This window comes from Clostridium sp. AF12-41 (assembly GCF_003461685.1).
In the GTDB taxonomy this organism is placed as follows: Bacteria; Bacillota; Clostridia; order Lachnospirales; family Lachnospiraceae; genus Otoolea; species Otoolea fessa.
On record NZ_QTXO01000002.1, the window covers coordinates 1 to 57,257 of the forward strand.

60 protein-coding genes and 2 pseudogenes are annotated in these 57,257 nt (G+C 45.5%); 19 read left to right on the forward strand and 43 right to left on the reverse strand.

The window, feature by feature from the left end:
* Window positions 1-66: 66 nt before the first annotated feature.
* From DWV73_RS03520 to DWV73_RS12835, 9 genes and pseudogenes are all read right to left on the reverse strand, one after another.
* Window positions 67-435, reverse strand: coding sequence for a hypothetical protein (locus DWV73_RS03520; protein ID WP_015526702.1), 369 nt, complete (start codon window positions 433-435; stop codon window positions 67-69).
* A gap of 12 nt (window positions 436-447) precedes the next feature.
* Window positions 448-687 carry a hypothetical protein gene (locus DWV73_RS03525; protein WP_005609451.1) on the reverse strand — a complete coding sequence of 80 codons (240 nt, stop codon included), beginning with the start codon at window positions 685-687 and terminating at the stop codon, window positions 448-450.
* A gap of 211 nt (window positions 688-898) precedes the next feature.
* A pseudogene (locus DWV73_RS13125) lies at window positions 899-1,045 on the reverse strand (AAA family ATPase); the annotation flags it as partial.
* Between the two features lie 208 nt (window positions 1,046-1,253).
* A complete protein-coding gene (locus DWV73_RS03535) occupies window positions 1,254-1,838 on the reverse strand; it encodes a methionine--tRNA ligase subunit beta (RefSeq protein WP_242995729.1) in 585 nt (194 codons plus the stop codon).
* A gap of 68 nt (window positions 1,839-1,906) precedes the next feature.
* On the reverse strand, window positions 1,907-3,139 hold the full coding sequence (locus DWV73_RS03540) for a site-specific integrase (RefSeq protein ID WP_002596379.1): 1,233 nt from the start codon (window positions 3,137-3,139) through the stop codon (window positions 1,907-1,909).
* Between the two features lie 46 nt (window positions 3,140-3,185).
* Window positions 3,186-3,368 (reverse strand): hypothetical protein, encoded by a 183-nt coding sequence (locus DWV73_RS03545; RefSeq protein ID WP_002596378.1) that lies wholly within the window; start codon window positions 3,366-3,368, stop codon window positions 3,186-3,188.
* 107 nt (window positions 3,369-3,475) lie between these two features.
* Window positions 3,476-3,658, reverse strand: a complete 183-nt coding sequence (locus DWV73_RS12945; RefSeq protein ID WP_002596377.1) for a DUF6462 family protein — start codon at window positions 3,656-3,658, stop codon at window positions 3,476-3,478.
* Window positions 3,659-4,199: 541 nt separating this feature from the next.
* Window positions 4,200-4,529 carry an HTH domain-containing protein gene (locus tag DWV73_RS03555; RefSeq protein WP_117795831.1) on the reverse strand — a complete coding sequence of 110 codons (330 nt, stop codon included), beginning with the start codon at window positions 4,527-4,529 and terminating at the stop codon, window positions 4,200-4,202.
* Window positions 4,530-4,532: 3 nt separating this feature from the next.
* A complete protein-coding gene (locus DWV73_RS12835; RefSeq protein ID WP_195588089.1) occupies window positions 4,533-4,694 on the reverse strand; it encodes a hypothetical protein in 162 nt (53 codons plus the stop codon).
* A 20-nt stretch (window positions 4,695-4,714) separates the two neighbouring features.
* On the opposite strand from DWV73_RS12835, the gene DWV73_RS13130 reads away from it, so the two are divergent.
* The 5 genes and pseudogenes from DWV73_RS13130 to DWV73_RS03580 form a co-directional block, all read left to right on the forward strand.
* Window positions 4,715-5,422, forward strand: a complete 708-nt coding sequence (locus DWV73_RS13130) for a MobC family plasmid mobilization relaxosome protein (protein ID WP_347472096.1) — start codon at window positions 4,715-4,717, stop codon at window positions 5,420-5,422.
* A complete protein-coding gene (locus DWV73_RS03565; RefSeq protein ID WP_117795833.1) occupies window positions 5,371-6,774 on the forward strand; it encodes a relaxase/mobilization nuclease domain-containing protein in 1,404 nt (467 codons plus the stop codon). The genes DWV73_RS13130 and DWV73_RS03565 overlap by 52 nt, the downstream gene beginning before the upstream one ends.
* Window positions 6,775-6,994: 220 nt before the next feature.
* Window positions 6,995-7,345 (forward strand): helix-turn-helix transcriptional regulator, encoded by a 351-nt coding sequence (locus DWV73_RS03570; protein WP_117795835.1) that lies wholly within the window; start codon window positions 6,995-6,997, stop codon window positions 7,343-7,345.
* Between the two features lie 230 nt (window positions 7,346-7,575).
* On the forward strand, window positions 7,576-7,962 hold the full coding sequence (locus DWV73_RS03575) for a BlaI/MecI/CopY family transcriptional regulator (RefSeq protein ID WP_002596372.1): 387 nt from the start codon (window positions 7,576-7,578) through the stop codon (window positions 7,960-7,962).
* Between the two features lies 1 nt (window position 7,963).
* Window positions 7,964-9,190, forward strand: a pseudogene (locus tag DWV73_RS03580) (BlaR1 family beta-lactam sensor/signal transducer); the annotation flags it as partial.
* A gap of 458 nt (window positions 9,191-9,648) precedes the next feature.
* Here DWV73_RS03580 and DWV73_RS03590 read toward each other — a convergent pair.
* The 3 genes from DWV73_RS03590 to DWV73_RS12715 all read right to left on the reverse strand — a co-directional run bounded on the left by DWV73_RS03590 (window position 9,649) and on the right by DWV73_RS12715 (window position 10,966).
* Window positions 9,649-10,149 (reverse strand): hypothetical protein, encoded by a 501-nt coding sequence (locus DWV73_RS03590; protein ID WP_347472099.1) that lies wholly within the window; start codon window positions 10,147-10,149, stop codon window positions 9,649-9,651.
* A 248-nt stretch (window positions 10,150-10,397) separates the two neighbouring features.
* Window positions 10,398-10,766, reverse strand: coding sequence for a hypothetical protein (locus DWV73_RS03595; RefSeq protein ID WP_330592075.1), 369 nt, complete (start codon window positions 10,764-10,766; stop codon window positions 10,398-10,400).
* Window positions 10,767-10,804: 38 nt separating this feature from the next.
* Window positions 10,805-10,966: a hypothetical protein gene (locus DWV73_RS12715; RefSeq protein WP_002596306.1), complete on the reverse strand. Its 162-nt coding sequence runs from the start codon at window positions 10,964-10,966 to the stop codon at window positions 10,805-10,807.
* 100 nt (window positions 10,967-11,066) lie between these two features.
* Here DWV73_RS12715 and DWV73_RS03600 point away from each other — a divergent pair, with 100 nt between their 5' ends.
* Window positions 11,067-11,273, forward strand: coding sequence for a helix-turn-helix transcriptional regulator (locus DWV73_RS03600; protein ID WP_117795841.1), 207 nt, complete (start codon window positions 11,067-11,069; stop codon window positions 11,271-11,273).
* A gap of 8 nt (window positions 11,274-11,281) precedes the next feature.
* Here the strand turns inward: DWV73_RS03600 and DWV73_RS03605 are convergent, their stop codons facing one another.
* From DWV73_RS03605 to DWV73_RS03690, 19 genes are all read right to left on the reverse strand, one after another.
* On the reverse strand, window positions 11,282-11,653 hold the full coding sequence (locus DWV73_RS03605) for a DUF6050 family protein (protein ID WP_173816546.1): 372 nt from the start codon (window positions 11,651-11,653) through the stop codon (window positions 11,282-11,284).
* Complete coding sequence (locus tag DWV73_RS03610; RefSeq protein ID WP_117795844.1) at window positions 11,634-12,698, reverse strand: DUF6017 domain-containing protein; 1,065 nt, start codon at window positions 12,696-12,698, stop codon at window positions 11,634-11,636. The genes DWV73_RS03605 and DWV73_RS03610 overlap by 20 nt, the downstream gene beginning before the upstream one ends.
* 15 nt (window positions 12,699-12,713) lie before the next feature.
* The gene (locus tag DWV73_RS03615; RefSeq protein WP_002596302.1) at window positions 12,714-13,595 is read right to left on the reverse strand and encodes a ParB/RepB/Spo0J family partition protein; all 882 of its coding nucleotides are present in this window, start codon (window positions 13,593-13,595) and stop codon (window positions 12,714-12,716) included.
* On the reverse strand, window positions 13,588-14,370 hold the full coding sequence (locus tag DWV73_RS03620) for an AAA family ATPase (protein WP_117795846.1): 783 nt from the start codon (window positions 14,368-14,370) through the stop codon (window positions 13,588-13,590). Before DWV73_RS03620 ends, DWV73_RS03615 begins: the two co-directional genes overlap by 8 nt.
* 23 nt (window positions 14,371-14,393) lie before the next feature.
* Window positions 14,394-14,570 carry a hypothetical protein gene (locus DWV73_RS12720; RefSeq protein ID WP_002596300.1) on the reverse strand — a complete coding sequence of 59 codons (177 nt, stop codon included), beginning with the start codon at window positions 14,568-14,570 and terminating at the stop codon, window positions 14,394-14,396.
* On the reverse strand, window positions 14,570-15,043 hold the full coding sequence (locus tag DWV73_RS03625) for a DUF6075 family protein (protein WP_117795848.1): 474 nt from the start codon (window positions 15,041-15,043) through the stop codon (window positions 14,570-14,572). Before DWV73_RS03625 ends, DWV73_RS12720 begins: the two co-directional genes overlap by 1 nt.
* 238 nt (window positions 15,044-15,281) lie before the next feature.
* Window positions 15,282-17,219, reverse strand: coding sequence for a lysine--tRNA ligase (lysS, locus tag DWV73_RS03630; RefSeq protein WP_117796127.1), 1,938 nt, complete (start codon window positions 17,217-17,219; stop codon window positions 15,282-15,284).
* A 24-nt stretch (window positions 17,220-17,243) separates the two neighbouring features.
* Complete coding sequence (greA, locus tag DWV73_RS03635; protein ID WP_107001044.1) at window positions 17,244-17,726, reverse strand: transcription elongation factor GreA; 483 nt, start codon at window positions 17,724-17,726, stop codon at window positions 17,244-17,246.
* Between the two features lie 219 nt (window positions 17,727-17,945).
* Window positions 17,946-18,899 carry a tRNA dihydrouridine synthase DusB gene (gene dusB / locus DWV73_RS03640; RefSeq protein WP_117795850.1) on the reverse strand — a complete coding sequence of 318 codons (954 nt, stop codon included), beginning with the start codon at window positions 18,897-18,899 and terminating at the stop codon, window positions 17,946-17,948.
* A 7-nt stretch (window positions 18,900-18,906) separates the two neighbouring features.
* On the reverse strand, window positions 18,907-19,305 hold the full coding sequence (locus DWV73_RS03645; protein ID WP_022359305.1) for a DUF6145 family protein: 399 nt from the start codon (window positions 19,303-19,305) through the stop codon (window positions 18,907-18,909).
* 143 nt (window positions 19,306-19,448) lie between these two features.
* The gene (pfkA, locus tag DWV73_RS03650; RefSeq protein WP_117795852.1) at window positions 19,449-20,423 is read right to left on the reverse strand and encodes a 6-phosphofructokinase; all 975 of its coding nucleotides are present in this window, start codon (window positions 20,421-20,423) and stop codon (window positions 19,449-19,451) included.
* A gap of 267 nt (window positions 20,424-20,690) precedes the next feature.
* Window positions 20,691-24,167 carry a DNA polymerase III subunit alpha gene (locus tag DWV73_RS03655; protein WP_117795854.1) on the reverse strand — a complete coding sequence of 1,159 codons (3,477 nt, stop codon included), beginning with the start codon at window positions 24,165-24,167 and terminating at the stop codon, window positions 20,691-20,693.
* A gap of 137 nt (window positions 24,168-24,304) precedes the next feature.
* Window positions 24,305-24,559: an HPr family phosphocarrier protein gene (locus DWV73_RS03660; protein WP_107001048.1), complete on the reverse strand. Its 255-nt coding sequence runs from the start codon at window positions 24,557-24,559 to the stop codon at window positions 24,305-24,307.
* Window positions 24,560-24,672: 113 nt separating this feature from the next.
* A complete protein-coding gene (whiA, locus tag DWV73_RS03665) occupies window positions 24,673-25,629 on the reverse strand; it encodes a DNA-binding protein WhiA (protein ID WP_022359301.1) in 957 nt (318 codons plus the stop codon).
* Between the two features lie 16 nt (window positions 25,630-25,645).
* The gene (rapZ, locus tag DWV73_RS03670; RefSeq protein ID WP_022359300.1) at window positions 25,646-26,521 is read right to left on the reverse strand and encodes an RNase adapter RapZ; all 876 of its coding nucleotides are present in this window, start codon (window positions 26,519-26,521) and stop codon (window positions 25,646-25,648) included.
* Window positions 26,522-26,559: 38 nt separating this feature from the next.
* Window positions 26,560-27,474, reverse strand: coding sequence for a UDP-N-acetylmuramate dehydrogenase (gene murB / locus DWV73_RS03675; RefSeq protein WP_117795856.1), 915 nt, complete (start codon window positions 27,472-27,474; stop codon window positions 26,560-26,562).
* Window positions 27,475-27,570: 96 nt separating this feature from the next.
* Window positions 27,571-28,497 carry an HPr(Ser) kinase/phosphatase gene (gene hprK, locus DWV73_RS03680; protein ID WP_022359298.1) on the reverse strand — a complete coding sequence of 309 codons (927 nt, stop codon included), beginning with the start codon at window positions 28,495-28,497 and terminating at the stop codon, window positions 27,571-27,573.
* A gap of 40 nt (window positions 28,498-28,537) precedes the next feature.
* Entirely contained in the window at window positions 28,538-30,415 is a 1,878-nt protein-coding gene (gene uvrC / locus DWV73_RS03685) for an excinuclease ABC subunit UvrC (protein WP_117795858.1), read from the reverse strand.
* Between the two features lie 112 nt (window positions 30,416-30,527).
* Window positions 30,528-31,121 carry a DUF1653 domain-containing protein gene (locus DWV73_RS03690; protein ID WP_117795860.1) on the reverse strand — a complete coding sequence of 198 codons (594 nt, stop codon included), beginning with the start codon at window positions 31,119-31,121 and terminating at the stop codon, window positions 30,528-30,530.
* A gap of 674 nt (window positions 31,122-31,795) precedes the next feature.
* Between DWV73_RS03690 and DWV73_RS03700 the strand changes: the two genes are divergently transcribed.
* Complete coding sequence (locus DWV73_RS03700; RefSeq protein WP_022359314.1) at window positions 31,796-33,274, forward strand: DUF1846 domain-containing protein; 1,479 nt, start codon at window positions 31,796-31,798, stop codon at window positions 33,272-33,274.
* Window positions 33,275-33,412: 138 nt separating this feature from the next.
* Here DWV73_RS03700 and ftsH read toward each other — a convergent pair whose 3' ends face one another.
* Window positions 33,413-35,545 (reverse strand): ATP-dependent zinc metalloprotease FtsH, encoded by a 2,133-nt coding sequence (ftsH, locus tag DWV73_RS03705; RefSeq protein ID WP_117795864.1) that lies wholly within the window; start codon window positions 35,543-35,545, stop codon window positions 33,413-33,415.
* Between the two features lie 557 nt (window positions 35,546-36,102).
* On the opposite strand from ftsH, the gene DWV73_RS03710 reads away from it, so the two are divergent.
* Window positions 36,103-36,606 carry a GNAT family N-acetyltransferase gene (locus tag DWV73_RS03710; RefSeq protein ID WP_107001054.1) on the forward strand — a complete coding sequence of 168 codons (504 nt, stop codon included), beginning with the start codon at window positions 36,103-36,105 and terminating at the stop codon, window positions 36,604-36,606.
* A gap of 173 nt (window positions 36,607-36,779) precedes the next feature.
* On the opposite strand, the gene DWV73_RS03715 is transcribed toward DWV73_RS03710, so the two are convergent.
* Window positions 36,780-38,075, reverse strand: coding sequence for a tyrosine-type recombinase/integrase (locus DWV73_RS03715; RefSeq protein ID WP_117347818.1), 1,296 nt, complete (start codon window positions 38,073-38,075; stop codon window positions 36,780-36,782).
* An 86-nt stretch (window positions 38,076-38,161) separates the two neighbouring features.
* Window positions 38,162-38,791, reverse strand: a complete 630-nt coding sequence (locus DWV73_RS03720) for a helix-turn-helix transcriptional regulator (RefSeq protein WP_117347817.1) — start codon at window positions 38,789-38,791, stop codon at window positions 38,162-38,164.
* Window positions 38,792-38,966: 175 nt separating this feature from the next.
* Between DWV73_RS03720 and DWV73_RS03725 the strand changes: the two genes are divergently transcribed.
* From DWV73_RS03725 to DWV73_RS03755, 7 genes are all read left to right on the forward strand, one after another.
* Window positions 38,967-39,197: a helix-turn-helix domain-containing protein gene (locus DWV73_RS03725; RefSeq protein WP_002578307.1), complete on the forward strand. Its 231-nt coding sequence runs from the start codon at window positions 38,967-38,969 to the stop codon at window positions 39,195-39,197.
* A gap of 145 nt (window positions 39,198-39,342) precedes the next feature.
* Entirely contained in the window at window positions 39,343-39,657 is a 315-nt protein-coding gene (locus DWV73_RS03730) for a DUF3847 domain-containing protein (protein ID WP_002578306.1), read from the forward strand.
* Complete coding sequence (locus tag DWV73_RS13135) at window positions 39,657-40,010, forward strand: hypothetical protein (RefSeq protein ID WP_009243740.1); 354 nt, start codon at window positions 39,657-39,659, stop codon at window positions 40,008-40,010. Before DWV73_RS03730 ends, DWV73_RS13135 begins: the two co-directional genes overlap by 1 nt.
* The gene (locus DWV73_RS03740; RefSeq protein ID WP_009243741.1) at window positions 39,986-41,707 is read left to right on the forward strand and encodes a MobA/MobL family protein; all 1,722 of its coding nucleotides are present in this window, start codon (window positions 39,986-39,988) and stop codon (window positions 41,705-41,707) included. The genes DWV73_RS13135 and DWV73_RS03740 overlap by 25 nt, the downstream gene beginning before the upstream one ends.
* Entirely contained in the window at window positions 41,691-42,395 is a 705-nt protein-coding gene (locus tag DWV73_RS03745; protein ID WP_117795866.1) for a DUF6040 family protein, read from the forward strand. The genes DWV73_RS03740 and DWV73_RS03745 overlap by 17 nt, the downstream gene beginning before the upstream one ends.
* 155 nt (window positions 42,396-42,550) lie before the next feature.
* Window positions 42,551-43,009 (forward strand): MarR family transcriptional regulator, encoded by a 459-nt coding sequence (locus tag DWV73_RS03750; RefSeq protein ID WP_117471157.1) that lies wholly within the window; start codon window positions 42,551-42,553, stop codon window positions 43,007-43,009.
* Complete coding sequence (locus tag DWV73_RS03755) at window positions 42,999-44,318, forward strand: MATE family efflux transporter (RefSeq protein ID WP_002595210.1); 1,320 nt, start codon at window positions 42,999-43,001, stop codon at window positions 44,316-44,318. Before DWV73_RS03750 ends, DWV73_RS03755 begins: the two co-directional genes overlap by 11 nt.
* Before the next feature lie 133 nt (window positions 44,319-44,451).
* On the opposite strand, the gene DWV73_RS03760 is transcribed toward DWV73_RS03755, so the two are convergent.
* A complete protein-coding gene (locus tag DWV73_RS03760) occupies window positions 44,452-44,688 on the reverse strand; it encodes a DUF6061 family protein (RefSeq protein ID WP_002578301.1) in 237 nt (78 codons plus the stop codon).
* Between the two features lie 310 nt (window positions 44,689-44,998).
* Between DWV73_RS03760 and DWV73_RS03765 the strand changes: the two genes are divergently transcribed.
* Together DWV73_RS03765 and DWV73_RS03770 are read left to right on the forward strand one after the other, a co-directional pair.
* Window positions 44,999-45,238 (forward strand): hypothetical protein, encoded by a 240-nt coding sequence (locus tag DWV73_RS03765; RefSeq protein WP_107001055.1) that lies wholly within the window; start codon window positions 44,999-45,001, stop codon window positions 45,236-45,238.
* 562 nt (window positions 45,239-45,800) lie between these two features.
* Entirely contained in the window at window positions 45,801-46,364 is a 564-nt protein-coding gene (locus DWV73_RS03770) for a DNA-deoxyinosine glycosylase (RefSeq protein ID WP_107001056.1), read from the forward strand.
* On the opposite strand, the gene DWV73_RS12950 is transcribed toward DWV73_RS03770, so the two are convergent.
* Window positions 46,361-46,507: a hypothetical protein gene (locus tag DWV73_RS12950; protein WP_242995730.1), complete on the reverse strand. Its 147-nt coding sequence runs from the start codon at window positions 46,505-46,507 to the stop codon at window positions 46,361-46,363. The genes DWV73_RS03770 and DWV73_RS12950 overlap by 4 nt on opposite strands.
* Before the next feature lie 143 nt (window positions 46,508-46,650).
* On the opposite strand from DWV73_RS12950, the gene DWV73_RS03780 reads away from it, so the two are divergent.
* On the forward strand, window positions 46,651-47,631 hold the full coding sequence (locus tag DWV73_RS03780; RefSeq protein ID WP_117795868.1) for a radical SAM protein: 981 nt from the start codon (window positions 46,651-46,653) through the stop codon (window positions 47,629-47,631).
* Window positions 47,632-48,810: 1,179 nt separating this feature from the next.
* On the forward strand, window positions 48,811-49,755 hold the full coding sequence (locus DWV73_RS03785; RefSeq protein ID WP_117795870.1) for a DUF5688 family protein: 945 nt from the start codon (window positions 48,811-48,813) through the stop codon (window positions 49,753-49,755).
* On the opposite strand, the gene DWV73_RS03790 is transcribed toward DWV73_RS03785, so the two are convergent.
* The 7 genes from DWV73_RS03790 to DWV73_RS03820 all read right to left on the reverse strand — a co-directional run bounded on the left by DWV73_RS03790 (window position 49,709) and on the right by DWV73_RS03820 (window position 57,146).
* Window positions 49,709-50,155: a threonine/serine exporter family protein gene (locus tag DWV73_RS03790; RefSeq protein WP_227589434.1), complete on the reverse strand. Its 447-nt coding sequence runs from the start codon at window positions 50,153-50,155 to the stop codon at window positions 49,709-49,711. The two genes, DWV73_RS03785 and DWV73_RS03790, sit on opposite strands and share 47 nt — an antisense overlap.
* A complete protein-coding gene (locus DWV73_RS03795) occupies window positions 50,152-50,922 on the reverse strand; it encodes a threonine/serine exporter family protein (RefSeq protein WP_107001060.1) in 771 nt (256 codons plus the stop codon). Before DWV73_RS03795 ends, DWV73_RS03790 begins: the two co-directional genes overlap by 4 nt.
* Before the next feature lie 17 nt (window positions 50,923-50,939).
* Window positions 50,940-52,931: an excinuclease ABC subunit UvrB gene (gene uvrB / locus DWV73_RS03800; protein ID WP_117795872.1), complete on the reverse strand. Its 1,992-nt coding sequence runs from the start codon at window positions 52,929-52,931 to the stop codon at window positions 50,940-50,942.
* A gap of 284 nt (window positions 52,932-53,215) precedes the next feature.
* On the reverse strand, window positions 53,216-54,403 hold the full coding sequence (locus DWV73_RS03805) for an MFS transporter (protein WP_117795873.1): 1,188 nt from the start codon (window positions 54,401-54,403) through the stop codon (window positions 53,216-53,218).
* A 280-nt stretch (window positions 54,404-54,683) separates the two neighbouring features.
* Window positions 54,684-55,886, reverse strand: a complete 1,203-nt coding sequence (gene bioA, locus DWV73_RS03810) for an adenosylmethionine--8-amino-7-oxononanoate transaminase (protein ID WP_117795875.1) — start codon at window positions 55,884-55,886, stop codon at window positions 54,684-54,686.
* Between the two features lie 24 nt (window positions 55,887-55,910).
* Window positions 55,911-56,594: a dethiobiotin synthase gene (gene bioD, locus DWV73_RS03815; RefSeq protein ID WP_117795877.1), complete on the reverse strand. Its 684-nt coding sequence runs from the start codon at window positions 56,592-56,594 to the stop codon at window positions 55,911-55,913.
* A 3-nt stretch (window positions 56,595-56,597) separates the two neighbouring features.
* On the reverse strand, window positions 56,598-57,146 hold the full coding sequence (locus DWV73_RS03820) for a biotin transporter BioY (RefSeq protein WP_233430256.1): 549 nt from the start codon (window positions 57,144-57,146) through the stop codon (window positions 56,598-56,600).
* Window positions 57,147-57,257 lie beyond the last annotated feature (111 nt).

Below are 57,257 nucleotides of genomic sequence, written 5' to 3' on the forward strand. Positions count from 1 at the left end.
CCGCCAGATTTCAGATGCTCTGGTAACTTAGTTACCGAGTAGTTCACTTCCATATTCAGTTTTATTCTACAAATCCGACAGTGAAATTCGGTCGTATGCGCCATTTTTCTTATCTTCCGGATGTGGTTCCAGTCCGATAATTGTAATATCTTTCTGATCTGGTCCATAAACCCAGTACATTCTCATTGCGCCACTGGTTTTATTTTCCAGATAAGACTGCCACACTTTCATTCCATAACGTCTGGACAATGGCTCTATTTCATGGGTTTGAAGACTCGGATAACCCGGATCAGCCGACAACAGCTTTAAAGCCTTTCCCCATTTTTTATACAACTGTTCTTCCTTCTTTTTTATATTACCGGAACGATATTTCTCCTGCAGATCTAACCAAAGTTCCTGCATTTCAGGAATTCCCATTCGTATATTAAAATTCATCTCTTATTCCTTTTAAAAATCTGACAGGTCAATAGCCGGGGAAACATCGCCTCTCTTAAAGTTACTTACTGCACGATCCATATCTGCCAGAGTTCTGGCTGAAATGCTCTCTGGCACTGCCAGTTCCCGAGGTTCCAGAATAATGCAGCCATTTCCGTATTCTTTTACATTGTAATACTGATAAGCAGCTCCTCTGAGCGTAATTCTTTTTTTGTTATCCAGATGGGCAACATAATCTTTCATCGCTTCCATTACCAACACCTCCTACGCAAGCATTTGTGTGGGAAATCCCACCTCTTATTATTATAATACGCTTTTCTATATTATCTGTCAATCTACTTTTACTTACTCCTGATACTTGAAAGTATTCATGCACCGGCAGACGGCAGGTGGCAGATAGGGTATCTATAAAAATCTGTATTTGCTTCGATGACTCTGCCACCCATCGGAAACCTTCTTCGTCTCCCAGTTTTCGAAACACCGGACGCACTTCATTTGCCCGATTCATATCCACATCTGCTCCAATAAAGGCCTGTACCGGATCAATAATTACAAGCCTCACATGATTCTGCCTGACTGCCTTTTCAATTCGATCATCAGACAAAGTCAATGCTTCTTCCTTGTGATTGGTTTATAATTTTTATCCATGATGTTTTCCTCCAAAATTAGATTTACTGTTTTACAGAAGTTGACTGCCGGGATATATTTTTTAGTACGAAAAAAAGCACCTCTCAGATTAACTCTAAGAAGTGCTCTTGTTGTCAAATTGTTGTCAACTGTGGTCTGACATCATAGTTTTAGAGATTTTATATTTAATTTTAGTACAGCTTTGCACCTGCCGGAATATGGTCATCAACCATCAGAAGATGGAGCTTTTCTTCGCCTTCTTCTTCGTGGATAGCACTGAGGAGCATACCGCAAGAGTCAATGCCCATCATGGCTCTCGGTGGAAGATTTGTGATAGCAATAAGAGTCTTTCCAACCAGTTCTTCCGGCTCATAAAAGCTATGAATACCGCTTAAAATGGTTCTGTCTGTGCCTGTTCCGTCATCAAGAGTAAACTGTAACAGTTTCTTTGACTTCGGTACTGCAACGCACTCTTTAACCTTTACTGCACGGAAATCTGACTTGCTGAATGTATCAAAATCAACCATTTCTTCAAACAATGGCTCGACTTTTACCTTAGAAAAATCAATCTTTTCAACCGGTTTTTCAGACTCCGCCGGAGCTGCTTCGGAAGTCTTGGAAGCTTTCTTATCAGCGTCCAGTGACTTCATCGTTGGGAATATAACCGAAGCTAATCCACCACAGTCCAAATAAGTTGATAAACGCTTTTTTACACGATTTTCATTATATATCGCCAGTCCATATTTGTCCACCAAAATCCAACAAACTAATGTCATTTTGATGTATTCTGACTTTTTTGATGTCAGGTTTGTCTTGGAAATCGTCCCCTTGCAAGGACTTCTTCCTAAAATATATCACTATTATTTTCCAGAGCTTTAATTGCTTCCTTTTTCTTCACATCTGTTGCTTCCGCATAAATATCCATCGTTGTTTCAATATTTGCATGACCCATAATACTTTGAATCACTTTCAGATTTCTTTCATTTTCACAAAATCTGGTGCAAAATGTGTGTCGGATATGATGACACGAAAAATGAGGAATCAATACCGGGCGTCTGCTCTCCCGTTTTGCCTTAATAATTTCTTCGGCATTGTAGGCTTCGTAAATTCTTTTGATTGCACTGTTGATTACGCTGGGTTTATGGATAATTCCGTCTTTATTGCAAAAGATAAACCCACTCATACCATCAACCACTTGCACATTAAAACCGGTTTCTTTCTGTGCTTCGTATTCATCCTTAAATGCCTGTTCTACAGCCTGCATCATCGGAATAGTACGAATCCCGGCTTCTGTCTTTGGCGAAGAAATATGAAATTCACTCTTTCCATTCTCCATTACTCGATAGATAGCCGCATGGTTTATACTAATGGTTTTATTCTCATAATCCAAATCTTCCCAACGCAGCCCTATCATTTCTCCTATGCGACATCCCGTTCCAAAAAGTGCTGTAAACAGTGGCAACCAATGGCAATACACAGGACTGTTCGATACATAATTCAAAAATGCTCTCTGCTGTTCCAATGTAAGTGCGTGTCTTATGCCCTTATTCTTTCCATTCGCCTTTTTGATTTCTGCCATTACACCGCTTGCCGGATTATTGCGTATCACATTGTCCCTAACTGCCATCTGAAAGGTTGGGTGCAGAATCGTATGAATATTATCCAATGTATTCGCCTGTAACCCCAATATGTTCATCAACGAACAATAAAAGAATTTCACATCAGAATACTTTATATCATTGATGATTCTTTTTCCAAAAGTATCTCTGACAAAACGGTTATACATATACTTATAATTTACCCGTGTGTGTTCTTTCAAATCATACTTCGTTGAAATATACCTGTCAAATGCATAGTTCAAAGTTGTCTTTCCACTGCAATAGCTTTCAAGACCGTCCAACTGATTGCGAACAAGTTCTTTTTCCTTTTCCCTTAACTCCAACAGATCATTTGAATAAACGACCCGCCTTTTACCTGTCGAATCGGTGTACTGGTAGATATACCTTCCGTCGTTTTTCCTCTGACTTTCGCCTTTCCTTAATACTCTGCCTTTTGAATCTTTTCTCGACATTGACATTATGTACCACCTTCCTCTCAATATAAGAAAGAGGTCACAAATGCCATTACTCATTCTCGGTATTATCCTGCTCTTGCAGCTTTCTAAATCCTTGAACAAGCGTCTGTGTTATGGTCAGATCATGAGAGCTGGCATACTCTGTTATATCTGTATGCTCATCTTTTGTAAGACGGATGAATACACCTTCACTTCTCGGATTTTCTAACTTAGGTCTACCCATTCTTGCCATCCGTCAACACCTGCCTTTCATAACCTGACTTCATTTTACTACTTGTATATCAAAAAGTCAAATACTTTTTGATATACAATAATTCGTTTTCCTCTTTCTTATCATGTCTACGCCCGAAAAGATTCCAAATACTCCTCAAAAATCTTCACGTTTACCAATGTGATACGGTTAATTTTATAAACAGCACGAGCATCCTGTGCCAATTTCATAAAGCTGTGTTTACTCATAGAATACCTCTCCGCACCCTCGTCATACCTTATAAAATTTTTTGTGTTCACTTTTGCCTGCATTCTTCCACCTACCTTTTCAAAGTGTGTTCTTTTTCTCTTGCTATGGTTATGGCATATCTGCCAATAAAAACATACTTAACAAACAAATATGCTTTTATTGGAAGATATTAAAAAATCCGTACAGGTGGCAGCTCATTACACTACCCACATCGGTATCGCACCGTCATCTTATCTGACCGGACTAAGCCGGAAGTATCATTATCAAAAATATGTATCAACGCCTCCGTGTAACTGCTACACATTTATGCCGGATATTTCTCGCTCCACACCTTAACTTCAATATCTGCTTTCAATATTCCTTCGTATCCACCTCTGCCAAAGGCAAAAGCAGGTGTCTTATGGCGTATCCTCAAAGCGGCTCCACATATTCCACACGTCCTGTACGCATTGGTTTATGAAATTGTCAAGGTACAATCGCAGACATCGTCTGCATTTTGGATAAAATCAAAGCTGAAATTGTCAGCCTAAAAAGCACATAAGCACACTTCCGTCTGCTATGAACGGTTCTGTAAAAATTATGTGCTTTATCAGAATGACAAGATCAAAGTTGTAATTTATCCGGTCCATATTTTCTTAGGACTTGAAATAAAACTTTTTTATGTATGCCCTCCGTCCAATCATATAATTCATGCAAGGCAACTACTTCCATAGGTGTCAGCGAATTGGCATAAGGCTTGTAATCCTCTCTTATAAAAATTCCTCCGTTCTCTCCCTGTTTTGTATAAATCGGATAAACCGGAGTTAAAGCCTGAATATCATACTGTATCGTGCGAATGGAAACGCCAAATTCCTGTGCCAATTCATTCGCTGTTGTATGTCGTCTGATAATAAGAATATTGATTATTTCCGTTCTACGATGTACGGTATTCATGCTTCACCCCCTCTCTTCTGGTTTTCCAATTCTAATTTTAAATGCAGAATATGCAGTATCTTTGCTTATTCCCCTAAATTTCTCTGTAAATCTTTTATCTCTCTCCAGCCATTGACTTTCCCTTTTCCCATTGATAAAATCATTATGGATAGAATCAAAAATCATAAAAAGTCACACAAACTGCTATGGAGTTTTTACGGGCAATCAATGCCCTTATGAACCGTGGCAGTTTTTTTATTGCTTCTGCCCAACTGCAAAGTCGAATTATCAACGCTATCCATAACAAGGGCGGTAACACCCTACTGTGTTGCAAACCGCTCGCCTATACTCACGCAACACGCAAATTCCCTACGGGTAATTTGCAGAAGAATAGCAAGCACTGCCTGTGTTCCCTCACAGGCACCATTTCCGCAAGTTTCTACCAAGCGAAAACTTGCAGAAATTGGCTTGCATGGGGCATATCCCCCTGTCCCCCTAAAAGCAAAAAACAACCGCCGGCTACGGCATATTTGAAAATCTTTTATATAAATAAGGAAAGGACTGATACTGCAATGGCAAACCGAGAAAGACAAAATGAACTTAAAATCTATCTCAGCGATGACGAGCAATACATCTTAGATCAGAAATGGAAAGCCTCCGGCATGAAGAGCAAATCCGCATTTATTCGGCATCTGATTTTGTATGGCTATGTCTACGATGTAAACTACGAACACCTGCGGGAATACAACACCACGCTCGCCCGTATCGGCAATAATCTGAACCAGATTGCCAAGCGGATGAATGCTACTGGCAATGTCTATAAAGCCGATGTAAACGAAGTAAAGGAGCTGATGAAACAGGTATGGCAATCACAAAAATCCATGCTATCCAGGCAACCGTCCATAAGGCAGTAAACTATATCTGTAATTCCCAAAAAACAGATGAAAGTATTCTCATTTCTTCCTTCGGATGCAGTCCTGAAACCGCTGCCTTTGACTTCAAATTTGCTCTGTCAAAAACAAATCAGGCAGACCCCAACAAAGCCTTTCATCTGATACAGGCTTTCGCTCCGGGAGAGGTATCTTATAAGGAAGCACATCAGATCGGTGTGGAGCTTGCCGACAAGCTGTTAGAGGGGAAATTTTCTTATATCGTTTCCACTCATATTGATAAAGGTCACGTTCACAACCACATCATTTTCTGTGCCGCAGATAATGTGAATCACGAAAAATATCATGACTGTAAACAGACCTACTACCACATTCGCCGCCTGAATGATGAGCTGTGTTCCAAGCATCAGTTATCCGTCATTTCTCCCACAAACCAGCGTGGTAAAAGTTATAAAGAATGGACATCCGGCAGAAATGGCACCTCGTGGAAAATCAAGCTCAAGCTAGACATTGATGAAGCAATTCAAAACGCTGATACATATGAACAGTGCATGGAGCTGATACGGGCAAAAGGTTATGAAATCAAAGGCGAAACCATTGGAGAAAACGCCTTAAAGTACATTTCCTTCCGCCCCCTTGACCGGGAGCATTTTGTCCGTGGCAGCTTAAAGTCTTTGGGGGCAGAATACACCAAAGAACGGATTAAGGAACGGGTAGAAACAAAGGCTTTAGCACAGACACAAAAACGTGTCCCATTCCCTGCCCGAAAGAAACCTCTTATCAAGGATTATTCTTCCCGAACGCTCATTGACACCTCGGAAGAAAAGTTCACGCAAAGCCCCGGTCTGCAGCATTGGGCAGCGATTGAAAATCTCAAAATCGCTGCCAGCAGTTACAGTAAAGCAGGTTCTATCATCGAGCTTGAAAAACAGATTGAAAGTAAGTCTGTTCTTGCAAAAACCGCACGGAACAGTCTTGTGGAAACAGAACGTCAGCTAAAGGATTTAGGACAGATATTGAAATACGCTGAACAATATCAGAGCAATCATATCTATCACATCCGTTACCAGAAATCGAAAGACCCTGACGCTTATCTCCGCCACCATGAAACAGAACTCCTGCTCCATGACGGTGCAGAAAATATGCTGAAACGCTTTGGAATCAGCTTAAAACATTTTGATATTGATAAGTTTCGTAATGATTACAATGCTCTGTATGCCAAGAAAGAAGCCTTGCAGAAAACCTATAAATCTGCTGAAAAAGACATACAGGCTCTCAACCGAAAACTGGATAATCTGAACCAGTATCTTGACCGGACTCCGGGACAGGAACAGACCTTAAACCGCAAGCTGGAAAAGGACTCCACCATGCTCTGATTTCCCCATTAAAAAAGGTGTACCGCATTGAAGTTTTTTACTTCTTTGCGATACACCTTGATATGTGTAGTAAGCCTCTGCCACAATTCTACTCAATATTCTTTTCTTGTGTATTTTTCTACATTTCCCATTCATGTATTGTGCTCCATATTTATAGTGTATTTTGTTGTAATTCACGCAGGATAATATGTAATGTAAACTACTATCGAGGTGAATTATAATGCAGGATAATATGAAACAGGCTCTTGCCATCGCAGTGCGTGAAGCCCGCACAGAACTCGGACTTTCACAGGAAAAATTGGCTGAAACTCTCAATCTGGATACACGCACTATACTTAATATTGAAGCCGGACGTGGTAATCCAAAATTTGAAAAGTTGCATCCTTTAATTACATATTTGAAGATACCAGCCAATAAGATTTTCTATCCAGCCAGCACAAACCAACAACCAAATCTCCAGAAGCTCCTAACCCTACTGAATGACTGCACGGAACAGGAAGCTGCTGATTTATTACCTATGGTTCGTTACCTGCTTGATTTGCTGCGTAAGCAAGACCATCCAACTCTGTAAGAAAACCAATAGACTCCTTGTGAATCTATTGGTTTTCTTATTTTCAAAGCACTTTATTTACAATTTCAATCATCCTGATTCCACTCCTTTTTTAATTCTTACTTATGTAATATTTTAATTATTACATAAGTAAGATTTCAAGTCAATCTATTTTCTCTTAAATTGACAACTACACAAATAACATCTATAATATTTTTATTACAGCCGTAAGATTTAAGGAGGGATTTGAAATGAGCGATTTACCACAGATTTCTGAAGCTGAATTTGAAGTTATGAAAATCGTATGGAAACATGCGCCGATCAGCACCAATGAAATAACTGATAAATTATTACAGACTACGAGCTGGAGTCCAAAAACAATACAAACTCTAATTAAACGTCTAGTGAACAAGGGCGTTCTGACTTATGAAAAACAAAGTCGGGTGTTTGTTTACACTCCAGTTGTGAAAGAAAGTGAATACATCGGTCAGGAAAGTAACTCTTTTCTAGAACGATACTACGATGGGGACATCACTGCCATGCTGTCTGCATATATAGAAAATGACAGACTGTCCGAAACGGAAATAGACACTCTCCGCTCTCTTCTTTCCAAGAGGTCAAAAAAAGGAGGTAATTAACATGGCTGATTTTATGATACGCTTTTTAATATGCAATGTATTTATCAGCGGTATCATCGGAATTCTTTTGATAGCCAAGCGGATATTCAAAGGCAACCTATCCAGCCGGATGCAGTATAATCTGTGGTTCCTGCTACTTGGATTGTTGGTAGTTCCTTTTATACCGTTCCGTTTCATTGGGTTTCCGCAAATCCTCTCGTGGCTCAGTAGCCTGAAAAGTTCTCCTACTTCTGGCACCAGAACCGCCATAGGAGAAGCTGTTGGGATCAATCCAGCCGGAAATGCAGACTGGATGAATGACTTTGCCCTTTCGGTAAATAGTGAGACTCCATCCAGCATCGGATACATACTATTTGGAATATGGCTTGTAGGCATCCTTGCAATGATTATATTGATAATCAAATCCTCTATCCGCTTACAGAACTTGAAAAAATCTGCACTTCCCCTTCAAAACCCGGAAGTCCGAAAACTATATCATCGATGTATGAAAGAAATGGGAATTAACAGAAATATCCATGTTTACAGTACTGCATTTTTGAAATCTCCGATTATTGTGGGGCTTTTGAAACCTTGTATTTATCTGCCGATTCATCTCATCTCAGATTATAACGAATCGGACATGCGATACATGCTGTTACACGAGCTACAGCACTATAAGCACAAAGATGCTATTGCCAACTATCTAATGAACTTTGCCGGAGTAATATATTGGTTCAATCCTCTTGTCTGGTATGCTCTAAAAGAAATGCGCAATGACAGAGAGGTTGCCTGTGACACCTCTGTTTTAAAGATGCTTGAGGAGGATGATTATGCAGATTATGGTAATACACTGATCAATTTTGCGGAAAAGATTTCACTTACTCCATTTCCGTTTGCCGCCGGTCTTGGTGGAAACATGAAGCAGATGAAACGGAGAATTATCAACATTGCATCTTATGAGAAGCCGACATTTATAAAAAGAGTAAAAGGTATGACTGCATTCATGTTGACTGCTGTCCTTCTCCTTGGATTCGCACCTTTTATTTCTACATACGCAGCAGATGGAAGCCACTACCAATGGGATTCCTCTTCTGAGAATATTTCCTATGTAGACCTCTCCACATACTTCGGAGAATACGAAGGCAGCTTTGTTTTATACGATTTGGAAAACGATGCATGGAGTATACATGACATGGAGCATGCCACCTTACGGGTTGCTCCAAACTCCACCTACAAGATATACGATGCTTCGGTACATTATTGTTTATGTCCATAAGGTACTCTAGTATTTCTTCATCAAAAAAAGAACAATCCTCTTTTCTTGATCTCATGTCATTGTATGCGTATTTCAACAACATTTTTTGAATCAATGTATAATCATACTCAATTTCAACAACATCATCTTCCTTATACTTTTTGACAAAGTACTTACTTATAAATTCTTTTGCATAACTGTCAATATAGGATATTCTATTATTATTGCACTCAGCACAAACATCCTTTACCATCGGGTCTGCTTCATGTATTGCATTTCTCGCATCATCAAAAGTTATATAACATTCTGGAAACAAGTCTAATATTGCAGATGAAATGATATGTTCTCTTGTACCTCTTGCTTCCTTACCACAATATGCACATTTCATTTATCTTATCAACTCCTAATTCTTATTTTTACCTCCCCATTATACATCTTATTTACAACTTTTTCTACTTTAACAGCATGACCGTACACATCTGTGCATGGAACAGGCCATTCTCCACTGCAACATTATCAAGCAACAATGTCTGAAACAGCACATTCCGCACATTTTCAAGCCTGACGATCTTCTGTTCTTCCTCCGGCAGATGCACAAACTCCACACCGTCCTCCACAGCAGATTTCCTCGCAGCTTCACAATGGGTAAAAAGTCCCAGGATATACTTATTTGACATGGCAAAAGCATAGGTTTCCTGTCCATCATACACTATTCTGCACTTCTCCGCTGCATTTTCCGGCAGACTGAAAATGCACTGCACCATTTCTAAACAAACCTTACCTGCATAGTCTGGCTTCAGCTTATTTTTATAGCGTTGTATTTTCCAATGGATTTCACTACGCTCCACCGGGGAATGGGTACGCTTAAACTGGATTTTCCGGCACAACATATCCAAATCCATATACACGTTATTTCCTACAAGATGCTCCGTATATCCTCTATATTCCCCCAACCGCAACAAATACGAAAGCACCTCATTCAGCTTTTTCTCTGATTCTATGAACTGAAACGGTTTTTCTCCAAATTCCAAATATTCAAACTGTAATGGGCAGCTCCCTTTCTCTATCTCTCGTTCCATAACTCTTTTTACATCTCGTAATGATTCCATTTTGCTCCTTTCCGCTTCTGGACATCGTGTCCAAAAGCAATAAAAAAAGGGCAGCTACAAATCTTTCAATTCATAACTGCCCTGACGCTGTTTTATTTCAGTTCTATTTCTGCCATTTTTGCAAATACTGCTTTTTGCTCTAAAAGCTCTTTCTGTTTTTCCTCCGGCAGACATTTGAAGATTTCCTCATATCCCATTTCCAGCATCGGCGTTCCCTTTGCGAAGAGATAGAGCCGGGTATCAAGCCATTCCTGCCATAAGTCCTCAAACATACTCTCACTGTCTGTATAGGTTATAACATCATTAAATCCATACTCCGGTGTGTAATATTGCAGCTTCACAAAACCGTACCGTCCTACATCCAATACCAAAATGTTTTCCAGCTCATACAGTTCTGCATAGGCTGCGGCAACCTTTTTGCACCGTTCCCGTTCTATGTCTGTAATGTAACTTTTCTCCACAGTTGCAAACCTCCTGTTTCGAGGCATCGTGCTGCCTCTTATTCAATCTTCCGTGTTTCTATTTCAAAAACACTTCCGTCCCTTGTTTTTATTGTAAAAATATTTGCGGCATCAGAGGTATCTATATCCTCAATCCCTAAAGCCACATCATTTTCATCTAATACTTCGTATAGCTGATCCTTAAACTCATTATGTTCCATAACTTTTTTACTCTCCTTGTATGTTTTATGGTGCGTACACGCACCATATTATTATATGTTTCATGCACTTAGAATACAAGTGTGGAAAGGAGCTTTCAGTATGATTAAATACGACCCGCTTTGGCGTACGCTAAAGGAAAAAGGAATCAGCCAGTACCAGCTTATCAAAGATTATGGCATTGATAAAGCACAGCTTCAGCGGCTTCGGCAGAACCTTGTTGTAAAAACGCTTATCTTAAACAGGCTTTGCCAGATACTCGACTGCCGGATTGAGGATATAATGGAATACGTTCCGGATACGGATTAAAGGTGTTGTTAGACTCGATGAACAACGCCTTTTTTATTATCCGTCATCTCATGTACTTTTGGACATCGTGTCCAGAAGTAATCCCTGATTACCTTTATTATCTCCGCAAGTACCGTAACCATTCTCCAGATTGCTACTACCCCGCCGATCAGACCTCCAACAACACAGTTTAATGCCAGTATTCCCATACTTCCTGCAATCCCGAAATTCTTTGGCACAAGAATCATGCACATTTTCCGCAATCCATAGGGACAGCCGACCAAAATCCAGTAAAGGAATACATCGAACCCGTCTGCTTTGTTACATACAGGATAACAGGTCAGCATCCATGCCGCAAGCAGTCCTGCCGGAAGTATAATCTTAAACAATACCCTTTTCACTCCAGCCACCTCCATACATATCGTGCTGCACCTCCTGCTGATAATAATGATTCATCGTTGAGGGTGCATTATAAAGAGCTGTTACCATATATGCCTTGATATTTGCAATTTTCGTAGTTGTTTCCTGCATACATCCTATCACATATTCCAAATGGGAGCTATTCAGTTTGAGGAACTTTGATTTTACAAGCTCATATGGATAATCATTTCCACCGATTTTAACAGTCTTATGCTTCACACATACAATCTCGCAGATTACCTCATACAATTCCTCATACAGCCCTTTGTCCTGCCATCTGCCATATTTCATGTGATGTTCGTACTCAATATTCTCTTTGATGATTTCCATGTAAGCATTGACATCTTCCATCACATCAATCTCCCCTTCCAACTCACTGCCGGATTGATTGATAGGATTGATATAATTCCTATCAATATTACTCTGGTTAGTATGATTATAGTTAGTATAATTAGGGTCTGCTTTTTGAACTTCCGCAAGTTCAGATATTGTACTTCTTGAAGTAAAATTTTTAGACTTCTGGAAGTCTGCTTTTTGAACCTCTTGAAGTTCAGTTTCTGAACTTCTGGAAGTATAACTTTTAGAACTCTTGAGGTTCAAATCCTGAACTTCTGTGGAAACATCAGCATTTGCAGGCGTTTCTTCCTCTGCTTCTCCTATTGTGGCAAAATTCTTTACATAAATAATATCCGGTTTTCCAAGTCCCCTGCGTTTCTTTTCGATCAATCCTATCCCATTATCGCTGTCCAACTCTTTCATAATCTTAACACAGGTTGCTTTTGCACATCCCAAATCCTCCATGACATTATCAAGAGTATAAATGATATAGGCTCTGTTTTCTTCATCCAACCAGCCATTTTTCATAGACAGTGACATACGATCAAGCATCAGACCGTACAGGAGCTTGGCATCGCTGCTAAGCCCCTTGAAACGCTCGTCTTTAATCAGCAACCGAGGAACACGATAAAAGGAAAACTGTTCTGCTTCAATCCCATAGTAATAATCAAACTGCATCTGTTTACCCATTTTACCGCACCCCCTTTACTGTTTCTTCTGCCATTCCTCCAATAATTGCAGGATAATCCCCTCAATCTCTTCGCTGGAGTATTCCTCTGAAAAAAACTGGCTGATTTTTTCAGACTTGATTGTAACTTTCCTCTCTTTCGGCTTTTCCTCGGTCAGTATCAGACGCACCATCGGCAGCGTCAGTTCGCCGCTTTTCCCATATTCCTTCAACTTGGCAGACTGTACTGTGGAAATATTTGCTCCGCTTTCCTCAAGGATTACCAGCACCCACTGTTGTGCATCTTCCGACAGAAAGGAAATGTCAACACCCTGTACCAGACCGATTTTCTTTCTGTCAACCAACTCTAGCAGCTCATCGGACAGCCTTGCAAGCCAGATATACCGTTGCACCGTCTTTCCGCTTTCTCCGGCAGCTTCTCCTACCTCGTCAAGCGTATTTCCGTTTCCTTTTCTGCCCTGATGCTTCATAGCCTCGTATTTCATGGCATAAGCTTTCGCCTTCTCACTTGGCAGAATGTCCTCACGCTGAATGTTGGAATCCACCATGATAATCGTAGCTTCATCGTCTGTATAATTGCGGACTATCACAGGCATATCCTCTTTTCCTGCCCGTTCTGAACCTCGTTTTCTGCGGTGTCCGGCTATGATTTCATAGCCACCCTCTGCCCTCGGTCTTGCAATTCCCGGTACAAGCACCCCATACTTACTGATGCTTTCCGTTGTTTCTTCCATTTTTTCATCGTCCAGTACACGGAACGGATGATTTCTAAACTCATGCAAATCCGTGAGCTTGGCTCTGATAATCTGCTCTTCGCTCCCTGTCTTTTCTTCTGCATTTCCAAATAAATCATCATAACTGCTTAATTTTACCTTTGCGGCACTTCCTGCTTTACTCATTCCCAAGCACCTCCTCCGTCAAAGACTGATAAGCAGCGGCTACTTTGCCTTTCGGATCATGTTCGTAGATACTGACACCCTCTGCGGAAATCTCTGCCGCACGGACGGAAATGGGAATACTGTTTTCAAATATCCGCACCTTGCTACCGTAATTCTCCACCAGTAATGCAGTAATGTCCTTTGCATAATTGGTTCTGGCATCCACCATTGTCAGCAGAATCCCCTCAATCGTCAGCTTTGGGTTAATCTGCCTCCTGACCTTTCCAATCGTCTTAATAAGCTGCTGTAACCCTTTTGCCGGAAGATATGCCGCCTGTACCGGAATCAGGATACTGTCCGCACAGGCAAAGGCGTTTATGGTAATCATGCCGAGGGAGGGCATACAGTCAATCAAAATATAATCATAATTATCCTTTACCAGCTCTATGTAGGAACGCATCACAAGCTCTCTACTCATCACATTGACAAGTGATACTTCCAGACCGGAAATCTCGATGTTCCCCGGCATCAGGTCAATTCCCTCTTTGTGTTTCAGGATACCATAATCCGTTTCCATATCTTCATCATTGATGATATTGCCGAGTGCTGTTGCAAGCGTTTCCTCCAGCTTATCCGGCTCTGTAAAGCCAAGACTGTCCGTCAGACTGCCCTGTGCATCGGCATCAATCAGCAGGACTTTCTTGCCATGTTTTGCCAGTCCTATACCTAAATTACTGGTTGTGGTGGTCTTGCCCACACCACCTTTTTGGTTTGCGATTGCGATTATTTTACACATGATAGATTCTCCTTTGTTTTCTGCTATTTTTCTGCTACGTTTCTTTTCTTTACTTCTACATACGCCCTGTAAAATTTCTTCGTTCCCTTATTCGGATACATCTCGGAAAACTCCGTTACTTCCACTTTCGGATTCCTCTGCAAAATCTTTCCGAACCACTTAATATCATTCTTTGTTCCCATCAATCTGACTTTTAACATTAGTCTGTTCCTCCCAATAAGGCATACAGCTTATGGTTGTATGTGGCATATTCCGGATACCGAATCTGAATTGCCTGCCAGAAATATGGTGCATAAGCACAGCAGAATATTTCCTCCACCGTGTACTGCCTACACTCGTCCACCTGTTCTTCTGCATCTTCATAATCGGAAATACTTGGTGTTCCATTGCAATACAGATTGAATGCCATTCTGACCACTCTCACACTTCCACTGGTCTGCCAGCCTTCGTGTAAACACTCTGTTATTACGCATCCTGTTTTGAAATCATAAATTCTGTAAACATTTCTTCTGGTATCATCGCTGATCCCAAGACAATAGCAGAGTGCCTTGTGGTAAACATCCTGATACCGGACTTCCTTTAACTTCTCGTAGTAGAATTTCTCATGTGCATCGCTGATAAAAATAATCTTTTCTTCCTTTTTGGTTTCTGCTCCTAACGCTGTACTTGTCATAATAGAACCCTCCTTGTGTTATTTTGATTTTGTTTTGACCATAACAACAGAAAAAGGACACTCTCCGTTTTATTGGAAAATGTCCTTTTAATAGCATTCAACTATTAAGTTTTGAAAGGTTCTGATTTCTAAAACATCCCTTTTCAGTCCATATTAGTCCACCGAATGACACAAATTTGATGTCAATTTGATGTCAAACACTCGATAAACTCATAAAAGTCTATGGATTTTCTGATTCTTAGTACAGCTTCGCACCTGCCGGAATCCGGTCATTCACCATGAGAAGATTTAATCCCTCATGTCCATCTTCCTCGTGTACTGCTGAAATCAGCATACCCTCGGAATCAATGCCCATCATCTTTCTCGGAGGCAAATTTACGATTGCAATCGCTGTCTTGCCAATCAGATCTTCTGGCTCGTAATACTCGTGAATACCGCTTAAAATCGTGCGTTTCCGGTCTGTTCCGTCATCCAGAGTGAACTTTAAAAGCTTCTTTGACTTCGGTACTGCTTCACATTCCAGAATCTTTACTGCACGGTAATCAGCCTTTGCAAAGGTATCGAAATCAATCATTTCTTCAAACAATGGTTCGATTTTTACGTTGGAGAAATCAACCTTCTCAGCAACTTTTTCTGCAGCTGCAGGAGCTGCTTCGGAAGTCTTGGAAGCCTTCTTGTCAGCATCCAGGGACTTCATTGTTGGGAACAGCAGTACGTCACGGATTGCCTGGGAATCGGTCAGCAGCATAACCAGACGGTCGATACCGTATCCGATACCACCTGTCGGCGGCATACCGATCTCCAGTGCATTCAGGAAGTCTTCATCCGTATGATTTGCTTCCTCATCGCCAGCAGCAAAAGCCTCTTCCTGTGCTTTGAAACGTTCTCTCTGATCGATCGGATCATTTAACTCAGAGTATGCGTTACACATCTCGCGGCCGTAGATATACATCTCGAAGCGCTCAACCAGCTCCGGATTGGACGGTTTTCTTTTGGTCAGCGGAGATACCTCAACCGGGTGATCCATAACGAAGGTCGGCTGAATCATCTTCTCCTCGCAGAACTCCTCGAAGAACAGATTGATGATATCACCCTTCTTATGGCGCTCCTCAAATACAACATTGTGCTCTCTTGCGATTGCCTTTGCTTCCTCGTCAGTTTTAACAGTGTTGAAGTCAACGCCGGAGTATTTCTTAACTGCATCGATCATGGTGATGCGCTCGAACGGCTTGGACATATCAATCACAGTGCCGTTATAGCTGATGACAGAACTTCCGCAGACTTTCTCAGCCAGATAGCGGAACATGCTCTCGGTCAGCTCCATCATGCCCTCATAATCGGTATATGCCTGATACAGCTCCATCAGGGTAAATTCCGGGTTGTGACGGGTATCTACACCCTCATTACGGAATACACGGCCGATCTCGTAAACACGCTCTAAGCCGCCTACGATCAGTCTCTTTAAGTAGAGTTCCAGAGAAATACGCAGTTTTACATCTTCATCCAGAGCATTATAATGGGTCTCAAACGGACGTGCAGCCGCACCGCCGGCATTAGCTACCAACATCGGGGTCTCCACTTCCATAAATCCGCGTCCATCCAGGAAATTGCGGATCTCCTTGAGGATCTGAGAACGTTTTACAAAGGTGTCTTTTACTTCCGGATTCATGATGAGATCCACATATCTCTGACGATAACGGATATCCGTGTTGGTCAGTCCGTGAAATTTCTCCGGCAGAATCTGCAGACTCTTGGACAGCAGTACGATGGACTCTGCGTGAACGGAGATCTCTCCCATCTTGGTGCGGAATACGGTACCTTTGATTCCGACAATATCACCGATATCCATCTTCTTGAAATCTTTATAAGCCTCTTCGCCTACGCTGTCTCTGGCAACATAAGACTGGATATTGCCCTTTAAATCCTGCACATTGCAGAAAGATGCCTTACCCATCACACGTTTGGACATCATACGTCCTGCGATCGTAACCTCTTTGCCATCCATCTGCTCAAAGTTATCCTTGATCTCGCTGCTGTGTGCAGTTACATCAAATTTTGTAATCTGGAACGGATCCTTTCCGTTGTCCTGAAGGTCTTTCAGTTTCTCGCGGCGCACCTTTAATAACTGATTTAAGTCCTTCTCCTCGTTCTTATTCTGCTGATTCTGCTCTGCCACTTTCTCTTTCACTCCTTCGTCTCTTTATGATACTCGCTGGATGTCCAGGATCTTGTACTGGATAACGCCCGCCTGTGTCTCTACGTCTACGGTCTCGCCAGCTTTCTTGCCAAGCAGGGCACGACCAACCGGAGACTCGTTGGAGATCTTACCATCTAAGCTGTTTGCCTCGGTGGAACCTACGATCTTAAATTCCATCTCTTCATCCTCTTCGACGTCCAGTACCTTTACCTGGCATCCGATGCTGATCTTATCCAGATCGATCTCATCCTCAACAACAACCTCTGCGTTTTTCAACAGTTTCTCAAGGTCTACGATTCTTGCCTCGATGTCTCTCTGTTCATCTTTTGCTGCATCATACTCAGCGTTCTCAGACAGGTCGCCCTGTTCTCTCGCCTCTTTGATCTTCTGTGCGATCTCCTGGCGTTTATTTACTTTCAGATCATGAAGTTCATCTTCATACTTTTTCAATCCTGTGTAAGTTAAAATGTTCTTCTTTTCTGCCATGACAGCTATCCTTCCTTCTATCGATTCATCATTGAATCCCCTAATAATTGCATCGCACTATTATACATGATTCTTGGTGTAATGTCAAGAATCACAAAGTGCCATAATGGCTTTAAAAACAAGGGAAAATCCTACATTTTCGTGCTTTTTCTGTGCCTTCCGATTTCGTCCACCCATGTAACACAACCATCGTTTTGATTCCACACATTCATCCTTCTCTTAAATTCTCTCATCCACCAGCCGTTCCAGCTCCTCCAGCGTCTCCACCTGGTTTATATCATTGCGAAGCGCCGACGAATGTGGAAATCCTGCCGTATACCATGCCACGTGCTTACGCATCTCCCGCATTGCGATCTCCTCGCCGCGAAATTCCGTCTGAAGCGTCCCATGGCGGACAATCATCCTCTTTACTTCCTCCGCAGTCGGCGGCGGCAGAAGTTCTCCTGTTTCCAGATAGTGGAGAATCCGTTTAAACAGCCATGGATTTCCTTTCGCGCCGCGCGCCACCATGATGCCGTCGCAGCCGGTTTCTTCCTTCATTCTCTTGGCATCTTCCGGTGTAAATACATCACCGTTTCCCCAGACCGGGATTGAAACCGCCTCTTTGACCTGACGGATAATGTCCCAGTCCGCCTTTCCGGAATAATACTGCTCTCTCGTCCGTCCATGCACGGCTACCGCCGCCACGCCGCAGCTCTCTGCCATCTTCGCAAACTCAACCGCATTGATATTCGAATCATTAAATCCCTTGCGGAATTTGACCGTAACCGGTTTATGAAGTTTCTTTACCATCGCCGTCAAAATCTGCTCTGCCAGCTTCGGATCTTTCATCAGTGCCGAACCTTCGCCGTTATTGACAATCTTTGGCACCGGACAACCCATGTTGACGTCGATGATGGCATACGGTCCTTCCTCCAGCTGCAGCGCCATCTCGCTCATAATCTCCGGATCTGAGCCAAACAGCTGCACCGCAACCGGCTCTTCTTCCGGCCGCGTCTCTAATAACGGCTTTGTATTGCGGTTCTTATAAAGAAGCGCCTTCGCGCTGACCATCTCCGTGTACATCAAACCACATCCCTGCTCCTTACAGAGCAGACGGAACGGTAGATCCGTCACACCTGCCATCGGCGCAAGGGCGATTGCATTTTTTAATTCTACGTTTCCAATCTTCATTTTATTTCTAATCTTCCTGATACCGTTCCATCTGCTCGTCGTCTAACAGTTCGTCCGCCGGGATTCCCAGCACCTTCACCTTATAATACAGCTCCAGCGATTCCAGCAGCTCACGCTTCTCCGCCTGATACTGCTTGATTTTAAGCGCGCTTCCGATCTCGTCAAAGAGGTAATCATTCTCCTCCGCCTCAACCTTAAACTGCAGTCTGCCATCCGGCATAAACTCCAGCAAAATAATACCGCCGATGTCCTCTGTGTACATAACACACATGATCTGCAATTCCTGCTTAATTGACTCCGGCAGCCCCGAAAACTGCTCATTCAGATAATATTTTTCCACATACGAATTCGCACCGCAGAGTACGGTGGAGTCCCCATCTGTATTGGGATTCTGCATTTCTGCCATTTTCTTGCACCTCCATCTGTTTCATTTTCCATTGCCCACAAACAGGGCTGACGCACGAACGGAGAGCAGGCTCTCCCTTTATCCCTGAGAAGCCTGTTCTCCGTTCATATGCCAGCCCATCTCACAAGCAGCCATCAAATTCCTTAACGAATCAGCAGCTTACTAATCTCATACTGATCTTCCGGAATATCCTTCTTCATATTCAGCGCCTCCTGAATATCAAAATCCAGGAACTCGCCGTGCTTATACGCTACCACGCGGTTGGTCTTTCCTTCTTCCAGCAGCTCCACCGCCTTGGCGCCCATGATGGACGCATAGACGCGGTCTTTACAGGTCGGCGCGCCGCCTCGCTGCATATAACCAAGGATCGTCGCACGTGTCTCGATGCCGGTTGCCGCCTCGATTCGCTTCGCCATCGACGCGGAATGTCCGATGCCCTCGGCATTAATGATAATATGATGTCTCTTGCCGCGTTTCCGGTTATCGATGATGCGGTTGATCAGCATCTGCTCATTGCCATCGTACCGCTCCGGAAGCAGAATATCCTCGGCGCCGTTAGCGATACCGCACCACAGGGCGATATATCCCGCGTGGCGTCCCATAACCTCGATGATACTGCAGCGCTCATGGGAGGTGGAAGTATCTCTTACCTTATCGATCGCCTCCATCGCCGTGTTGATCGCGGTATCAAACCCGATCGTATAATCGGTGCAGGCAATATCCAGATCGATCGTGCCCGGAAGACCTACCGTATTGATTCCCAGCGCGGATAACTTTCCGGCGCCGCGGTAGGAACCATCGCCGCCGATGACGACCAGACCGTCAATGTTGTGCTTGCGGCAGATTTCTGCGCCGCGCTTCTGACCTTCCTCGGTCATAAATTCCGGACAGCGGGCTGTGTATAAGATCGTACCGCCACGGCCAATCGTATCTGCCACGCTGGTTCCGTCCATGTCCACAATCTCTTCCTGCAAAAGTCCAGCGTAACCACGCATGATACCTTTTACCTTCATGCCCTTGTTGATCGCAGTCCGGACCACCGCACGGATCGCTGCATTCATACCCGGCGCATCGCCGCCGCTTGTCAGTACACCAATCGTTTTAACCTCTTTTGCCATCGCTTATTCCTCCGTCCTAAGGCTTTCCGCTTCACATCCCCAACCGTGAACCAGCCGTTTTATTTTCGAATCTTTTGACCCTTCTGATACCAAATTGTTCTGCACTGCGTGCTACCACAATTTTCAAACAATTTTATTGTAATTCATTTTATAGGTCATTTCAAGATTTTTTATGATATTTTTTTAACATGTCGCCAAAGCGTGTTACTGTTCACACATACATGCCCAGTTACCAAAGCTTTCAATGTCCAATGCAAATTTTAACACTTATGAAGAAATCTTCCCCAGCGGTTTCTCCACCACCTTGACGTTCTTCTCGCCCAGCATCTCGCTGAGCGTCGTCACCAGCGCCTCGCCTGCCCGCACATTCCAGTTGCGCGGCAGAACCTTTTTCGCGCGCTCACGTCCCAGGTAAATGATCACGGTGTCATTTCCATCACTTGTTTTCAGGAGGTCGAGAAGTTCTTTCTCTCCCGCCAGATACGCATCCTTGTCCGCATACTGAATCCACAGCTCGCGCGGCACCTGCGAAAATGGGATAATCTGCTCGCAGATCAGTTTTCCGACCGGCTCATCGCCGACCGATGCGCGCCCGCGGATAAAGACTTTTTCATCCTTTATCAGCATATCGCGCCGTTTTTCATAATCCTTCGGGAATACCAGCACTTCCACACTTCCCGCCAGATCTTCCACCGTCAGGAACGCCATCATTTTGTTATTCCGGGTCGTCTTAACCGTTTTCTCGGTGATCATTCCGCCGATCGTCACATACGCGCCGTCGTGAACCACCGCCGAACCGGTCTCCTCATCCACAACAAAATCGGAGCTCTTCGCCGTCACATTTTTCTCCCAGGTGCCGATATATTCCTCCAGCGGATGCCCGCTGACGTAGACGCCCAGCATTTCTTTCTCGTATGCCAGATATTCTTCCCTCGAATACTCTCCGACATTCGGAAATGTGATCTGAAAACTCTTCTTGTCCTCTTCCGCTGCAAAATCAAAGAGTGACATCTGCCCTTCCATCGTATTTTTCTTCTCTTTATTCTTCTGATCGACCATCGAACCGCAGACCATACATTTCTGCTTGCGGGTTCCCGGCAGCCCGTCCATCGCACCGGATTTGATAAAACTTTCCAATGTGCGTTTGTTGACCTCCCTGCCCGACATCCGGTCAATGAAATCTTCCAGCGAGCGGAATTTTCCATGTTCGGTCCGCTCCCGCACAATCTCATCCACCACCGACTGACCGATACTCTTGATCGCCGATAAACCATAGCGGATCGCGCCGTCCGAAACAGAGAAGCCGCCCTCGCCCTCATTGATATCCGGCGGCATGATCTTCATACCCATCTGACGGCAGCTCATGATATATTCCGATACCTTCGTAACATTATCCTTGACCGAGGTCATCAGCGCCGCCATGAATTCGACCGGATGGTAATATTTCAGATATGCCGTCTGGTAGGAGACAACCGCATACGCCGCCGCGTGCGACTTGTTGAAGGCGTATTTCGCAAAATCGATCATCTCATCGTAAATATGGTTCGCCGTCTTCTCGTCGATCCCATTCGCAATACAGCCCTTTACGCCCTCTTGTGCATTGCCGTAGACGAAATTCTGGCGTTCTTTCTCCATGACTGCCGCTTTTTTCTTTGCCATCGCACGGCGCACCAGGTCGCTTCGTCCCCAGGTATAACCAGCCAGATCGCGCACGATCTGCATAACCTGCTCCTGATAGACGATACAGCCATAGGTCGGCGCCAGAATCGGTTCTAACTGCGGGCACTCATAGGCAATCGAAGCCTTGTCATTTTTGCCTTTCAGATAACGTGGAATGAAATCCATCGGACCCGGACGATACAGGGAAATACCGGCGATCAGATCCTCCAGGTTTTCCGGCTTTAACTCTTTCATGAATCCTTTCATGCCGGAACTCTCCAGCTGGAACACACCGTCATTTTTGCCGGTTCCAATCGAATCCAGCACCTTTTTATCGTTGTAATCGATCTTATCTATATCAAGCGGTTTTCCGGTCGTTTTCTCCACCAGGCGAACCGCATTCTGGATAACCGTCAGGGTTCTAAGACCCAGGAAATCCATTTTCAGAAGTCCCAGCTCTTCCAGCGTCGTCATCGTAAACTGGGTCGTGATCGAACCGTCAGATGCCCTGGACAACGGCACATACTCATCGACCGCCGCACGGCTGATGACAACCCCCGCCGCATGCATGGAGGTATGTCTCGGCAGCCCCTCCAGACGTTTACTCATGTCGATCAGATATTTGACCGAATCATCCGACTCATACGCCTCACGCAGATCCGGACTGGCTTTGAGCGCCTTGTCTAGCGTCATGCCGAGATCACCCGGAATCATTTTTGCGATCGCATCACACTGTGCATACGGCATATCGAGCGCGCGCCCCACGTCGCGGACGACACCCTTTGCCGCCAGCGTACCGAAGGTAACAATCTGCACGACGCGGTCTTTTCCGTATTTCCGCACGACATAGTCGATAACCTCCTGACGCCGTTCGAAACAGAAATCGACGTCGATATCAGGCATGGAAACTCGTTCCGGATTCAGGAAACGCTCGAAAATCAGCTGATAGCGAATCGGGTCGATGTCCGTGATCTCCAGACTGTACGCGACGATACTGCCCGCTGCCGAACCACGTCCCGGACCGACCATGATACCGTTTGATTTTGCAAAATGGATAAAATCCCACACAATCAGGAAATAATCGACATATCCCATCGAATGGATAACGTCCAGCTCATACCTCAGGCGCTCCCGTAGCGTCCCATCGTCGTTCGGGTAGCGCTTGTGAAAGCCCTCCCCGCAGAGCTTCTGCAGATATTCCCAGGACGTATATCCGTCCGGGACATCATACTGCGGCAGCTTCGTCACGCCAAACTCGATCTCGACATTGCATCTCTCGGCGATCTTGTGCGTGTTGTCAAGTGCTTCCTGTGCATACGGAAACAGCGCACGCATCTCCTCCTCGGATTTGACATAGAACTGCCCGCCCTCATAGCGCATCCGGTTCTCGTCCGTGACTTTTTTGCCCGTCTGGATACAGAGCAAAATATCGTGCGATTCCACATCTTCTTTATAAATATAGTGGCAGTCGTTCGTCGCCACCAGCGGAATCTGCAGTTCCTGGCTCATCCGCATCAAGCCCTGGTTGACCGTCCGCTGCGCCGGGATGCCATGATCCTGCAATTCCAGAAAGAAATTGTCCGGTCCAAAGATATCGCGGTATTTCTGCGCCGACTTGCACGCTTCCTCATACATGCCTCTCGACAAATACCTCGGGATCTCGCCCGCCAGACACGCGCTGAGTGCAATAATGCCTTCATGGTAGGTTCTCAGCACCTCGTCATCCACACGCGGTTTATAATAAAATCCCTCGACAAAGCCCTTGGAGACGATCTTCATCAGATTCTGATAGCCGGTATTATTTTCCGCCAGCAGAATCATATGATAATAGCGATCCTCGCCGCTTCCCGCCTCCCGGTCAAAACGCGATCCGGGCGCCACATAGATCTCACAGCCGATGATCGGCTTGATCCCATTTTCTCTGGCTGCCCGGTAAAAATCGATCACGCCGTACATGACGCCGTGGTCGGTAATCGCCAGACTGTCCATCCCCAGTTCCTTCGCCCGGGCGGTCAGTTCTTTTATTTTACTCGATGCGTCAAGCAGACTGTACTCTGTATGCACATGCAGATGTGTAAATGCCACCTTTTTCCTCCCATTCAGATCTTTTAAGGGACTGCCGTTTCCCGCGAAACGACACCCCCTCATCTATCAAAGCTCTTGTTTTGTGTAACTGTTACGTCCCCTGTCTCTTTCCGAAAAACGGTCAGAAATCTGGATTTCTACTGATTGCTCAGATATTTCTCAATTCCCTCGATCGCACTCTCCTCGTCGCTGCCATCAGCCGTTACCTTTACGTGCGCGCCCTCTGCCAGTCCCAGCGTCATCATGCCCATGATGCTCTTTGCATTGACGCGTTTTTCTTCACTTTCCACATAGATGCTGCTCTCATACTGGCTTGCCACCTGCACCAGCATCGCCGCAGGACGTGCCTCCAGACCTGAACTCAAACCAATTCTGATTTCCTTACTTGTCATAATATCCTCCTCATCGAGCCCCGCTCGAAAAAAACGGCAAAATCCGCTGCCACTACTGTATCGCACGGAATTTTCCATCCGGGAAATTCCTGCCTGTGAACAATAACCTAACTTTACTCGCCCCGCTCTTCGCGGAGGCTTTCAGCTACTGCACTTATCTTTCTGAGCCTGTGATTGACTCCCGATTTTCCAACCGGATGGCTCAGATTCTCCCCCAATTCCTTCAAGGTTGCATCTGGCATCTCCAGACGAACCTGTGCTACCTCTGAAAGAAGCTCCGGCAAGTAATCCAGCCCGACCGTATCACGGATGTATGTGATATCCGCAAGCTGCTTGACTGCCGCCGAAACAGTCTTATTGATATTGGCAGTCTCGCAGTTGACCTGACGGTTGACGCTGTTTCGCATTTCTTTCAGGATCCGGATATTTTCCAACTCCATCAATGCCACATGCGCTTCCATCAGCCCCAGAAGTTCCACAATCTGACTGCCTTCTTTTATATATACCACATAATACTTCTTTCTGACAACTATTTTCGCATCGATGTCGAATGTCAGAATCACATTCTGAAGCTGCACCGCTTTTTCAAGCGACGCGCATACGATCTCAAAATGATAAAATTTCTCCGGATCGCTTAAGGATCCGGCTGCCAGAAAAGCGCCCCGGATAAATGCCTTCTTGCAGCACGCATTCTGAATCACCAGATTCCGCACCACCGAAAGGTTTTCCCCGACATTTCCCTGCGCATCCACCATCTTGACCGCCTCCAGCACCCGGAGTGCATTTTCGTGATCGCGCACCAGAAGCGTATAAGAACGGCTCTTTTTTAAAAATGCATTGCGCCGGATCGAAATGTCCGCCTTAATATTAAATGTATTTTTCAATAATGTAAAGTATTTTCGTGCAACCGCTACGTTTTCCGTGTGGATCCGTATGCTGAAATGATCCTCTTCATCGATATGAATCTTGCCGCAAAGGCTCAAAATCGCCGCCAGCTCTGCAATCTGGCAGTGCCTCGCCTTGCTCAGCTGATGCGACAGCTCTTCCTTTACCCGGGCTGAAAATGACAAAGTCCTCTACCTCCGTTTACCCTTTTGTCCGGTTATCCATCTCTATGTCCCGATGTTCCAGTTTAAGCCCTATTTCCGAGTGCTCCTTGAGGCGCTCATAGAGCCGGTTCGCCACCGTAACCGAACGGTGCTTTCCACCGGTACATCCGACGGCTATGACAAGCTGATTCTTTCCTTCTTTTACATAGTACGGAAACAGGAAGTCAATCATGTCATAGAGTTTATCCAAAAATACGTCTGCCGTCCCGCCGCGGCGCACAAAGTCCTGCACCGCCTTCTCATTGCCGGTATGGCTTCTTAAATTCTCATCATAATAAGGATTCGGCAGAAAACGGACGTCAAACACGAGATCCGCGTCCGACGGAATCCCATATTTAAAGCCAAAACTTAAGATCGTCACAAAGAGGCTGGAAAAGCGCTCGCGCCCCATGAAAATCCGTTCCAGTTCCGCCTTGAGCTCCCGCGTCAGAAGCGTGCTGGTGTCCAGAATATAGTCCGCCCGCTTTTTCAGGAAATCGAGTTTCAGGCGCTCTTTCGCAATACCGCGGTCCAGCCGCTCTTTTCCTGCCAGCGGATGGGAACGGCGCGTTTCCTTATATCGCTTGATCAGCACCTCATCGCTGGCATCCAGAAACAGGATCTCATACGGAAACTGGATGTTATTCCAATCATTCAGCGTTCCCTCCAGCTGTGCCAGCTCGTCGCCGCTGCGGACATCGATTCCCAACGCTGCACAGCTTACCTCCCCGCTGCTGCTCTGCACCAGCTCCGCAAATTTTCCCACCAGCGGGATCGGGAGATTGTCAACACAGTAAAATCCCATGTCCTCCAGCATTTTCAGTGCCGCCGTCTTTCCGGCTCCCGACATACCGGTTACGATCACAAGCCGCATATTGTTCCTCCCTTTTCCATACTCTATATATCTATATCTTAAAAGCCCAGCATCTTTACTTCCGTCTCCAGTTTCACCCCAAACTGCTCATACACGCGCTTCTGCACCGTCCCACACAGCCCCGCGATGTCCGAAGCCGTCGCATGGTCGCGGTTGATAACGAAACCACAGTGTTTCTCCGACACCTGTGCGCCGCCCTCCTGATAGCCGCGAAGTCCGGCATCTTCGATCAATTTTCCGGCGAAATAGCCCTCAGGGCGCTTAAAGGTGCTTCCGGCACTCGGATATTCCAGCGGCTGTTTTTCCCGCCGTTTGGCTGCCAGTTCATCCATCCGCACCCGGATCGCTTCCGGATCACCTTTCTCCAGACGGATCCGCGCCGATAAAACGATATATCCGCGCTCCGGGATGCAGCTGTGGCGGTAACCCAGATCCAGTTCTTCCGTTTTAAGCTCTTTTACCTCGCCGTCCGGCGTCATCACGCGCACAGATTCCAGCACATCCTTTAATTCTCCGCCGTAAGCGCCCGCATTCATGACCGCCGCGCCGCCCACGGTTCCAGGAATCCCGGCTGCAAACTCAAATCCGGTCATTCCATCTTTCTGCGCCTCCCTGGCGGCACGCGAAAGCAGCACACCGGCGCCCAGCTCATAGACGCCCGGTTCTCCCTCCGGACAGACCACCTCTGTAAACTGGCTTCCCAGAAGGATCATCACGCCCGGATAGCCCGCATCACTGACAAGCAGATTGCTTCCATTTCCTAATATGTAATACGCTTTCTCTGCCTCCCGGCACGCCGCCAGCACTGCCGCCAGCTCTTTTTCGCCCTCCGGGATCACAAAATAGCGGGCTGGTCCACCAGCCCGAAAGGTCGTATGTGCGCTCATCGGCTCCTGCTCCCGCACGGAAGCAGCGCCGATGGCATCACAAAGTTTCTGATAAAAATTAGACATATCTATTTTCCTTTATTCATTTCATAACGGCTCCATCCCTTGCAAGTCAGGCTTTACGCACTAAATCACACGAATCAGACTGCGTGAAGCGTTCCATTAATCTCTTCTTGCTAGGTTCGCCTGTACCCGCTTGTACAGTTCTTTCGCCGCATTATATCCCATCTTCTTGGTACGATAGTTGACCGCCGCCGACTCTACGATGATTGCCAGGTTACGTCCCGGACGGATCGGAATTGAATGGCATACAATCTTGTTGCCAAGAAACTCGGTATACTGATCTTCCATGCCAAGGCGGTCATACTCCTTGTCCTTATCCCACTCTTCCAGCTTGATTACCATGTCAATCGACTGTGTATCCTTTACGCTCTCTACACCGAACAGCGTCTTGACATCGATAATGCCGATACCGCGAAGCTCGATGAAATGACGGGTAATATCCGGTGCCGAACCGATCAGGGTTTCATCGCTGACGCGGCGGATCTCGACCACATCATCGCTGACGAGACGGTGACCGCGCTTAATCAGTTCCAGCGCTGCCTCACTCTTGCCGATACCGCTCTCGCCCATAATCAGGACACCCTCGCCAAATACATCGACCAGTACGCCGTGAATGCTGATCATCGGCGCCATCTTGACGTTCAGCCAGCGGATGATCTCCGCCATCAGATCCGAAGTCGTCTTCTCCGATACCATGCACGGAACCCCATAATGGTTACACAGCTCCAGTACTTCCTCCTCCGGTGCCATGCCGCGGCTATATACCAGACATGGTATACCCGAAGACAGCAGTTTGTCAAACATTTCCCGGCGGCGCTGCGGAGTCAGGGTCGAGATGTACGCATTTTCCACATAACCGATGATCTGCACACGGTCCTTGTCAAAATGGTCGAAAAATCCAGTCAGCTGCAATGCCGGACGGTTCACATCCGCATGCACCAGCATAACATTGTCCGTCTCCAGCTCCGGCGTCATATTGCGAAGCCCCATCTTATCGATCAATTCTGTTATCGTCACTCCACCCATACTTTTGTCTCCTTTTATTTTTACTATTGTCTACATCCTATCACATCTTCCCCTGCTTGTCATCACGGAAAAATATATAGACTGCCTCGGCGGCTGCCCGGTTCATCTGTGGCGCAGCTTCCAGCTCCTCCACGCTCGCCTCCCGGACTGCTTCGATTGTCTTGAACGTCCGCATCAGAGACTTACGGCGCGCTGGTCCGATGCCCTTGATATCATCCAGCACGGAGCGCACCTGCTCCTTGCCCCTAAGACTCCGGTGGTACTCGATCGCAAACCGGTGCGCCTCGTCCTGAATCCGGGTGATCAGCTGAAATCCTTCCGAATGGCGATCGATTGGAATTTCCACATTCTGATAATACAATCCCCTCGTCCGGTGGTTATCATCCTTTACCATGCCACAGACCGGGATTTCCAGCTGAAGCTCTCTTAATACCTCCAGCGCGATATTAACCTGTCCGCGTCCGCCATCCATCATCAGCAGATCTGGAAAACGCGTAAAACTTCCCATCGCCAGATCGCCGCCCTCGGCTTGCAGTTTCTTCGTCTCCTCCAGACCATGGGAAAACCGCCGCAGCAGCACCTCGCGCATCGAAGCGTAGTCGTTCGGTCCCTGAACCGTCCGGATACGGAATTTGCGGTAATCATTGCGTTTCGGACGTCCATTTTCGTAGACAATCATCGAACCGACCGACTCAAAACCGCTGATATTGGAAATATCGTAGGCTTCTACCCGCTTGATTCCCGAAAGCCCGATCCACGATCCAATCTGATTCATCGCCCCGATCGTCCGGAGCTCCTCGCGCTTGATCTTCTCCTTATCCTGGGAGAGCACCATCTTCGCATTCTTCTCCGCCAGCTCGACCAGCCGCTCTTTCTCGCCCATCTTTGGCACGACAAAGCGCACCTTCTGTCCCCGGCGCGCCGTCAGAAAGCTGGCGATAACCTCCGCGTCCTCTAACTCCTCCTGCACCCAGATCTCATGCGGCACAAACGGCGTTCCCGCGTAAAACTGTTTGACGAAGCTGTTTAAGATTTCTGCCTTGCTCTCCGAGCCGGTCAGATTCATATGGAAATGTTCCCGCCCAATAAGCTTGCCATCGCGCACGAAGAACACCTGCACAACCGCATCGCGCTCATCCTTCGCCATCGCGATAATATCCCGATCTTCCATGCTCTGGCTCGTAATCTTCTGCTTCTGCGCCACCTTTCTGACACTGTCAAGCAGATCCCGGTACTCAATCGCCTTCTCAAACTCCATCGTCTCGGACGCCGTCCTCATCTTTTCTTCCAGATATTTCATGACCGGCTCATACTGTCCATTTAAAAACCCGACCGCCTGCTTCACCGATTTCTGATAATCTGCCTGTGAAATATACCCCTGACATGGCGCGTCGCACTGGTGAATATGGTAATAAAGGCACGGACGGTCCTTTCCCATATCCTGCGGCAACTTCCGGCTGCACGCCCGGATCCGGTATATCTTCCGAATCAGCTCGATTGTGTCTTTGACTGCTCCCGCGCTCGTAAAAGGACCAAAATACTTATTTTTATCCTTTTTCATCTGGCGTGAAAACAAGATCCGCGGGTACTCCTCCGAAGCCGTCACCTTGATGTACGGGTACGTCTTGTCATCCTTGAGCATCGTATTGTAGCGTGGGCGGTGCTCTTTGATCAGGTTGCACTCCAGCACCAGCGCTTCCAGCTCCGAATCCGTCACGATATACTCAAAACGTGCTATCTTCGAGACCATCTGCTTGATCTTCGCCGTCTTATCCCGGCTGCTCTGGAAATATTGACGGACTCGGTTTTTCAGGCTGATCGCCTTGCCGACATAGATAATCGCGTCCTTCGCATCGTGCATAATATAAACACCCGGCTGCCCCGGCAGTTTTTTCAGTTCTTCTTCTATTTGAAACATCTCAAACCATCCTGTTTTCTAATCTGCTGCCACCACGTTTTCTTACGGCACTTTCGGTTCCAAAAGTGCCTACCCGTGAACAGTTACCCAGACTCTTCTGCCAGACAGCCGCTCACTTTCCATACCGCAGACGCGGTGCATCGTACCTCTGCTGCATCCGGATGCACTGACGGATCGCGTCCAGCTCTTCCTCCACGCTTCCACCGACCGGATTCATATCCAGACAGAAGCAGAGACTGTCGAGATCCCGCTTAGCTACCTTGCCGCTCATTCTCTGGAGCACTTCCAGCCTGCCCTCGGTCGTTTCCTGATCTAGAAATTCTGCCACAAGCGGATGCAGTTCCGGTTCCTCCTGCGGTGTGTCCCAGGAATGAGTGGCTGCGTCAGCCATTTTCGAACGGCGTACACCTTCATTTACGACATGAGTCGTTCTGGTTGTCCTTATTTCCTGCTGTTTCGAATTTTCCCACGGACCCGCCGCAATCCGCTCAAACCGGTATCTCTGCGCCGCCTCCGGATATTTTACCCGATCTACCTCTTCCATAAACATAGAAAGCGGTCTAACCCAGACGCCATATTCTCCATAGAGCGCCTGATAGACAACCATCTTTTCCCCCGTTTCCGAGTGGGTCGCCACCGCCAGAATCTGATATTCTTTATTTTTAAAATGCCGGTACCGCTCGCCCGGCTTTGGAATTTCCCGCATGAATGCTGATACCTCCTTAAAACATCTCGCTAAGTGTTCACATTATATCACGATTCGCCGTTCGCCTTAAATCTGCAAGCAGCTTTCTGGCTCACTTGCGCTCATTATATCATAAGAACGTATTCTCACCCGTCCACTCACGAATCCGCGCTATCGCGCTCCACCGCCCTGCTTCGCATGGCTGTTCGTTCGTTAATGGCGCAAGAAAAGAATATGTCTGCTTCGCAGCCGCATTCTTTTCTTCTGCGCTCATTATATCACATTTTGTATGCCCTTTTCTGTTTTTTATCAATTTACATCCAGATTTTCTTTCCTCCATCCCCATCGCCTGTACACAAAAATTTTCGCCAGAAAATATTACATTTCCGAAAACCAAATCCGTCATTTTTCCGATTTTAAATTTTTTTTATTTTCCCTCTACTCAAATAGACTTTTTTGTAGGATAATAGAACTAATTGTGATTCTTTGCGGTCTGCTGTGCTGCGTTCATTTCACACAAAGAGCATCGACATAAACAACTGCGAATGGCAGTCTGTGCCGGACATGGACTGTGACCTGGCGGCGCAATCATCCATACAAACATATGATTTTCATCCCACCAGATGGAAACCGGCATCTGCCCCCACCGCGATACCGGTATTCTGTGCGGGACGAAACTAAGAACGGAGGATTAGATGAAAATCGGTTTTGACAACAACAAATACCTGAAAATGCAGTCGGAACATATCCGTGAGCGTATCAACCAGTTCGGTGATAAGCTCTACCTCGAATTTGGCGGAAAACTGTTCGATGACTACCACGCATCCCGGGTTCTTCCGGGCTTTGCACCTGACAGCAAGCTGCGGATGCTTCTGCAGTTAGCGGATCAGGCAGAGATCGTCATCGTCATCAGTGCTGCGGATATCGAGAAAAACAAAGTACGTTCCGACCTTGGCATTACTTACGACGTAGACGTACTCCGTCTGATTCAATCCTTTACCGACAAGGGACTCTATGTTGGAAGCGTTGTAATCACCCACTATTCCGGGCAGAACACTGCGGATGTCTTCAAACACAAGCTCGAATCCATGGGCATCAAGGTTTACCGCCACTACACCATCGACGGTTATCCGGGCAATGTTCCGCTGATCGTCAGCGATGAAGGTTATGGTAAAAATGATTACATTGAAACCAAACGTCCACTCGTTGTTGTCACCGCGCCGGGACCGGGAAGCGGAAAAATGGCAACCTGCCTTTCCCAGCTCTACCACGAGAACAAACGCGGCGTCAAGGCTGGATATGCCAAATTTGAGACCTTCCCGATCTGGAATATCCCGTTAAAGCACCCGGTCAACCTGGCATACGAGGCAGCGACCGCTGACTTAAACGATGTCAACATGATCGATCCGTTCCATCTGGAGGCTTATGGTGTAACAACGGTCAACTACAACCGTGACATCGAGATTTTCCCGGTTCTGAGCGCTATTTTCGAGGGAATCTACGGCGAGAACCCGTACAAATCCCCGACTGATATGGGCGTCAACATGGCAGGAAACTGCATCATTGACGACGAAGCCTGCTGCGAGGCATCCCGTCAGGAAATCCTGCGCCGCTACTATCAGGCATTAAACCGCGTTGTCAAAGAGGATGTCGGCAAAGAGGAAGTTTATAAGATCGAACTTCTGATGAAGCAGGCAAAACTGACCACCGATATGCGCAAGGTTGTTCCGGCTGCCCTGAAACGCGCCGAAGAAACCGGTGCTCCGGCTGCTGCCATCGAACTTCCGGACGGAACCATCGCCACCGGAAAGACAACCAACCTGCTCGGCGCTTCCGCTGCCCTGCTTCTGAATGCTGTCAAGGTACTTGGCAATATTCCGCACGATGAGCACCTGATCTCCCCGATCGCGATCGAGCCGATCCAGAAGCTGAAAGTCGAGTACCTCGGAAGCCGCAACCCGCGTCTCCACACCGATGAAGTTCTGATCGCGCTGTCCATGTGCGCCGCTACCAACAAACACGCACAGATCGCCCTGGAACAGCTCGAAAAACTGCGCGGCTGCCAGGTTCACACCTCCGTCATGCTGTCGGAGGTTGATATCAAGACCTTCAAACGTCTCGGCATCGAACTGACCTCCGAGCCGGTATATGAGCACAACCGCCTGTACCAGTAATTGATATAATCCTATATAAATAACGGCTGTATCTCAGCAAAACAGAACTCATAGATTTTTCAATATATGGATTCACATTGCTGAAATACAGCCGTTCTATTTACTGTATAAATATTTCTTTTATGCTATACATCACTTTTATTTCCGGTCGAACGAGCTTCCACCGCGCATCTCATCCTCATTTGGACTCTCTGCTGCTACAGCTTCTGCCGATTCCGGTGTTTCGTCCGCCGGTGCTTCATCCGCCGGTTTTCCTTCCAGCTTCTGCTGGTTCTGTGAGTTTTCCGCGTTCGTTTCCTCCGCAGTCTTTACCGGCTGAACCTCATCGCCTGTCTTCGCAGCCTCCGGCATCTCAATCCGGTCCTCGCCTTCCTGTTTCTTTTCCTCCAGCTCCGGGATTCCCTTTACCTCATGGAAAATCTTCATGAACTCTTTACCGGTGATCGTCTCTTTCTCAATCAGGAACGCCGCAATCTTATCAAGCGCCTCGCGGTTTTCACTCAGCAGGCGTTTCGCCTCCTCATAAGAAACCTTCAGAATATGCATGACTTCCTGGTCAATCTCTGCCGCCGTCATATCACTGCAATTCAGGACGGTTCTCCCGTTCAGGTACTGATTTTCCTGGCTTTCCAGTCCCATCAGACCAAACTTCTTGGACATACCGTACTGGGTTACCATCGCACGCGCGATCCGGGTTGCTTTTTCAATATCATTTGACGCACCTGTCGTTACCGTATCAAAAACGATCTCCTCAGCCGCACGTCCGCCTAAAAAGCCGACCAGCATCGCGCGGATTTCCTTCTCGGTATTTAAGTACTTCTCTTCCTCAGGCACCTGCATGACATAGCCAAGCGCACCCATGGTACGCGGCACAATCGTGATCTTCTGTACCGGCTCCGAGTCCTTCTGCAGGGCGCTGACCAGCGCATGACCCACCTCATGATACGAAACAATCTGGCGCTCTTCCTGGCTCAGGATGCGGTCTTTCTTCTCTTTGCCAACCAGAACCAGCTCAACTGCCTCAAATAAATCCTTCTGGGAAACGGCTTTCCTGCCATTCTTAACGGCTGTGATCGCCGCCTCGTTCATCATATTGGCAAGATCCGCACCTACAGCGCCGGATGTCGCCAGCGCGATCTCCTCGAAATCAACCGTCTCATCCAGTTTTACATCCTTGGAATGTACCTTTAAAATCTGCACACGCCCCTTTAAATCCGGCTTATCCACGATAATTCGGCGGTCAAAACGTCCCGGACGAAGCAGCGCCGGATCCAGAATCTCCGGGCGGTTCGTCGCCGCCATGACTAAAAGACCCTTGGAGGAATCAAATCCATCCATCTCCGAAAGGAGCTGGTTTAACGTCTGCTCACGTTCATCGTTGCCGCCCAGACGGGAATCACGGCTTTTACCGATCGCATCCACCTCATCGATGAAAATGATACACGGAGCCGACTGCTGCGCCTGCTTGAACAGGTCACGCACACGGGATGCGCCGACGCCGACAAACATTTCCACAAAATCTGAACCGGACAGAGAGAAAAACGGAACCTTCGCCTCTCCAGCTACTGCCTTGGCAAGAAGTGTTTTACCGGTTCCTGGCGGTCCGACTAACAACGCACCCTTCGGCAGTTTCGCACCAATCTTCGTATATTTTCCCGGGTTATGCAGGAAATCAACAATCTCCGTCAGAGACTCCTTCGCCTCATCCTCGCCTGCCACATCCTTGAACGTAACACCGGTCTCTTTCTGTACATATACTTTGGCATTGCTCTTGCCGACACCCATTATGCCGCCTCCGCCGCCCATGCGCTTCATCATCATATTGAAAATGACGAACATCGCTGCAATCGGAAGCACCCACTCAAGCAGAAGCATGATAATACTGCCTGTCGCGTCCACTTCTGCCTGTTCATAGGTCGTAACACCAGCTTCATCCAGCTTCTTCTCCAAATCCGGATCGTTGATCGGAATCGTGTAGTACTCCATTCCTACCAGATTTCCGTATTTGCCCTGGCTGCCGCCATATTTCTTCGAATCTTCCTTCGGCGTGATCTGAATCTTTCCATTGCCAATCACAACCGATTCTACCTCGTGATCCTTAAGCATCTGATTAAACTCGCTGTACGGCATCTTGTGCGTGCGGCTGCCCTGCCAGAGGTTGTGCATCATCGCCACGCAGAGAAGCGTAAACAGCATCGTCATGATCAGCACTGCATAATTCTGACCGCGGGGATTTTTTCCATTTTTATTCTGGTTTCCCTTATTATCCATACACTTTCTCCATTCTGTGTCACTGTACATCAGGAATCTGTCACATCAGGTTACTCAAAAGCCCTCTAAATCTGCCGCATCTGCTTCTCATCCGGCTTCATGCCCGCTTTTCTTCCCCGTCAGCGTGCAAATTTCTGCGTACTCTTATTCATTATAGTGGCAGATTGCCTATAAATCAAGAAGTGAAAATATTAAAAACTTGTGAACTCCTTATAAAATATAGGTGTTTTCTCTGCATATATGAAATGCCATCAAAACTATCCGCTGTGTATCTCTTCCCGATACAGTTACCTCGTCACAGTTATTCGAAAAATTGCTTTTTAAAAAGTCCCTATTTACATTTGTGTGTCTGATGTATCAACAGTATAATGATACATTTCACGAATTGCGTATGCAATTAGAAAATCAAGTAGTCCAAATTCCATAAAATGAAATTTTAGGGCAAATTACAGACATTGGCTTGGCTGTAGTATTTTTAAACAACGTGTGTTAGACTACTGTTATACAAATCGGAATTGACCGAACTCTTTGAGAAAAATAGGAGGAAGCAGCTTTTTATGTTGTACTTAAAATCAGCTAATTTGGAAGATATTGAAAAGGAATACGAATTTATTACTAATACCCCTTCCAATGAAAATGGATTTACGAATTTTGCGTCTGGATGTTCAAGAAAGGAATTTGAAATAAAAATATTACCTGGTTATATTAATGCTGAAAAGGGAATTGATCTGGCTGATGGATGGGTTCCAGAAACGGATTTTTTCTTATGGGATGATGAGAAAATAGTAGGATTATTTCGCGTGCGTCATTACCTTACTCCTGCACTTGCAAACGGAGGAGGCCATATAGGATATGGAATAAAGAAAGAATTCAGAGGCAAGGGATACGCCTCGGAAGGGTTGAGATTGACAATCGAAAAAGCCTGGCACATTATTAAAGAAGACGAAATATATATGTCTGTTCATAGGGATAATATGGCATCTTTGCGTGTGCAGATTAAAAATGGGGCCTATATTCATCACCAAGATGAAAAAGAGTTTTATACCAGAATAAAACGATAAATTCCCGTTTATTGGGAAGTCACAGAGAACGAAAAATCGGAATTTGTGGAGAGATTTCCTGAACTTTCCTTATTTTTCAAGGCTTACAGCCTCTTAGATAGTGAAATGATATGTATTTTCCCTTATCTTTGCCCTTATGCGGAATCCGCAAGGGAAATAAGGGAAATTTTTAGTTAAGCATTGCTCACTACTTTATCAAGAAGTCTTGCGGAATCCCGTTTTGCTTTTCTTGTTGAGTGAGCGTAAATATTCATTGTGGTACTGACATCAGAGTGTCCTAACAGTTCCTGTACATCTTTCGGTGCAGCCCCATTGGAAAGCAGATTGCTGGTGTAGGTGTGACGTAACTGGTGGAAATGGAAATCTTCAAATCCTTCCAGTTTCTTTGACACTGATCTGCATACAATGCTGAGTGTACTCGGCAGTTCCAAAGAGCCATCCGGTCTTAAGCAGACAAAGGAGATTTCTTTGTAATCTGCCGGGACTTCCTGCGTTCCGTCAAGGTGATAGTATTCATAATAGACTCTGTTTTTCACATGAACTTCTTTGTAGTAATTGCGGTGATATAATTCGCCATACTGCATCCGGTTTTTGAGTTGTTCCTTTCTGGCAGCTTTCAGTATTTCAGTCAGGGTATCGCCAAAATCAACAATCCTAACTTTTTTCCGCTTCGTTGGTCCAATAATGTTTTTGTGTTTCATGCCGTCGTAGCGGATACTGCGTTTTATGGTCAGGCATTGTTCCTCAAGGTTAATGTCCTGCCATGTAAGACCACAGGTTTCTCCGATACGGAGCCCGGCATAATACGCAATCTGAATCGGTAGAATGGCAGGTGGGTTTTTCTTTTCCAGATACTTGATAAGTTGCTCGTAATCATCATGCGAAATCGGTTGTGTGCCTTCTTCCACTTCATCATCGGAAAAGAGGTCAACTTCCTCTGCCTGTCGTTTCAGTTTGATATATTGCATCGGATTGAAACTGATTAGTTGTTTTGGAAATACTGCAAAACGGAATGACTGCTGTAACACTGCGGAAAAAGAATGGATATAATCTTTGCTGTATCCCTTTCTTACTTTCCCGTCTGGAAACTCACCACCGAATGTAAGCAGATCAAGAAATGCCTGTAAATGTTCGGCAGTAACTGTTTTCAGTTTGCGGTCTGCAATCGGGTGTTTTTTGATACAGCGGATTGCACCAAGATAATTTTCCACTGTGCCGTTGCTGAGTGTCCCGGTTTTCAGTTCTTCTTCCGCCCACATATCCAGAAGCTCTCCTACCGTAAGGCTGTCTGCCTTTGCGACAAACTTCTTATTTTCGTAATCTTCCAGTGCTTTGCGGAGAAGTTTTTCCGTCTCACTTTTACTTTCGGTTCCAGCATATTCTTTCTGAACCATTTTACCGCTTGCATCTTCTACATAGAAGCGATAGTACCATTTTTTTCCTTTTTTTCTAACAGATCCTTTTGCCATAATTGTATTTCTCCTTTCGATATCAGACAATCGGAACTGTTGAAATGCTTCTTGCGTGTAAGTATATCACAACTCCGGTTGTCTTACTATACCGATTCAGAATCCTCATACATAACTTCGGATAAAAGATTGGCAAGTCTTTGTTCGGCTGCTTCCGGTTTCTTTGAATAGAGCCTTATCACATCTGCCATATCGTTAAATGCGTTGACAGTATGTGTGATCTCTCTGAGAAACATAATCTCATTATATTCATCTTTCGATTCGAATCCCATTACTTTGGCAATGTCCGCATCTTTGGTACTGCCTTTGTAATTTTTACAGGCGAACTGAAACGAATCCAGAAACAGTTCATATTGCTTTAACATTAACAGCAGTAAGTCTTTAGAAAAAGCGTCTTCTGTTTTATTAAGATCAAGAGGTAACTGTTTGAGAATATCGCCCATCACATCACGAATCTGCAATTCCTTCTTATCCGTAATATCAGTTTCATATTCATCGGTTTCCCCTTTGAGCCATTCAATCGATACATGAAGTGCTTCCGAAAGGCCTTCCAGTACCATCTTTTTGGTATTGTCAATCGAACCATTCTCATAACGCAGGATTGTGGAAGCGGTAACTCCCATCTTCTCTGCGACATAAGGCTGTGTCAGATTTAATTCGAGACGGCGCTGTTTTGCCCTGCTGCCGATCAGCTTGCGTAGTTCTTTATCTTTCATGCTGATGTGCCTCCTTTTTCGGTATGTCATTACTATACCACGCAACAAAATATATTGCAATATGCAATTTATAGAAAACGAATGAAATTTCATAATGCTTGACAAAGCAATATAAACACGCTATACTGACAGCACAAATGAAATTGCATAATGCAATTTAAAAGGAGGTGGTCATATGACACAAAGAAAGATTGCCTTATCTATTGAAGAAGCTGCTGATTATACGGGAATCGGCAGGAACACCCTGAGAAAACTGGTGGAATGGAAGAAACTTCCGGTATTAAAGGTTGGGAGAAAAGTCCTGATCAAAACGGATATGCTGGAACTTTTTATGGAAGCCAACGAGGGCAGAGACTTGAGGGATAAGGGAAATGTGAAAGCAGTCACAAGAAACGGTTCAACTTAAAAAAGCGGTTCCCGAAGAAACCGCCAAAGGTTCTATCAGACCGGAGTCATGATATACCTACACGCAAACAGATTATACCATGTACTTCGTCTGACAGACAACAGGAAACTTATGTTTGGAAGAAAAAGAAAGGACGATGATATTTATGGCAAGATCAACAAAGAGTTATGAGGAGCGTATGCTCCAGTTGGAAAAGAAAGAACAGGAAAGCCTTGAGAAAGCAAAACAGTATGCAGCACAGAAACGGGAACTGAAGAAACGTCAGAAAGATGTGGAAACTAAAAAGCGGACACACAGGCTCTGCCAGATTGGTGGTGCGGTGGAATCGGTGCTGGGTTCTGCGATTGAGGAAGATGATATCCCAAAGCTGATCGGCTTCTTAAAAAGGCAGGAAGCAAATGGGAAATTCTTCTCAAAGGCAATGCAGAAAGAGCCAGTTGCGAATACGGAGGAAGTGTAATGCCGGAGGGAGTGGATTTTCCATTCCCTTCATTGCTTTTTCATGAAGGGCGCACTTATGGACAACCAGAGGTCGTCCGTATAAGTTTGCCACAGGTGGCAACCGGTCTGCGCTTATGCTTGCCGGGCTCGTTCCGTCGGCGGGGCTTTCAGCCAGACCTGCTCATGCCGCAGGAGGCACTCTTCGCCAGAGGGGCGCATTCCATGCAGGCTGTTATGCACAGGGCACTCTTACGCAGAGGGCGTTCCGGCAGATACCATTTTCTTTTTGGGAAAACGTTACCTGCCGGAAATCAAAGCCGGATACGGCAGAAAGGGGGAAACGGAGCATGGCGATTTTTCATTATACAGTAAAGATTGTTGGACGCAGCAAAGGGAAATCCATCATATCAGCATCTGCGTATCTCAATGGTGATGTGATGAAAAATGAAGAAACAGGCAGGATCAGCTACTACACTGCCAAAAAAGAAGTCGTTTATACCAGCCTGTTGATGTGTGAAAATGCACCACAGGAATGGCTGAACGTACCTGCTGAAAATATCAGACGGTTTCAGAAATCTGCCCGATATAAAAGAGCAGATAACAAAGATGCTGCACTGGGAAAATTTAAACTTACTTTTCAGAAACAGCGTTTATGGAATGAAGTTTTGAAGATTGAGAAGACCTCGGATGCACAACTCGGCAGGTCATTTGAATTTTCGCTTCCGAAAGAATGGAGCCGACAGGAACAGATTGATTATACAACTGAATATATTCAAAAGACCTTTGTAGATAAGGGAATGTGTGCGGACTGGAGTATCCACGATAAAGGAGATGGAAATCCCCATGTGCATTTACTTGTGACGATGCGACCATTCAATCCAGACCACTCATGGGGGAACAAAGAAATCAAGGATTGGGAGTTTGTCAGAGATGAAAATGGAAATATTGTGGTGGATGAATCCCATCCGGACTGGTGGCAGGATAAAAAGAACCCTGACCGTCATGGAATCCGAATCCCCGTACTTGATGAAAATGGAGTCCAGAAAGTCGGGACAAGGAACCGCAAACAGTGGAAACGTGTATTAACCGATGCTACCGGGTGGAACAATCCGAAAAATTGTGAGCTATGGCGGAGCGAATGGGCAAACGTCTGTAATGCACATTTGAAAACGGAAAATCACATTGACCACCGTTCTTATGCAAGGCAGGGAAAATTAGAGATACCGACGATCCATGAGGGCGCAGATGCCAGAAAAATTGACGAGAAATTTCAAAACGGACAGACATCCTCTACTTCATGGAAAGTAGAGGAAAACCAGATCATAAAAAGACAAAATGCACTGCTGGATAAAATACAGATTTCTTTTGGAAAAGTATCCAGTGCATTAACACAATGGAAGGAGCGATTGCGTGACATTAGAAGAAAGCCGGGAAGTCATTCCCATGATGGAGACAATGATAAACCAGATCGAGGAACAGCAGAATCTTATGGCAGAGATGGTACAGGAATTGCAGGAACGGGACAGGCAGCTCCTGTCTTTTCAGGAGCAGAACCAGAGTTTAAAAAGCTTAAACAGCGAATTATCCAGGCTGCTAAATCTTTTGCCAGATACAGAAGAACTGCTCTCACAGATCGAGCAACAGAAAACCAGAATCGAACAGTTGGAAAACGAGAATCAGCAATGGCAGGAATTAACGCAGAAGCTGAACAACGAGAACAGCTTATTGCAGAAACAGAACAGCGAATTGCTGACCTTAAACAGCAGATAGAGAAAGCGAGGGAGATCGATGAGCGAATGCAGAAACTTAGAGAACGTCGGGCAGGTGGAAGAACTTCTGCTGATGACCGAACAGATGCAGGACGAACTGGATCAGAAAGACCAGACAATCCAGGAACTAAACAGGCAGCTAAGCGAATCGCTGACCTTGAACGAGAAATTGAACAGCGAAAACAGAGCCGAGAATATCGAAGCATTGCGGACAAGATTAAGGCAAACAGAGGAACGATTGACCAGCGAGACAGACAGCAGGAAAAGAGCCGACGCAGAAGCCGTGGCATGGAAATTTAAGTATGAAAAAGCAGAGCAGGAAAAACTTTATGCACAGACACACCAAAAGACGGTAGAGGTAGCTGTTGAGAAAAAAGTGCCTTATGAGAAATGTGAAAAATGTGACCGTACTGCTTACCGGAAAGCAAAAGAAAAATGCGATAGCCGTAAAAGCCAGTTAGAAAAGAAATATAAAAATATGACGATTGGTTATGAAAGTATCTTGTTTCTACTGGCATGGTACAGCATAACAACAACACTGTTTACTGCGATTCTTTCGCCGGTTTTCCTTAACGACTGTATCGTCTTTTTCGGTGCGTTAGGAAAAGGAATGGGAAGTTTATTTCGGGAGTTTGTGACAGGTGCAGACTCTTTCGGACAGTTAAGCAGTGGAATACCTAACAGTATTCTTTCCGGGATTGTGTACTGGCTGATTGCCGGTACTGTCATGGCAATTTTATTCGTAATAACCGGGTGGCTGATAATCGGGATTGGTTATCAGGTAGGAAAAATCTACCGGAAATATTGTTGGGATATCATCAGCATTATGGTGGCAATAATGAGTACAGCTATCGTAATCTACTTTGGCGAATGGATAAAATCTGTCATTCCGATAAACCTCATTGTACTGTTACTACTTGTATATGTGGTCTATATTGGAATTCGATGTTATGTAAAAGACTGGCGAGAAGAGCGGGGATATTATTAAAAGAGGATAGGGAAATTTCATAATCTTCCTGTCCTTAGTAAGGGACTATTGATTGTTTATATAAAGAAAAAGTATATAAATAAATCTTGACAATTAGTACGAACTCGGACTATACTATAAAAGTCCGGATTCGTACTAATTTAAGGAGAAAAAAGATGAGAAAAGATAATAATATGATAATACAGTTGCAACGATATTATGATTTATGGAAAGAATGTACAGCAATGTATGAGGAATGGGCAAAGGATCAGGGACTGTCTTCAAATGGAGTTTTTGCTTTGTATTCATTTTATGAAAGTAATGGAAGATGCACGCAGAAAATGATAAGTGAAAAATGGAATATACCTAAGCAAACGGTAAATACGATACTAAAAGATTTTCAGAAAAAAGGATACATCAATATGGTATCTGATGATTCAGACAAGAGAAATAAGCTGATATGCCTCACAGAATCAGGAATGGAATATACGAAAGATATCATAGAAAAACTGCACTCAAAAGAAATATATGTAATCGAAAAAATGGGATTAGAGAATATAGAAAGTCTTAATGATAATACAGAGCTGTTTATCAGACTTTTCAAGGAAGGAGATTGTAAGAAAAATGAATCATAAATCATTATTTTTTAAATATGTTATTCCATCTATTATAGCATTTGCATTATCAGGAATATATGCGATAGTGGATGGATATTTTGTAGGCAATACCATAGGAGATGCTGGACTTTCGGCTATTAATATTGCATATCCGATTGAGGCTTTGATTCAGGCTCTTGGAACAGGAATTGGTATGGGAGGAGCTGTTTATTACTCAATTAATGCAGCAGAAAAGAAAGGAAAACGGGCAGAAGAATTTATTGCTACAAGCTGGTGGCTTCTTGTAATAGTAAGTGTTATCAGTACCATAATTATTTACTCCTTTTCGTCTAAAATTTTAGGATTGCTTGGAGCAGATGGAATTATATTAACAAATGCGACAGATTATATCAAAATTATAGCACTTGGAGCAATATTGCAGATTCTTGGAACTGGAATGATGCCATTCATTAGAAATTATGGAAACTCTTTCTGGTCAATGTTTGCGATGGTTGGTGGATTCATAACCAATATTGTTCTGGATTTTATCTTTGTATGGATATATGAAATGGGCATGAAAGGTGCAGCCACAGCTACAATAGCCGGACAGGGTGTGACTGCAGCAATTGCAATCATATACGCATTATATAATAAAAAGTTTTATGTGTATGTATCCTTAAAAAATGTAAAAGAAATGTGTGGCGCTATATTCAGAGTAGGTCTTGCACCATTTGGGCTAGCATTGACTCCTAATATTTCATTGGTGTTTATAAACCGATTCTCCGCTTCTTATGGGGGAGAAAAAGCTATTGCAACTTATGCATGTGTATCCTATATTATCTGTATCATATATCTCATATTGCAGGGCGTAGGTGATGGAAGTCAACCTTTAATGAGCCGTTTTTATGGTGAGAAGGATCAAGAAAGCCTGAGAGGAGTTCAGAGAATGGCATACATTTTTGCAATAATTCTTGCTGTTTGTGGTGGAATTATCATGTATGTAAACAGAGCAAATATTGGAGGGGTTTTCGGAGCTTCTTATGAAGTAAGTATTGAGATTTCTAAAATTGTACCTATATTTTTAGTGTCATTACCATTTGTTGCGATTACCAGAATAGCGACAGCTGGATTTTATGCTACTGAAAAAAGTGGATTGTCATACATTCTTACATTCATTGAACCAGTATTGATGCTGATATTTATGCTTGTTTTACCACCTTTATTTGGTGGACAGATTATGATATGGTGGAGTACGGTATTGGCACGTGTTTTTTCAGCGATTCTGGCATTCATACTAATAAAATATTGCGAAAAGGGAGATTTGCAATATGGAATACAGAAAATTTAACAATCAGATAGTAGCAAGAATAATCTAGGTTTATCTATTGTATTTTTAAGGACAGCCTCATAGCAATAGGGCTGTCCTTTTAAAATTATGAAGCTAATTTTTAATAAATTCTAGTAGATTTTGATTGGAATAATCATAACTCTAATGAATCTTCAGCATCTACCCACATCTGTAAATTCCCATCAAGATATAACCTTGCATATTCTAATGGCTCATCGATTGCAAGCGATGTCAAAGCACAATCAGATCCAGGTGTGGTTCTTAAATTTTTTTCTGCTTCCCAACAATCAATACGGAGTATATAGCCCGTATTAGTATATACATCAATGCTGTTGCACTGTGGATTGTATTCTGCAAATATTGTTCTCATCGTATCCCATCTCCTTATCATTTAATCAATCAGTAGTAGCAAAAATTAAGAAGCATTTCAATCAGTTCACCATGTCACTTTTATTTTGTGTTATACTGTCTTATAGATTTTTCTTGCCCTTGTATTTGCCCTTATCAGAGTGCATAAACACTGATGGGACGATATAACACAAGGGAAATAATAAGGGAAAGCTCACCTGCGACAAATCCAGTGTTTTCAAGGGGGTGCGAAGAATTTAATAATAAAATATAACAGTTATTAAATTTCTTAAAACAGGTGAAATCTCAATCGGAATTTGGAGGTGATTTAAATGGAAAACAAAATTGTAGGTGCTATTTTCTGTTTCATGTCAGCAGTTTTAATTTCTGCACGATATATTTCTGCTGCGATATTTATGAGTGGAGTAGCTTCGTGGAATGCCACTTTATTTGCAGCAGGTCTTGAATATGTAGGTCCTTTTTTAGCAATAGCGGCTGGTATTGCGTTTATTATTGGAATCCTGTTTCTGGGATATGGGCTGTATCAGGATATTAAAAAGATAAAGAAGTAGAACAATTCCAGTTTGTCAATTACAGGTGACATTGAAAGAGTCAGCCCATTCAAGGTGCTGGCTCTTTCAAAAATTCCATTCTAATAAATTGCATGATAACTTAGAGTAAAAATGAATACCCATTAGCCGGAAATGAATAGAAAACGAATAAAAGTGTGGTGTTTCGTATAATTATGAGTTAGTATGCATCAGACACACTTTTGTAAAAAGGGAGTTTCAAAAAAACATTCTATCATTTTTGATCTATGATATAATGTGAACACTTGACGAGGTATTTTCGAGTCTAGTGAGAACATATACCTGACCACTTAATGAGGTGTTTCACGAATTTAGTGGTCATGGTATAATAAGCGCAGAAGAAAAGAATGCGGCTGTAAAGCAGACATATTCTTTTCTTGCGCCACTAACGAACGAACCGCCCTGCGAAGCAGGGCGGTAGAGCGCGATAGCGCGGGTTCGTGAGTATCATGTCCATGTACCAAATGAAGCCAGATCAAAGTCGAAAATTGATTTCGTATTTATTATAATTGACAACAATAATCCGCAAAAAGGAGATTCCACCATGCCATCCCACATCATCCACCCAATCCCACCTGTTTTTGACGCCGACTCCCGCATCCTGATCCTCGGTTCCTTTCCGTCGGTCAAATCCCGAGAAAGCTGTTTTTTCTACGGGCACCCGCAGAATCGTTTCTGGAAGCTCTTAGCACGCCTGCGAAAGGAAGACGTTCCATCCTCCATCGAGGAAAAGAAGGAATTTCTGCTGCGGAACCACATCGCCGTCTGGGACACCATCCATAGCTGTTCCATCGAAGGATCCAGCGACAGTTCCATCCGCGATGTTGTTCCAAACGACCTCGCCTCTATCCTGGATCACGCTTCCATCCAGGCGATTTACACAAACGGCGGGCTGTCTGGAAAAATGTACGACCGCTTCTGCCGTAAACAGACTGGCATTGAGGCAATCAAACTGCCATCCACCAGCCCTGCCAATGCCGCCTGGAACCTCGACCGGCTGACAGATGCCTGGAAATGTATCAACCAGATCCTAGGGGAACCCGGATCTGAAACAAAAAACACTGTTTCCGATGGCAACGCACGCGAGGCAAAAACACGCATCATCTAAACAAACACCATCTGCACCAGAATCATATAAAATACTGTCCCTGCCGACCAATGGCGCTTCTGTCCGATCCACTGTTCCGTAAAAATCATTACAAACAGTGCCGTCAGTGCAAAGTCCAGCCCTTTCGTATTAAATGTAATCACATTTGACACTGCTCATCTTTCTTAGTAGAATAAATACATTATAACGATCGATTTTTCGGATTCAACACAGATTTGAACTATGTAAAAAAGCTTTGAAGGAATTACCTTTACAAAAAATCTTATAAAAAAAGGAAGCAAAACCTATGAACACATATATTCCCCTCCCTAATTCAAGTGCCGGCTCGCCTGTCCAGTTCTCTGAACCAGCCGCCTATTCCTACGAAAGCTGCCATTGCTGTCCGCGAAATTGTCAAATCAACCGCACCAAAAAACAGGGCTGGTGTCACAGCCCTGCCGGTATCCGGGCGGCACGCGCGGCGCTTCATCCGTGGGAGGAACCGTGTATCAGCGGTCTGCACGGAAGCGGTACCATCTTTTTTTCCGGCTGCACGCTGCGCTGCTGTTTCTGCCAGAACTACCAGATCAGCAGCGAAGGCTTTGGAAAAGATATTTCCGGAACGCGCCTGGAGGAAATTTTTCTGGAACTGCAGGCACAGGGCGCGCACAATATCAATCTGGTGACGCCGACGCAGTACCTTCCGTCGCTACTGCCCGTCTTAAAACGGGTCAAACCGCAGCTTTTCATCCCGATCGTCTACAACTGCGGCGGTTATGAGACGCTGGAGGCGGTTGATGCGCTGGCTCCCTATATCGATATCTGGCTGCCGGATTTAAAATATTACTCTTCCGAACTGTCCGCCCGCTATTCCGCCGCCCCGGACTATTTTCCGGTCGCCTCCGCAGCAGTCAAACGGATGATCAAGCACACCGGTCCGCTGGTATTGGAAGATTTCTCCGAAAATGGCCAGGCCTGCCAGCTCATGAAGCGCGGCGTGATCCTGCGGCATATGGTTCTTCCAAAACACAAAGACGATTCCATCCGCCTGCTCCACTGGATTCACGACAACCTCCCGGAGGGGCATTTTCTGGTAAGCCTTATGAGCCAGTACACCCCCTTCTACCAGAGCAGCAAATATCCGGAAATCAACCGTCGCATCACAAGCTACGAATACCAGAAAGTCGTCGATGCCGCGATTGAGCTGGGACTCACACAGGGCTTTATGCAGGAAAAAAGCAGCGCAAAAGAAGAATACACGCCGCCGTTTGAATTGCAGGGGATTTGATATTTATATAAGAAAAGATCCTTCTTGATGCCTTTCCATGAACCAGAAAAAGGGTATCGATAAATTGACATTTTATCGATACCCTTTAAACTATCTCGTCCATTGGATGATACCTCTTTCTTTGAACTTTTCCTTTATTCAATTTTGATTCCTTTTTCAACAATTTCTGAATCGTTCAATCTTATTTTTTTCTTTTTTCACTTATCTATCTCTCTTTTAAAAAACGCTTCTTTTTAATGATACTTTCTCGTCATATCACTAAACCGAATCCTGTTTCTAAATATGTATGATAGATGATTGACTGATTTTTACTTGTTGATTTTGGTTTTCCTTTGTTCAATTTTTTTATTAAAAAATTGAACCAGTTTTATGTTTTCGGTGGAATCAGCTCCCTTCTTTTTTTGTTTTATTTCTTGTTTCTTTTGATGGTTTTATTCTAATACATATGTCGCATTTTGTCAATACTAATTTTGTATTTTCTTGTTATTTTTCAGTTTTATTTCCACCATGAATGCCAGCTATTAGTTTTCATCTCGCAGTCGCGCCATCTTATCTCTTTATTTACCATCGTTCACACATTATGAGCGTCATGCAAACTGTTACTGGGAACGTATGCGTGAACAGCAACAAATCCGCAGTTACTGTACACGCATACGTGTCCAGTAACGGAATTTGCCGTGGCTTCGCATTTAAATACGGCAAATTCCTGCTGCCACCACGTTTTCTTACGGCACTTTCGGTTCCAAAAGTGCCTACCCGTGTACAGTAACAATCCGCAACCAGAACTTCACTTTTTTCCCTGTTATTTTTCTTGCCAATCTTCCCATTTTCCAGTATAATTATGATATCGGTGCATTTTGGCACCTGCTTCTTTATATGCAGGCAATTTTTTCACATCTTACTGGTTCCTGCGATTCTCATGTTCAGTTTTTTCGATGATTTCCATGACCATTTTCATACTTACGCACTCAAAAGGTAAACGCTAAAACTCTGAACTTTTTATTTATTTTTTAATCACTAAGCAATCTTTCTTCACATCTCAAACTTCATGACTGCTTCTTGATTTGATTCCTTAAAACTTATTCACACGGGGAAACTGTTTCTCATTTTGCTGAAATTCATAACCTACATGAGCAAGCGGGCATCCCCTATCTGCAATTTTATTTCAGGAGGTACTCTATGGTCTATGAAACTTTTTTGAAAACAATCCAGTCGATGGTGCAGACGCGCCTCAATAAAAAAGCCAACGTCTCCCTGCGGCGGGTTCTGAAAAATAATGGACTGATGCTCGACGGGCTGAGCTTTACGAAACCCGGCTCACGGTTATCACCGACTGTCTATCTGAACGCCTACTATAATGAAGCGGAGGAAGGGATGCCGCTCTCCATTATTACCGATCAGATCCTGATGGTGTATGAGACAAATCCAGGATTTTCGGAGGATATCTGCGAGGAACTGCGTGATTTTGATGCCGTACGCGGCCGGATTGCCTACAAATTGATCCACGCCGCTAAAAATAAGGTGCTTCTCTCCCACATCCCACATATTCCGTATCTCGATCTGGCGATCGTTTTCTATCTGATCCTCACTGACAATGAGGAGGGACAGATGACGACCCTGGTACACAGCGACCATCTTGCCCTGTGGGATATTTCTCTGGAAGAGATCGGCATACTGGCGGAAGAAAATACACCTCGCATACTGCCGTACCACATCAGCTCCATCGAATCCACCCTCAATCAGCTCGAAATGGAGGACATCGTTGAAACGGAAGCTCTTCCATCGGTCGCTCTCTACGTTCTGACAAATTCGCGCGGCATCAACGGCGCTGCCTGCATGCTCTATCCCCGCGTCTTAAAAGAGTTTGCCGAAAGCCTGGGCGAAGATCTGATTATCCTTCCGTCCAGCATCCATGAAGTGCTTCTCACTCCCAGCAACGTCTCTCTTCCGCCGGAAGAACTCAATGAAATGGTTCAGGCGATCAATCAGTCGGATGTGCCCGCTGAAGACCGCCTGTCCGATCATATTTATTATTTTAGCAGGATTCAGGGCTGTCTCTACCTGCCGCCCAGTTCCACTACGACGCTTTATTCCGGAGCAGACGGAACAGTGAATCCACAATAAAGATGGCAACCGCCATCGCCCCCGCTATCTGGATCGTCTGGATCAGATAAAAATTGTACCATTTTGTCTGTCCCTGTATCAGAAAATAGACGCTCCGGTAGATCGATGCGCCCGGCACCGTCGGCAGGATTCCTGCCACCAGAAAGATCGTGACGGGCGCTTTTAACACGCGTGCAAATACCTGGCTCAGCAGAGCCGCTGCCAGACTGGAAAAAAATGCCGCCGCCACCTGCGAGGTTCCCACCTGCATCGATACCAGGTACGCCAGCCATCCGGCACCTCCGGTAATGCCCGCATAAACCAGATATTTCCGCGGCATATCGACCAGCAGGGAAAAACCAAAAACCGCCAGAAATGCCCCCACGCTCTGGATCATCAATTCTCTTATCATCTCTGTCATACCGATCCTCCCGCCAGCCGGACTGCCACGATCGCCAGACCGACGCCCGACGCAACCGCCAGCGCCACCACGACTGCCTCCGCCATCCGCGCGACTCCCGAACTGTAATCTCCATTCAGCGTATCGCGGATTGCCGCCGTAAATGTGACCCCAGGCACCAGCGGCATGATTGCGCTGATAATCACTACATCCAGGCTCATTCCCAGAAATGCCCCACGGCGCAGCAGATACGCCGCAACCGCCAGTGCAAACGAGCCAAGTGCATTTTGACAGAAATCATTCAGCATAAGGTTGGACGCCGCCCGCAGGACAAACGCAAGAACGACTCCCACGACAGCCGCCACCAGGCATTCGCCCGGACCGCCTCCAAACATCACCGCAAAAAATCCCGTCGTTGCCGCATAGCCAATGCATTTCTTCCAGAATCCGTATAATGTCGTATTAGCAATCCGATCCAGTCGTTCCTGCGCCTCCCCGACGGACAATTTTCCGCTGCAAAATTCCCTTGAAACATTGTTTACCTGATAGATGCGGTTCAAATTCGTTGCCCGGTTTTCCACCCGTTTTACCAAGGTAAGCGGCGGAAGCGATGCATCCGCAATCGTCGCCACGATCCCCGTCGTCACGACAAACACATCTGCCCGTGCAATCCCTGAATGCTTTAAAATACGGTGAATCGTGTCCTCCACACGGTAGACCTCCGCTCCGCTCGCCAGCATGATCTCCCCCGCCCGGACCGCCATCTCCATCAGCGCGCCATATTCCATACCAACCACCCTCTGATTTACGAATTTTCCAAATCCAGCAACATTTTCTTGACCTCTACCATACGGTCACGCAACACGACCGCTTCCTCGAAATTCAGCTCGGCTGCCGCCTGATTCATCTTCTTCGTCAGTTCCTTTACAAGTTTTTCTAATTCCTGGCGATCCATCGATTCCAGATCCTTCGTTACCTTATTCGTAACCGGTTCGGCTGCCTGCGAGATCGTGATCAGATCCCGGACAGCTTTCTTGATCGTCGTCGGCGTAATGTGATGTTCCTCATTGTACGCCTGCTGAATCGCGCGTCTTCGCTCCGTCTCCTCGATCGCCGCCCGCATCGAATCCGTGATCGAATCTGCATACATGATAACATGCCCTTCGGAATTTCGCGCTGCTCGGCCGATCGTCTGAATCAGGGACGTTTCCGAACGCAGGAATCCCTCTTTATCCGCATCCAGAATCGCCACCAGCGCAATCTCCGGGATATCCAGGCCCTCACGAAGCAGGTTGATGCCGACCAGCACATCGAAGACATTCAGACGCATATCCCGGATAATCTGGGCGCGTTCCAACGTGTCAATATCCGAATGCAGATATTTGACGCGGATTCCCGCATCGCGCATATAGTCGGTCAGGTCTTCTGCCATCCGCTTTGTCAGCGTGGTAACAAGCACCTTAAACCCTCGATCCACCTCCCGGTTGACCTCCGAAATCAGATCGTCGATCTGTCCCTCGACCGGTTTCACCTCAATCGGCGGATCAAGAAGTCCCGTCGGACGGATCACCTGCTCTGCCCGCAGAAGCTCATGATCCGCCTCATACTCGCCCGGTGTTGCTGAAACGCAGAGAATCTGATCCAGTTTGCTCTCAAATTCTTCAAAATTTAACGGTCGGTTATCCAGCGCCGACGGCAGGCGGAAGCCATATTCCACCAGCGTTTTCTTGCGCGACTGGTCGCCCGCGTACATACCGCGCACCTGCGGCAGCGTGATGTGCGACTCGTCCACAATCACCAGAAATTCATCCGGGAAATAATCCATCAGCGTACACGGCGGTTCTCCCGGTTTCGACCCAATCAGATGGCGCGAATAATTCTCGATACCGGAACAGAAGCCTGTTTCCCGCATCATTTCCACATCAAAATTCGTCCGCTCCGCGATTCTCTGTGCCTCCAGAAGCTTATCCTCACTCTTAAAGTAAGCGACCTGCTCCTTCATTTCCTCTAAAATATTGTTTGCCGCAATCTCCATCCGCTCTTTCGGGATGACATAATGCGATGCCGGGAAAATCGCGATATGTCCCAGCTGCGCCTTGATCTCGCCCGTCAGCGTGTCAATCTCTGTGATCCGGTCTACCTCATCCCCGAAAAACTCAATCCGGTACGCATCGCCGCCCGAATACGCCGGGTATACCTCCAGCACATCGCCGCGCACCCGGAACGAACCTCGCTTGAAATCCATGTCATTCCGGCTGTACTGAATGTCGATCAGCTTGTGAATGACCTCGTCGCGGTCCTTCTCCATGCCCGGGCGCAGGGAAATAACCATGTTTTTATAATCGATCGGGCTTCCCAGACCATAGATACAGGAAACCGATGCCACAATAATCACATCCTGCCGCTCCGACAGCGCCGCCGTCGCTGAATGCCGCAGCTTATCGATCTCGTCGTTGATGGAGGAATCCTTCTCGATATATGTGTCCGTGGACGGGACGTAAGCCTCCGGCTGGTAGTAGTCATAGTAGCTGACAAAGTATTCCACCGCATTATTGGGAAAAAATTCCTTCATTTCTGAATAAAGCTGGGCTGCCAGCGTCTTATTATGTGCAATAATTAACGTCGGCTTATTCAGCTTCTGAATCACATTTGCCATCGTAAACGTCTTGCCAGAGCCCGTTACACCCAGTAATGTCTGGAACTGATTTCCTTCCTTGAAGCCCTCCACCAGCTTTTCAATCGCCTGCGGCTGGTCGCCGGTCGGGCTGTATTCTGATACCAACTCAAAATGATCCATTGCTTTCTCCTGATTTGATATAATTCACAAATAAAGAATGTGCCTTTTTGTGTAATAGGGGATTCCAAGGAATTTCCTAGTACACAAAAAATCCCATTAAGTATTTCTATTATACCAAATCCACCCATGAATGTATACATAAAAGCAAAACAAATCAGTACAAACGTTCGATTTCAGATAACTGTTCACAGGTAGGAATTTTCTGAATTTTCTAAACTGAAGATTCCGTACGATACAGTTCTGGTTGCAGATTTTGCCGTCATTCCTATTATTGGTTTACTGTATTATTTCTTTCTTCCCGTGACTACTATCAGAACGATTCCTAATACTCCCATCATCCCCGCATACCCCACAAACGGCACACTCACGCCCTCACTGAATCTTCCCATCCATTTCAGCACAAACGGCGAACACGCCGCTCCCAGATTGCAGCCGACCAGCACGATTGATGTGGCTGTATTGATAGAAGACTGCGGAATCTGCTCGGAAATCTGGTGGAAGGAATAGGTAACCAGAACGGTATAGAAAAATCCAACGATACTGATGCCAATTCCAATCAGCGGCAGATTGCCCGCATATGCGGTCAGAAGCATCCCCGCTCCAAGCATCAGGCATCCAACCCCCGGTAATTTTTCCTTCCACCACATCGTCAGTTTTCCAAAATAAACACCGGCAGCTATTCCCATCAGCATCATGAGCGTGAGAATGATGCTGGCTTCCGACTCCGTTCCAAGTTTCTTCTCTAAAATCAACATCGGGACACGCAGGGAATTGGAACAGTAGATGCAGATGACAAATCCCGCAAACAGTGCATAAGCAATGGGCAGGACTTCTTTTTTCCAGCATTTTCTCTTTCCATCTTCCTCCGCTTCCAGACTTTCTTTCTCTCCCCCTGCACTCTGTGAGCCCGCACTCTGTCCCATCTCCATATTCCCCGGAACCCATACAAGATACAGAAGTACAATCACAAATCCGAGCGCGTACACCCAAAATGCCAGATTCCACCGGATCAACACCAATTTTCCAGCAACCAGCGTCATAACCGCGCTTCCCAGCACCTCCGCCGATCCGCGGTATCCGAGCAGCGCCGCTTTTTCCCTGCCTTCATAATATTCACTGAAAATGCTGATTGCTTTCGCATTAATGAGTCCAATCCCGATCCCCAGGAAAATCCTGGACGTGAACACCACCGGATATTCCTGTACAAACACCGGTACCATGCCGCTGACCGATAAAAGAAGCAGACCGCCCACAATCATTGGACGGTCTTTCATATAACGCGACAGCCATGCATTCAGCACGATCATGACAGTGATCGCAAACGACGGTGCTGAGATCAACATCTCCACCTGTGCGGTTGTATATTCACTGAAATGCTGCAGCAGCGATGGCAGCACGATCGAAACAGAATACGCCGATGTCAGTATCAATGACAGCGATAGCAGCGCTATTTTCTTCATTTGTTCTTTCATATTGGTTTCTCCCCGAATGTTAGTTTTATACTAGAATTTTGATTGCTTCTGTCCTATTCATTCACAATCGCAGGCAACACAATCCATGTATCGTTTCTTAAAACAATACTCCATTCCTTTTATCATAAATGAAATTCATTCAGAAAGAAATACTTAAATTTTTTTTATTCTAAGATTTTTATTCTAAGGTAGATGTTTCACTGTTCACACATGTGTTCCCAGTAACGGGATTTTCAGTTCAGAAAATTCCTGCCTGTGAACGGTTACGTTTCTTCGTTACCTATCCCCGCGCAAACCAGTCTTTCATGCACTGAAGCACCTGCACCAGCTCTTCTTCCTTGATAATATACGGAACCATCGCGTACAGATAATTTAAGAACGGACGGCTGAACACGCCGCGTTTGTACGCATATTCCTGATACCCTTTCAGGACTGCCGGATCATATACCTCGACACAGACACATCCGCCCATCATGCGGACCTCCCTGATTCTTGGATCGGCAAATCCTTCCATCTCCCGACGGGTGATAGCTTCGATCTTCTGAATCTTTTCCATATAGTTCTGCGTCTCAAACAGCTCAATCGAGGCAAGCGCCGCGCTGCACGCGAGGGCATTTCCCATAAAGGTCGGTCCGTGCATCAGCGCATGTTCCGGGTTATCATCGAAAAATCCATCAAATACCTTTTTATTTGCCACAGTCGCCGCATGACCAATGTAACCGCCGGTCAATGCCTTTCCGAGGACCAGAATATCCGGAAGAACCCGATCTGCCACAAAGCGGTTTCCGGTTCTGCCAAATCCGGTTGCCACCTCATCAAAAACCAGCAGCACGCCGTACTTATCACAGAGTTCCCTTGCCTTCTCCAAAAATGAAATGTCGTACATCCGCATTCCGCCAGCACCCTGTAAAAGCGGTTCCACCAGCACGCAGTTCAACTTGTCATGATACTGTTCAAATGCTTTCTCCAGCGCCGGGATCTCAGTCGGAATGTGAACCACATACGGGCTTGCACCATAGGCTTTCAGCACAAAATGGTAGTCCTCATCATCGCCTGCCTCCATCGTCTTAAAGGTATCGCCGTGGTACGCGTGTTCCAGCGCCAGAATCATCGTCCGCTTCTCATCGCCGCGGTTCATATAATACTGCAGCGCCATTTTCAGCGCTACCTCAACCGCCACGCTGCCGGAATCTGAAAAAAAGCAGTAGTCCAGATCGCCCGGCAGCCAGGACGCCAGTTTTTCTGAAAGTCTGCGCGCCGGCTCATGCGTCAGACCGCCCAGCATCACATGAGAAAATTTTTCCACCTGTGAAATAATTGCCTGATTGATCACCGGATGTTTATATCCATGAATCACACTCCACCAGGATGAAACCGAATCAATCAGCTTCTGATCCTTCGTGTAAAGATATACCCCGTTCGCATCCACGATCTCATAAGGTGCTTTCATTGTTTTTAACTGTTCATATGGATACCAGATCATTTTTCTTCTCCTTTATCTTCTGTCTTACGCATACAGCCCTTTCAGCGTCTCCGCATCCATGGAAAGCTCCGTATCCCCATCCGCCACACAGGCAACAACCGGAATGCCAGTGTAATATTCACACATTTTCCGGTTATCCTCATGAAGCAGATTCCCCGTCTCATAATGGTTGAAAATAATTCCTTTTAGGGCAATTCCCTGTTGTTTCAGATAATAGGCAGTAAGCCCCACGCCATTGATCGTCCCAAGCCCCGCATCTGCAATCAGCAGGCAGCCAAGCCCGCACGCTTTTACTACTTCTGGAAGACGGATATCCGCCTCGTCTATGCAGAGTGGACAGAGAATTCCGCCGCTTCCTTCCATCGTCACATAGTCATATTTTTCACAGACTTTGCGAAAATCTTCCAGCACCCGATCCATCCGAACCGGGGTGCCCTCGAGGCGGGATGCCAGATGCGGCGATACTGCCGTCTCATACACATACGGACACATTTCCTCAAGCGGCTGCCCGATTCCCGACATTGTTTTTACCTGCAGGGCATCTCCTGGAATCAGGCTTCCATCCGCACGCCGCTCATTGCCGCTCATTGCCGCTTTATAATACGCCGCATCCGCGCCGCTCTCCCGCAGTTTTTTCACAATCAAGCCTGTCACATACGTTTTTCCAATATCCGTTCCCGTACCTGTTATAAAAATCCCCTTGCTCATCTTTTATCCAAGTCTCCCTCCCTGAATCAGCGGAATCATCCGTTTTCCTATGATGGCAGCCACAATACAGAGCACGATATCGCCCGGAACTGCCAGAACAAAGCAATATAAAAACAGCGCTCCTACGCCGATCGGCGAATTCAGATAGAAATTGCTGATCACGTAGTAATAAATCATTCCAAATGCATAGACAATAAAAAGTCCCAGAAAATTAGCTCCCAGCAGGCGCCGGTAACTCGGATGCGTCTTGGCATTGGCAATCTTACCATTCACATACGCCGCAACCGCAAATCCGATGATATATCCAAAACTCGGCTGGAAAATATATCCCGGTCCGCCGCCCTGAGTGAAAATCGGAAGTCCAATTAAACCTAATACGATATAAACCACAACCGCCAGCGCCCCGTTGACCGGACCTAAAAGCAGACCCGCCAGCATCGTAAATAAAAACTGCAATGTAAACGGAACCACCGGAACCGGTATCTTGATAAATGCTCCCACTGCAATCAATGCGACAAACATCGCGCACAAAACTAAATCCTTTGTCTTCATGTGTTTCAAACCTTTTTCCTCCTTGGGTATCTGAATGATTTCAGGCATCCGAAGCCATTCTATTCTCGCACATGTACATAAATTTCTCTCCGCAAACCCTGTTCCAACCAT

Excerpts from the sequence above, each read along its gene's own strand:
- DWV73_RS03520 (WP_015526702.1), bottom strand. The coding sequence starts at position 435 with ATGAATTTTAATATACGAATGGGAATTCCTGAAATGCAGGAACTTTGG.
- DWV73_RS03525 (WP_005609451.1), bottom strand. The coding sequence starts at position 687 with ATGGAAGCGATGAAAGATTATGTTGCCCATCTGGATAACAAAAAAAGA.
- DWV73_RS03535 (WP_242995729.1), bottom strand. The coding sequence starts at position 1,838 with ATGACATTAGTTTGTTGGATTTTGGTGGACAAATATGGACTGGCGATA.
- DWV73_RS03540 (WP_002596379.1), bottom strand. The coding sequence starts at position 3,139 with ATGTCAATGTCGAGAAAAGATTCAAAAGGCAGAGTATTAAGGAAAGGC.
- DWV73_RS03545 (WP_002596378.1), bottom strand. The coding sequence starts at position 3,368 with ATGGCAAGAATGGGTAGACCTAAGTTAGAAAATCCGAGAAGTGAAGGT.
- DWV73_RS12945 (WP_002596377.1), bottom strand. The coding sequence starts at position 3,658 with ATGCAGGCAAAAGTGAACACAAAAAATTTTATAAGGTATGACGAGGGT.
- DWV73_RS03555 (WP_117795831.1), bottom strand. The coding sequence starts at position 4,529 with ATGAATACCGTACATCGTAGAACGGAAATAATCAATATTCTTATTATC.
- DWV73_RS12835 (WP_195588089.1), bottom strand. The coding sequence starts at position 4,694 with ATGATTTTTGATTCTATCCATAATGATTTTATCAATGGGAAAAGGGAA.
- DWV73_RS13130 (WP_347472096.1), top strand. The coding sequence starts at position 4,715 with ATGGAGTTTTTACGGGCAATCAATGCCCTTATGAACCGTGGCAGTTTT.
- DWV73_RS03565 (WP_117795833.1), top strand. The coding sequence starts at position 5,371 with ATGGCAATCACAAAAATCCATGCTATCCAGGCAACCGTCCATAAGGCA.
- DWV73_RS03570 (WP_117795835.1), top strand. The coding sequence starts at position 6,995 with ATGCAGGATAATATGAAACAGGCTCTTGCCATCGCAGTGCGTGAAGCC.
- DWV73_RS03575 (WP_002596372.1), top strand. The coding sequence starts at position 7,576 with ATGAGCGATTTACCACAGATTTCTGAAGCTGAATTTGAAGTTATGAAA.
- DWV73_RS12715 (WP_002596306.1), bottom strand. The coding sequence starts at position 10,966 with ATGGAACATAATGAGTTTAAGGATCAGCTATACGAAGTATTAGATGAA.
- DWV73_RS03600 (WP_117795841.1), top strand. The coding sequence starts at position 11,067 with ATGATTAAATACGACCCGCTTTGGCGTACGCTAAAGGAAAAAGGAATC.
- DWV73_RS03610 (WP_117795844.1), bottom strand. The coding sequence starts at position 12,698 with ATGGGTAAACAGATGCAGTTTGATTATTACTATGGGATTGAAGCAGAA.
- DWV73_RS03615 (WP_002596302.1), bottom strand. The coding sequence starts at position 13,595 with ATGAGTAAAGCAGGAAGTGCCGCAAAGGTAAAATTAAGCAGTTATGAT.
- DWV73_RS03620 (WP_117795846.1), bottom strand. The coding sequence starts at position 14,370 with ATGTGTAAAATAATCGCAATCGCAAACCAAAAAGGTGGTGTGGGCAAG.
- DWV73_RS12720 (WP_002596300.1), bottom strand. The coding sequence starts at position 14,570 with ATGTTAAAAGTCAGATTGATGGGAACAAAGAATGATATTAAGTGGTTC.
- DWV73_RS03625 (WP_117795848.1), bottom strand. The coding sequence starts at position 15,043 with ATGACAAGTACAGCGTTAGGAGCAGAAACCAAAAAGGAAGAAAAGATT.
- greA (WP_107001044.1), bottom strand. The coding sequence starts at position 17,726 with ATGGCAGAAAAGAAGAACATTTTAACTTACACAGGATTGAAAAAGTAT.
- dusB (WP_117795850.1), bottom strand. The coding sequence starts at position 18,899 with ATGAAGATTGGAAACGTAGAATTAAAAAATGCAATCGCCCTTGCGCCG.
- DWV73_RS03645 (WP_022359305.1), bottom strand. The coding sequence starts at position 19,305 with ATGGCAGAAATGCAGAATCCCAATACAGATGGGGACTCCACCGTACTC.
- pfkA (WP_117795852.1), bottom strand. The coding sequence starts at position 20,423 with ATGGCAAAAGAGGTTAAAACGATTGGTGTACTGACAAGCGGCGGCGAT.
- DWV73_RS03660 (WP_107001048.1), bottom strand. The coding sequence starts at position 24,559 with ATGACAAGTAAGGAAATCAGAATTGGTTTGAGTTCAGGTCTGGAGGCA.
- rapZ (WP_022359300.1), bottom strand. The coding sequence starts at position 26,521 with ATGCGGCTTGTGATCGTAACCGGTATGTCGGGAGCCGGAAAGACGGCG.
- murB (WP_117795856.1), bottom strand. The coding sequence starts at position 27,474 with ATGTCTAATTTTTATCAGAAACTTTGTGATGCCATCGGCGCTGCTTCC.
- hprK (WP_022359298.1), bottom strand. The coding sequence starts at position 28,497 with ATGGGTGGAGTGACGATAACAGAATTGATCGATAAGATGGGGCTTCGC.
- uvrC (WP_117795858.1), bottom strand. The coding sequence starts at position 30,415 with ATGTTTCAAATAGAAGAAGAACTGAAAAAACTGCCGGGGCAGCCGGGT.
- DWV73_RS03690 (WP_117795860.1), bottom strand. The coding sequence starts at position 31,121 with ATGCGGGAAATTCCAAAGCCGGGCGAGCGGTACCGGCATTTTAAAAAT.
- DWV73_RS03700 (WP_022359314.1), top strand. The coding sequence starts at position 31,796 with ATGAAAATCGGTTTTGACAACAACAAATACCTGAAAATGCAGTCGGAA.
- ftsH (WP_117795864.1), bottom strand. The coding sequence starts at position 35,545 with ATGGATAATAAGGGAAACCAGAATAAAAATGGAAAAAATCCCCGCGGT.
- DWV73_RS03710 (WP_107001054.1), top strand. The coding sequence starts at position 36,103 with ATGTTGTACTTAAAATCAGCTAATTTGGAAGATATTGAAAAGGAATAC.
- DWV73_RS03715 (WP_117347818.1), bottom strand. The coding sequence starts at position 38,075 with ATGGCAAAAGGATCTGTTAGAAAAAAAGGAAAAAAATGGTACTATCGC.
- DWV73_RS03720 (WP_117347817.1), bottom strand. The coding sequence starts at position 38,791 with ATGAAAGATAAAGAACTACGCAAGCTGATCGGCAGCAGGGCAAAACAG.
- DWV73_RS03725 (WP_002578307.1), top strand. The coding sequence starts at position 38,967 with ATGACACAAAGAAAGATTGCCTTATCTATTGAAGAAGCTGCTGATTAT.
- DWV73_RS03730 (WP_002578306.1), top strand. The coding sequence starts at position 39,343 with ATGGCAAGATCAACAAAGAGTTATGAGGAGCGTATGCTCCAGTTGGAA.
- DWV73_RS13135 (WP_009243740.1), top strand. The coding sequence starts at position 39,657 with ATGCCGGAGGGAGTGGATTTTCCATTCCCTTCATTGCTTTTTCATGAA.
- DWV73_RS03740 (WP_009243741.1), top strand. The coding sequence starts at position 39,986 with ATGGCGATTTTTCATTATACAGTAAAGATTGTTGGACGCAGCAAAGGG.
- DWV73_RS03750 (WP_117471157.1), top strand. The coding sequence starts at position 42,551 with ATGAGAAAAGATAATAATATGATAATACAGTTGCAACGATATTATGAT.
- DWV73_RS03755 (WP_002595210.1), top strand. The coding sequence starts at position 42,999 with ATGAATCATAAATCATTATTTTTTAAATATGTTATTCCATCTATTATA.
- DWV73_RS03760 (WP_002578301.1), bottom strand. The coding sequence starts at position 44,688 with ATGAGAACAATATTTGCAGAATACAATCCACAGTGCAACAGCATTGAT.
- DWV73_RS03765 (WP_107001055.1), top strand. The coding sequence starts at position 44,999 with ATGGAAAACAAAATTGTAGGTGCTATTTTCTGTTTCATGTCAGCAGTT.
- DWV73_RS03770 (WP_107001056.1), top strand. The coding sequence starts at position 45,801 with ATGCCATCCCACATCATCCACCCAATCCCACCTGTTTTTGACGCCGAC.
- DWV73_RS03780 (WP_117795868.1), top strand. The coding sequence starts at position 46,651 with ATGAACACATATATTCCCCTCCCTAATTCAAGTGCCGGCTCGCCTGTC.
- DWV73_RS03785 (WP_117795870.1), top strand. The coding sequence starts at position 48,811 with ATGGTCTATGAAACTTTTTTGAAAACAATCCAGTCGATGGTGCAGACG.
- DWV73_RS03790 (WP_227589434.1), bottom strand. The coding sequence starts at position 50,155 with ATGACAGAGATGATAAGAGAATTGATGATCCAGAGCGTGGGGGCATTT.
- DWV73_RS03795 (WP_107001060.1), bottom strand. The coding sequence starts at position 50,922 with ATGGAATATGGCGCGCTGATGGAGATGGCGGTCCGGGCGGGGGAGATC.
- uvrB (WP_117795872.1), bottom strand. The coding sequence starts at position 52,931 with ATGGATCATTTTGAGTTGGTATCAGAATACAGCCCGACCGGCGACCAG.
- DWV73_RS03805 (WP_117795873.1), bottom strand. The coding sequence starts at position 54,403 with ATGAAAGAACAAATGAAGAAAATAGCGCTGCTATCGCTGTCATTGATA.
- bioA (WP_117795875.1), bottom strand. The coding sequence starts at position 55,886 with ATGATCTGGTATCCATATGAACAGTTAAAAACAATGAAAGCACCTTAT.
- bioD (WP_117795877.1), bottom strand. The coding sequence starts at position 56,594 with ATGAGCAAGGGGATTTTTATAACAGGTACGGGAACGGATATTGGAAAA.
- DWV73_RS03820 (WP_233430256.1), bottom strand. The coding sequence starts at position 57,146 with ATGAAGACAAAGGATTTAGTTTTGTGCGCGATGTTTGTCGCATTGATT.